The 56,678-nt window shown below is 61.9% G+C and carries 53 protein-coding genes, 2 tRNA genes and 1 other RNA gene (2 of these 56 running past the window's edge); 43 read left to right on the plus strand and 13 right to left on the minus strand.

All coding sequences use genetic code 11. From position 1 onward, the window contains the following. The 7 genes from AC27VQ_RS04935 to AC27VQ_RS04965 all read left to right on the plus strand — a co-directional run. Positions 1-91, plus strand: the 3' portion of a protein-coding gene (locus tag AC27VQ_RS04935) for a hypothetical protein (RefSeq protein ID WP_488715439.1). The gene continues 158 nt to the left of window position 1, outside the view; 91 of the gene's 249 nt are visible here — the last part of the coding sequence; the start codon falls outside the window, past its left edge; it ends in the stop codon at positions 89-91. A gap of 74 nt (positions 92-165) precedes the next feature. After that, positions 166-399: a hypothetical protein gene (locus tag AC27VQ_RS04940; RefSeq protein ID WP_488715440.1), complete on the plus strand. Its 234-nt coding sequence runs from the start codon at positions 166-168 to the stop codon at positions 397-399. 75 nt (positions 400-474) lie between these two features. Continuing rightward, positions 475-705 (plus strand): hypothetical protein, encoded by a 231-nt coding sequence (locus AC27VQ_RS04945; RefSeq protein ID WP_488715441.1) that lies wholly within the window; start codon positions 475-477, stop codon positions 703-705. Between the two features lie 77 nt (positions 706-782). Further along, positions 783-1,013, plus strand: a complete 231-nt coding sequence (locus tag AC27VQ_RS04950) for a hypothetical protein (protein ID WP_488715442.1) — start codon at positions 783-785, stop codon at positions 1,011-1,013. Between the two features lie 75 nt (positions 1,014-1,088). Further along, complete coding sequence (locus AC27VQ_RS04955; RefSeq protein WP_488715443.1) at positions 1,089-1,319, plus strand: hypothetical protein; 231 nt, start codon at positions 1,089-1,091, stop codon at positions 1,317-1,319. A 77-nt stretch (positions 1,320-1,396) separates the two neighbouring features. Then, the gene (locus tag AC27VQ_RS04960) at positions 1,397-1,627 is read left to right on the plus strand and encodes a hypothetical protein (protein ID WP_313526758.1); all 231 of its coding nucleotides are present in this window, start codon (positions 1,397-1,399) and stop codon (positions 1,625-1,627) included. A gap of 431 nt (positions 1,628-2,058) precedes the next feature. Then, entirely contained in the window at positions 2,059-2,358 is a 300-nt protein-coding gene (locus tag AC27VQ_RS04965) for a chorismate mutase family protein (protein WP_313526761.1), read from the plus strand. 9 nt (positions 2,359-2,367) lie between these two features. Here the strand turns inward: AC27VQ_RS04965 and galE are convergent, their stop codons facing one another. Beyond that, entirely contained in the window at positions 2,368-3,360 is a 993-nt protein-coding gene (gene galE, locus AC27VQ_RS04970; RefSeq protein WP_313526764.1) for a UDP-glucose 4-epimerase GalE, read from the minus strand. A gap of 681 nt (positions 3,361-4,041) precedes the next feature. Between galE and AC27VQ_RS04975 the strand changes: the two genes are divergently transcribed. Genes AC27VQ_RS04975 through AC27VQ_RS04990 form a run of 4 tightly spaced genes read left to right on the plus strand, consistent with a single transcriptional unit; the run spans position 4,042 to position 8,557 of the window. Beyond that, complete coding sequence (locus AC27VQ_RS04975; RefSeq protein WP_488715444.1) at positions 4,042-5,364, plus strand: CDP-glycerol glycerophosphotransferase family protein; 1,323 nt, start codon at positions 4,042-4,044, stop codon at positions 5,362-5,364. A 43-nt stretch (positions 5,365-5,407) separates the two neighbouring features. Beyond that, complete coding sequence (gene asnB, locus AC27VQ_RS04980) at positions 5,408-6,967, plus strand: asparagine synthase (glutamine-hydrolyzing) (protein ID WP_488715445.1); 1,560 nt, start codon at positions 5,408-5,410, stop codon at positions 6,965-6,967. A gap of 30 nt (positions 6,968-6,997) precedes the next feature. Further along, a complete protein-coding gene (locus tag AC27VQ_RS04985; RefSeq protein WP_488715446.1) occupies positions 6,998-7,420 on the plus strand; it encodes an FAD synthase family protein in 423 nt (140 codons plus the stop codon). Further along, entirely contained in the window at positions 7,421-8,557 is a 1,137-nt protein-coding gene (locus AC27VQ_RS04990; RefSeq protein ID WP_488715447.1) for a class I SAM-dependent methyltransferase, read from the plus strand. Between the two features lie 325 nt (positions 8,558-8,882). Here AC27VQ_RS04990 and AC27VQ_RS04995 read toward each other — a convergent pair whose 3' ends face one another. Together AC27VQ_RS04995 and AC27VQ_RS05000 are read right to left on the minus strand one after the other, a co-directional pair. Further along, on the minus strand, positions 8,883-10,049 hold the full coding sequence (locus AC27VQ_RS04995; protein ID WP_488715448.1) for a pyridoxal phosphate-dependent aminotransferase: 1,167 nt from the start codon (positions 10,047-10,049) through the stop codon (positions 8,883-8,885). Positions 10,050-10,305: 256 nt separating this feature from the next. After that, positions 10,306-11,316, minus strand: a complete 1,011-nt coding sequence (locus AC27VQ_RS05000; RefSeq protein WP_488715449.1) for a CDP-glycerol glycerophosphotransferase family protein — start codon at positions 11,314-11,316, stop codon at positions 10,306-10,308. Between the two features lie 380 nt (positions 11,317-11,696). Between AC27VQ_RS05000 and aepX the strand changes: the two genes are divergently transcribed. From aepX to AC27VQ_RS05015, 3 genes are read left to right on the plus strand one after another with little or no spacing between them, the layout of a single operon-like run. Beyond that, the gene (gene aepX / locus AC27VQ_RS05005) at positions 11,697-13,001 is read left to right on the plus strand and encodes a phosphoenolpyruvate mutase (protein ID WP_488715450.1); all 1,305 of its coding nucleotides are present in this window, start codon (positions 11,697-11,699) and stop codon (positions 12,999-13,001) included. 4 nt (positions 13,002-13,005) lie between these two features. Further along, complete coding sequence (aepY, locus tag AC27VQ_RS05010; protein ID WP_488715451.1) at positions 13,006-14,136, plus strand: phosphonopyruvate decarboxylase; 1,131 nt, start codon at positions 13,006-13,008, stop codon at positions 14,134-14,136. Then, on the plus strand, positions 14,136-15,284 hold the full coding sequence (locus AC27VQ_RS05015; protein ID WP_488715452.1) for a phosphonoacetaldehyde reductase: 1,149 nt from the start codon (positions 14,136-14,138) through the stop codon (positions 15,282-15,284). Before aepY ends, AC27VQ_RS05015 begins: the two co-directional genes overlap by 1 nt. A gap of 585 nt (positions 15,285-15,869) precedes the next feature. Here AC27VQ_RS05015 and AC27VQ_RS05020 read toward each other — a convergent pair. The 3 genes from AC27VQ_RS05020 to AC27VQ_RS05030 all read right to left on the minus strand — a co-directional run bounded on the left by AC27VQ_RS05020 (position 15,870) and on the right by AC27VQ_RS05030 (position 17,222). Beyond that, positions 15,870-16,160 (minus strand): hypothetical protein, encoded by a 291-nt coding sequence (locus tag AC27VQ_RS05020; RefSeq protein ID WP_488715453.1) that lies wholly within the window; start codon positions 16,158-16,160, stop codon positions 15,870-15,872. Positions 16,161-16,612: 452 nt separating this feature from the next. Then, the gene (locus tag AC27VQ_RS05025; RefSeq protein WP_488715454.1) at positions 16,613-17,020 is read right to left on the minus strand and encodes a phospholipase D-like domain-containing protein; all 408 of its coding nucleotides are present in this window, start codon (positions 17,018-17,020) and stop codon (positions 16,613-16,615) included. A 127-nt stretch (positions 17,021-17,147) separates the two neighbouring features. Then, positions 17,148-17,222 (minus strand) — tRNA-Thr (locus AC27VQ_RS05030). A gap of 149 nt (positions 17,223-17,371) precedes the next feature. Between AC27VQ_RS05030 and AC27VQ_RS05035 the strand changes: the two genes are divergently transcribed. The 10 genes from AC27VQ_RS05035 (at position 17,372) to AC27VQ_RS05080 (ending at position 23,400) form a co-directional block, all read left to right on the plus strand. Further along, positions 17,372-17,572 carry a hypothetical protein gene (locus AC27VQ_RS05035; protein ID WP_488715455.1) on the plus strand — a complete coding sequence of 67 codons (201 nt, stop codon included), beginning with the start codon at positions 17,372-17,374 and terminating at the stop codon, positions 17,570-17,572. Between the two features lie 166 nt (positions 17,573-17,738). Continuing rightward, complete coding sequence (gene murA / locus AC27VQ_RS05040; RefSeq protein ID WP_313526778.1) at positions 17,739-19,031, plus strand: UDP-N-acetylglucosamine 1-carboxyvinyltransferase; 1,293 nt, start codon at positions 17,739-17,741, stop codon at positions 19,029-19,031. A gap of 105 nt (positions 19,032-19,136) precedes the next feature. Further along, complete coding sequence (locus AC27VQ_RS05045) at positions 19,137-19,574, plus strand: DUF2948 family protein (RefSeq protein WP_488715456.1); 438 nt, start codon at positions 19,137-19,139, stop codon at positions 19,572-19,574. A gap of 47 nt (positions 19,575-19,621) precedes the next feature. Continuing rightward, entirely contained in the window at positions 19,622-20,920 is a 1,299-nt protein-coding gene (hisD, locus tag AC27VQ_RS05050; RefSeq protein ID WP_488715457.1) for a histidinol dehydrogenase, read from the plus strand. A 3-nt stretch (positions 20,921-20,923) separates the two neighbouring features. Beyond that, positions 20,924-21,400 (plus strand): UPF0262 family protein, encoded by a 477-nt coding sequence (locus tag AC27VQ_RS05055; RefSeq protein ID WP_313526786.1) that lies wholly within the window; start codon positions 20,924-20,926, stop codon positions 21,398-21,400. A gap of 4 nt (positions 21,401-21,404) precedes the next feature. Then, a complete protein-coding gene (locus tag AC27VQ_RS05060; RefSeq protein ID WP_421594202.1) occupies positions 21,405-21,866 on the plus strand; it encodes an arsenate-mycothiol transferase ArsC in 462 nt (153 codons plus the stop codon). A 145-nt stretch (positions 21,867-22,011) separates the two neighbouring features. Next, positions 22,012-22,230, plus strand: a complete 219-nt coding sequence (infA, locus tag AC27VQ_RS05065) for a translation initiation factor IF-1 (RefSeq protein ID WP_007759621.1) — start codon at positions 22,012-22,014, stop codon at positions 22,228-22,230. A 90-nt stretch (positions 22,231-22,320) separates the two neighbouring features. Then, positions 22,321-22,941 carry a Maf-like protein gene (locus AC27VQ_RS05070; protein ID WP_313526792.1) on the plus strand — a complete coding sequence of 207 codons (621 nt, stop codon included), beginning with the start codon at positions 22,321-22,323 and terminating at the stop codon, positions 22,939-22,941. After that, positions 22,941-23,150: a DNA gyrase inhibitor YacG gene (gene yacG, locus AC27VQ_RS05075; RefSeq protein WP_313526795.1), complete on the plus strand. Its 210-nt coding sequence runs from the start codon at positions 22,941-22,943 to the stop codon at positions 23,148-23,150. Before AC27VQ_RS05070 ends, yacG begins: the two co-directional genes overlap by 1 nt. Positions 23,151-23,324: 174 nt before the next feature. Continuing rightward, a tRNA-Phe gene (locus AC27VQ_RS05080) sits at positions 23,325-23,400 on the plus strand. Here AC27VQ_RS05080 and AC27VQ_RS05085 read toward each other — a convergent pair. Beyond that, positions 23,401-24,402: an AraC family transcriptional regulator gene (locus tag AC27VQ_RS05085; RefSeq protein ID WP_488715458.1), complete on the minus strand. Its 1,002-nt coding sequence runs from the start codon at positions 24,400-24,402 to the stop codon at positions 23,401-23,403. It lies immediately after the preceding tRNA gene. A 79-nt stretch (positions 24,403-24,481) separates the two neighbouring features. On the opposite strand from AC27VQ_RS05085, the gene AC27VQ_RS05090 reads away from it, so the two are divergent. From AC27VQ_RS05090 to AC27VQ_RS05135, 10 genes are all read left to right on the plus strand, one after another. Then, positions 24,482-25,672, plus strand: a complete 1,191-nt coding sequence (locus AC27VQ_RS05090) for an MFS transporter (protein WP_488715459.1) — start codon at positions 24,482-24,484, stop codon at positions 25,670-25,672. Positions 25,673-25,794: 122 nt separating this feature from the next. Further along, entirely contained in the window at positions 25,795-26,946 is a 1,152-nt protein-coding gene (locus AC27VQ_RS05095) for a fumarylacetoacetate hydrolase family protein (protein WP_488715460.1), read from the plus strand. A gap of 1 nt (position 26,947) precedes the next feature. After that, a complete protein-coding gene (locus AC27VQ_RS05100) occupies positions 26,948-27,415 on the plus strand; it encodes an Lrp/AsnC family transcriptional regulator (protein ID WP_488715461.1) in 468 nt (155 codons plus the stop codon). A gap of 164 nt (positions 27,416-27,579) precedes the next feature. Continuing rightward, on the plus strand, positions 27,580-31,038 hold the full coding sequence (locus AC27VQ_RS05105; RefSeq protein ID WP_488715462.1) for an indolepyruvate ferredoxin oxidoreductase family protein: 3,459 nt from the start codon (positions 27,580-27,582) through the stop codon (positions 31,036-31,038). Positions 31,039-31,075: 37 nt separating this feature from the next. Beyond that, positions 31,076-32,224 carry an isovaleryl-CoA dehydrogenase gene (locus tag AC27VQ_RS05110; protein WP_488715568.1) on the plus strand — a complete coding sequence of 383 codons (1,149 nt, stop codon included), beginning with the start codon at positions 31,076-31,078 and terminating at the stop codon, positions 32,222-32,224. Next, complete coding sequence (locus AC27VQ_RS05115) at positions 32,224-33,831, plus strand: carboxyl transferase domain-containing protein (RefSeq protein ID WP_488715463.1); 1,608 nt, start codon at positions 32,224-32,226, stop codon at positions 33,829-33,831. The genes AC27VQ_RS05110 and AC27VQ_RS05115 overlap by 1 nt, the downstream gene beginning before the upstream one ends. A 13-nt stretch (positions 33,832-33,844) precedes the next feature. Beyond that, positions 33,845-34,228 (plus strand): RidA family protein, encoded by a 384-nt coding sequence (locus AC27VQ_RS05120; RefSeq protein ID WP_488715464.1) that lies wholly within the window; start codon positions 33,845-33,847, stop codon positions 34,226-34,228. Between the two features lie 14 nt (positions 34,229-34,242). After that, positions 34,243-36,228, plus strand: a complete 1,986-nt coding sequence (locus tag AC27VQ_RS05125; RefSeq protein WP_488715465.1) for an acetyl/propionyl/methylcrotonyl-CoA carboxylase subunit alpha — start codon at positions 34,243-34,245, stop codon at positions 36,226-36,228. Continuing rightward, positions 36,225-37,100 carry a hydroxymethylglutaryl-CoA lyase gene (locus tag AC27VQ_RS05130; RefSeq protein WP_488715466.1) on the plus strand — a complete coding sequence of 292 codons (876 nt, stop codon included), beginning with the start codon at positions 36,225-36,227 and terminating at the stop codon, positions 37,098-37,100. The genes AC27VQ_RS05125 and AC27VQ_RS05130 overlap by 4 nt, the downstream gene beginning before the upstream one ends. A 13-nt stretch (positions 37,101-37,113) precedes the next feature. Then, a complete protein-coding gene (locus AC27VQ_RS05135) occupies positions 37,114-37,911 on the plus strand; it encodes a crotonase/enoyl-CoA hydratase family protein (protein ID WP_488715467.1) in 798 nt (265 codons plus the stop codon). On the opposite strand, the gene pbpC is transcribed toward AC27VQ_RS05135, so the two are convergent. Further along, positions 37,901-39,985 (minus strand): penicillin-binding protein 1C, encoded by a 2,085-nt coding sequence (gene pbpC / locus AC27VQ_RS05140; RefSeq protein WP_488715468.1) that lies wholly within the window; start codon positions 39,983-39,985, stop codon positions 37,901-37,903. The genes AC27VQ_RS05135 and pbpC overlap by 11 nt on opposite strands. 11 nt (positions 39,986-39,996) lie before the next feature. After that, the gene (locus AC27VQ_RS05145; protein ID WP_488715569.1) at positions 39,997-45,447 is read right to left on the minus strand and encodes an alpha-2-macroglobulin family protein; all 5,451 of its coding nucleotides are present in this window, start codon (positions 45,445-45,447) and stop codon (positions 39,997-39,999) included. A 511-nt stretch (positions 45,448-45,958) separates the two neighbouring features. Here AC27VQ_RS05145 and AC27VQ_RS05150 point away from each other — a divergent pair. Further along, the gene (locus tag AC27VQ_RS05150; RefSeq protein ID WP_488715469.1) at positions 45,959-46,903 is read left to right on the plus strand and encodes an AEC family transporter; all 945 of its coding nucleotides are present in this window, start codon (positions 45,959-45,961) and stop codon (positions 46,901-46,903) included. A 256-nt stretch (positions 46,904-47,159) separates the two neighbouring features. Here the strand turns inward: AC27VQ_RS05150 and AC27VQ_RS05155 are convergent, their stop codons facing one another. Then, positions 47,160-47,918, minus strand: a complete 759-nt coding sequence (locus tag AC27VQ_RS05155; RefSeq protein WP_488715470.1) for a c-type cytochrome — start codon at positions 47,916-47,918, stop codon at positions 47,160-47,162. Between the two features lie 152 nt (positions 47,919-48,070). Here AC27VQ_RS05155 and AC27VQ_RS05160 point away from each other — a divergent pair, with 152 nt between their 5' ends. Together AC27VQ_RS05160 and AC27VQ_RS05165 are read left to right on the plus strand one after the other, a co-directional pair. Further along, a complete protein-coding gene (locus tag AC27VQ_RS05160) occupies positions 48,071-48,826 on the plus strand; it encodes a 3-deoxy-manno-octulosonate cytidylyltransferase (RefSeq protein WP_488715471.1) in 756 nt (251 codons plus the stop codon). Between the two features lie 11 nt (positions 48,827-48,837). Further along, positions 48,838-49,689 (plus strand): prephenate dehydratase, encoded by an 852-nt coding sequence (locus AC27VQ_RS05165; RefSeq protein ID WP_488715472.1) that lies wholly within the window; start codon positions 48,838-48,840, stop codon positions 49,687-49,689. Here the strand turns inward: AC27VQ_RS05165 and nudC are convergent. Both nudC and AC27VQ_RS05175 read right to left on the minus strand, forming a co-directional pair. Next, the gene (nudC, locus tag AC27VQ_RS05170; protein WP_488715473.1) at positions 49,686-50,660 is read right to left on the minus strand and encodes an NAD(+) diphosphatase; all 975 of its coding nucleotides are present in this window, start codon (positions 50,658-50,660) and stop codon (positions 49,686-49,688) included. The two genes, AC27VQ_RS05165 and nudC, sit on opposite strands and share 4 nt — an antisense overlap. Then, entirely contained in the window at positions 50,657-51,067 is a 411-nt protein-coding gene (locus tag AC27VQ_RS05175; protein WP_488715474.1) for an HIT domain-containing protein, read from the minus strand. The genes nudC and AC27VQ_RS05175 overlap by 4 nt, the downstream gene beginning before the upstream one ends. Before the next feature lie 114 nt (positions 51,068-51,181). Here AC27VQ_RS05175 and ffs point away from each other — a divergent pair. From ffs to AC27VQ_RS05195, 4 genes are all read left to right on the plus strand, one after another. Continuing rightward, positions 51,182-51,279, plus strand: an RNA gene (gene ffs / locus AC27VQ_RS05180) — signal recognition particle sRNA small type. A 59-nt stretch (positions 51,280-51,338) separates the two neighbouring features. After that, positions 51,339-53,216, plus strand: coding sequence for a DNA polymerase III subunit gamma/tau (locus tag AC27VQ_RS05185; RefSeq protein WP_488715475.1), 1,878 nt, complete (start codon positions 51,339-51,341; stop codon positions 53,214-53,216). A gap of 27 nt (positions 53,217-53,243) precedes the next feature. Continuing rightward, positions 53,244-53,567, plus strand: a complete 324-nt coding sequence (locus tag AC27VQ_RS05190; protein WP_488715476.1) for a YbaB/EbfC family nucleoid-associated protein — start codon at positions 53,244-53,246, stop codon at positions 53,565-53,567. A gap of 35 nt (positions 53,568-53,602) precedes the next feature. After that, positions 53,603-54,214, plus strand: a complete 612-nt coding sequence (locus tag AC27VQ_RS05195) for a LysE family translocator (protein ID WP_488715477.1) — start codon at positions 53,603-53,605, stop codon at positions 54,212-54,214. Here the strand turns inward: AC27VQ_RS05195 and AC27VQ_RS05200 are convergent, their stop codons facing one another. Beyond that, positions 54,215-54,826, minus strand: a complete 612-nt coding sequence (locus AC27VQ_RS05200; RefSeq protein ID WP_488715570.1) for an MOSC domain-containing protein — start codon at positions 54,824-54,826, stop codon at positions 54,215-54,217. It abuts the gene before it with no gap. Positions 54,827-54,881: 55 nt separating this feature from the next. Here AC27VQ_RS05200 and recR point away from each other — a divergent pair, with 55 nt between their 5' ends. Both recR and AC27VQ_RS05210 read left to right on the plus strand, forming a co-directional pair. Further along, the gene (gene recR, locus AC27VQ_RS05205; protein ID WP_313532603.1) at positions 54,882-55,487 is read left to right on the plus strand and encodes a recombination mediator RecR; all 606 of its coding nucleotides are present in this window, start codon (positions 54,882-54,884) and stop codon (positions 55,485-55,487) included. Positions 55,488-55,504: 17 nt separating this feature from the next. Beyond that, positions 55,505-56,678, plus strand: partial view of a lytic murein transglycosylase gene (locus AC27VQ_RS05210; RefSeq protein WP_488715571.1) — the 5' portion only. 74 nt of this gene lie beyond the right edge of the window; the window shows 1,174 of its 1,248 coding nt (coding positions 1-1,174); it begins with the start codon at positions 55,505-55,507; its stop codon lies beyond the right edge, outside the window.

Below are 56,678 nucleotides of genomic sequence, written 5' to 3' on the forward strand. Positions count from 1 at the left end.
GGCACGCCCTGCCGCATCCGACGGCGTCGTCGATCACATCGACCCTGCTGCCAATCGCTACGGCGACGGCGCTCCCTACGCAAGCCGCTGAGCAAAACGCCAAAAACAAGCCCGGAGCGCGCCGGAAGGCCGACCGCTCCCCATCAGATAGGAAAGAGTAAGACCATGAACAAGTTCGCAATCGCCATCGCCGCCCTGTCGCTCTCTGCCGGTGCCGCTTTCGCCGAAAACCCCAACTTCGGCACCAACGACTTCCCGCAGACCCGCCAGGTCGCCGTCGACCACACCACCACGGCGTCGATCAAGTCCAGCAATGGCTACGCCGCAGAGCGCGCCGTCGGCAAGGATAGCGCGTCGGTGCTCCGCTACGGTGATGCTGCTCCCTACGCCACCCGTTAATCAAGGCCTCATTCAGGCCCATCGCCGACCGGCAGGTCCGGTCGGCTGATCCTCCCCAATTCGAAAGTTTAAACCATGAACAAGCTCGCAATCGCCATCGCCGCCCTGTCGCTTTCCGCCGGTGCCGCCTTCGCTGAAAACCCCAACTTCGGCCGCACGGACCTCCAGGCCAGCCAGCCGGCCGTCGACCACTCGATCACCGCATCGATCAAGTCGCACAAGGATGCCGCTGCTGCTGACAATCAGGAAGTCGCGATCTCGTCCTCGACCCGTTACGGCGACGGCGCTCCCTACGCCGGCCGTTAATCAACGCCTGACACAGGCCCTTCGCCGACCGGCAGGTCCGGTCGGCTGATCCTCCCAAAATTCGAAAGGTTAAGACCATGAACAAGTTCGCAATCGCCATCGCCGCCCTGTCGCTCTCCGCTGGCGCCGCCTTCGCTGAAAACCCCAACTTCGGCCGCACCGAGCTCCAGGCTAGCCAGCCGGCCGTTGACCACTCGATCACCGCATCGATCGAGTCGCACAAGGATGCCGCTGCTTCGTCCAACCAGGAAGTCGCTCTGTCGTCCTCGACCCGCTACGGCGACGGTGCTCCCTACGCCGGCCGTTAATCAACGCCTCAAAAAGGCAATTCGCCGACCGGCAGTCCGGTCGGCTGATCCTCCCAAATTCGAAAGGTTAAGACCATGAACAAGTTCGCAATCGCCATCGCCGCCCTGTCGCTTTCCGCCGGTGCCGCCTTCGCTGAAAACCCCAACTTCGGCCGCACGGACCTCCAGGCCAGCCAGCCGGCCGTCGACCACTCGATCACCGCATCGATCAAGTCGCACAAGGATGCCGCTGCTTCGTCCAACCAGGAAGTCGCGATCTCGTCCTCGACCCGCTACGGCGACGGCGCTCCCTACGCCGGCCGTTAATCGACGCCTGACACAGGCCCTTCGCCGACCGGCAGGTCCGGTCGGCTGATCCTCCCAAAATTCGAAAGGTTAAGACCATGAACAAGTTCGCAATCGCCATCGCCGCCCTGTCGCTCTCCGCCGGTGCCGCTTTCGCTGAAAACCCGAATTTCGGCCGCACCGATGTCCAGCAGTACGGCCCGAACGCCGGCAAGCCGGTTATCGACCAGACCACCACCGCGTCGATCAGCAACAGCGGCCCGCAGGGCAAGGTCGATTACGTCGATCCGGCGGCCAACCGCTACGGCGACGCTGCACCGCGCTACTAACCGCGACCATAGGCTGGGTCTGTTGCGAGGCGCCCCCTCTCTGCCTCGGTCCTGAGGACCCGCCTGTCAAACCTCCGCCGTTCCCCCCGGCGGAGGTTTTTTGTTGCCGCTGCAAGGGTGAAAGGCCTCGGCGCGATTGCCGTGTGTGCAGCGCATACCGAGCGTCGCTCTCGCCGTTAGAGGGCTTGGATTGATTAATAAATTAGCGATCGGAATTTAACTTCACGTAACGTAATTGCATCCAGCTTCGCGCCAGCTTGCATGCCTAGGTTCCGCCTCGGCCAGCATGCAGGCCCGCAAGCGAAAGACAGGACCGCACCCTCCTTTTGCTTAACCCCCGGGCCTGCATGTGGCCTAGTGTCTCGCGACAGCGAGACGCCTTTCCCCCCGCACATTCCTCTGCTATCCGGGTCTCGCAAAAGGAGACCGGAATGGCGAAGACGGCTGAAGACTGCACGACGATGGCGGAGATCCGCGAAAACATCGACCGGGTCGACCAGGCGCTGATGGCGCTCTTCGAGGAGCGCTGGAGCTTCATTCGCCGTGCCGCCGAGATCAAGGCGGGCCTGGGCATTCCCGCCGACGTGCCGGTGCGTGTGAAGGAAGTGCGCGATAACGCCAACCGCAATGCGCTGGCCCATGGCCTCGACGGCGATTTCTACGAGGAGATCTGGGCGCAGCTCATCCAGCACGCCATCGCCTATGAGAAGGCGGAGCTCGGCGAGGGCTGAGCAGATCACCTAGATCTGGTTGCGCTTGCCGAGATGCTCTTCCCAGTCGAGCGCCGTGCGCACGATGAAATCGAGATCGTCATGCTGCGGCTGCCAGTTCAGTTCCGTCATCGCGATGGAGGGATTGGCGACGATCAGCACGGCATCGCCCGGCCGGCGGCCGGCGAACCGCACCGGGAAATCCTGGCCCGACACGGCCTTGACCTGCTTGAGCACCTCCAGCACCGAGAAACCCTTGCCATAACCGCAGTTGGCGACGATCGAGCCGCCGCCGGCACGCATGCGCTGCAAAGCCTTGAGATGCGCGTTGGCAAGGTCGCTGACATGGATATAGTCGCGCACGCAGGTGCCATCAGGCGTCGGGTAGTCCGTTCCGTAAACGTCCATGCCGTTGCGCTTGCCAAGGGCCGCCTCGCTGGCGACCTTGATGAGATGGGTGGCGCCCGCCGTGGACTGGCCAGTGCGGCCGCGCGGATCGGCGCCGGCGACGTTGAAATAGCGCAGCGCCGTATAGGTGAAGTCATGTGCGGCGGCGGTGTCGCGCAGCATGATCTCCGTCATCAGCTTGGAGGCGCCATAGGGCGATTCCGGGCGAAGGGCGGCGGTTTCCAGCACTGGCTCGGTGCCGTCGGGCGTGCCATAGACGGCCGCCGTCGACGAGAAGACGAAATGCGGTACCTTGGCCGCCACGGCTGCCGCGATCAGCGCCCGTGACTTGACCGTGTTGTTCTCGTAATAGGAGAGGGGATCGGCGACGGATTCCGGCACGATGATCGAGCCGGCGAAATGAATGATCGCGTCGATGCTGTTTTCGCTGAAAATGGTGGACAGCAGCGCGGTGTCGGCGATGTCACCCTCATAGAAGCGCGCCTCGGGCGCGACCGCCCAGCGGAAGCCGGTGGAGAGCCGGTCTAGCACCACCACCTCTTCGCCGGCGTCGACCAGCGCCCAGACCATGTGGCTGCCGATGTAACCCGCGCCGCCCGTAACCAGAACCGCCATGAATATCCCCGAATCGTTCGAATTTCAGGCATATCAGCGCGCCGGCCGACAAGACGCAACCGCAATCGCGCCGGCGCGTTCTTACACATTGGAAAGATAAGGCATTGGGCACATATCACGGCGTGCAGCGAGATGCCGCCAGTCCTTGAGACGTCCGAAGCGCCGTGGTTCCGTGGAAAACAAGGCTGAAGATGGTTATTCGCTCATTCGTCAGCCAAAACAAATTCCTTATCAGTCAGGCTCCATCAAACCCGCCTGAAACACAGCCGTCTTTCAAATCGATGGGGTAATTCCCCTGGCCGACCAAACTGTTGAATCTCATTGTACGTGCGCAGTGAAAGACTTTCCCAACCAGCTTTCGACGAATGCCGCACCACCGAAGGTTGCTTTCCAGGCTGTAAGAAATCCAATACACGATGCTGCGTGAACGTCAGCCGCATAAAATTTAGCTGCTGAGCACGCTGCCTCTTGAAGCCTTGATGTCTCGCAATTACAAGCGCTGCGATTGAGCTTCTGGTGCGGCCAATTTTTCGCCAAACCCGACGGCGATACCAAGGGCGATACCAAGCAAGCCAGAGCATGCGACCAAAGCTAGGATAGCCTGGCTTTGTGACGTTATGTTGACACTCGATCTCGAACTATGTGATAGATCGCCGCGCCTTAAAAATGAAAGATGGCACCATGAACTACGCATACGCAATAATCCCTTTTGTGCTGGGTGTTATTCTTGCGACTTTGTTCCATACAGTTTTTGGAAATATCCATAAAATTGCGGAATCTGTCTATCGCTCTATTCTTAAGCACGGAAAAGGATCGGCGTCCGCCAATAAGCTTGTTCTTTACTTGGACGGCATTCTTTCTCGTCGCGTGACGCCTCCCTATAACAGGCGGCTTATTGCACTTGTTCAGACGAACAACAGTGGCTCGAACACGCTTGCGATGTATAAGTGTGCTCCGGACTGGATACGGTCGAAATACGATATCCGTATTGTAAAGTACAGATATCCGCTAAACTTCAAAACCTATAAGCTTTTGCGTGATGCTCGGGTGATTTTCCAGACGCACGAGTATGAGTTTTTTGCTCGAAATGAGTATCAGATCGGTGTCCAGCTTTGGCACGGTTTTCCGATGAAGTCGGCTGGCCTGATGTCTAACAAGAGCGGCAAGAACTACTATTATGGTATGCTCCGCCGCCTTAAGAGCATATACGACAATAGCGATCGCCTTTTCTTTTCGTCGTCGTCGCCGATGTTTGAGACCGTGGTGAATTCGTCCTTTCCCATCGGAAAGAAGCAGTTTCTGTTGACCGGAAATCCTCGTAATGATCTGCTTTTTAAGGCGGATGGAATTCACGAGTTCTTTAGGTCGAAACTCAACATTGACGATGATCAGCGTATCGTCTTCTTTGTTCCGACGTGGCGGCGCACCTACAAGAGTAAGAGGCGTGTCGACGGCAACAAGTCCATGAGGAATATTTTCGGTATGCCTCATGAGGGCTATGAGCCCTTCATGGAATATTTGCGTGAAAACAAGATCACTATTGTTGCGAAGCTTCATCCCTATGAAGAAACCTTTTTCATTAGGAAGTTGCGTGGGCAAAATATTCCAAACTTTGCTCTGCTCACGGATGCTATGCTGGAAGACAGTGGAGTCGATCTTTATGAACTCCTCGGTCAGGGTGATGCGCTCATAACCGATTACTCTTCGATTTACTTTGACTTCCTGCTCGTTGATAAGCCGGTGATCTTTACGCCTGTCGACATCGGCGACTACGGTGACAGCCTCGGTTTCGTTCTCAACCCTTACGAAGACTGGACGCCAGGCCCGAAAGCTGTGACGTTCGAGGAATTGAGCGACGCCATTACGAGAAGCATGGAACAGCCGGAAGAGTTCAGCGCAGAACGGCAACGGGTCGCGCGCACCGCTCACTCGTTCAGGGATGCCAATTCTGCAGAGCGCCTCTGGTTGTGGATGGATGAAAAGCTGACGAATTCCCCCATCTGACGCGTCTGAGCCGAGCGGCATCTAACATCTAGGGACTTTTGACATGTGTGGAATTTTGTTCTCGACAAATCCGTCGGTTACCACAGAGGCGTTCCGTTCTGCTTTGTTCACCATGAACCATCGTGGTCCTGATGCCTCATCGGTATCAGAGTATGGCCATACCAAGCTGGGACATAACCGCCTCAAGATCATGGATCTGGAGAATAGGTCGAACCAGCCGTTCACGTCGGCAAACGGACGCTACGTCATCGTTTTCAACGGCGAGATCTATAATTTTCGCGAGCTTCGTGACCGGCACCGGATAGCAGCACGCACCACGAGCGATACGGAAATCCTGATAGAATTGTATGTTAAGCTCGGCGTGCGCTTTCTGGACGAGCTTATCGGCATGTTTGCCTTCGTCATCCTCGATCTTGAGAGCGGCGCGGTTTTCGCTGCGCGCGACCGCCTTGGGGTAAAGCCGCTCTACTACGTAAGCACCGCGGATGGCATCAGCTTCTCTTCGGAACTGAGAGCCCTGAAGGAAATGCACAACGTCGATCGCCTCGACTATATGGCGATCCGTCAATACATGAAGGCCCGCGCCTTCTTCAATGGACGGACCCTCTATTCCGATATCTCAATGCTTCCAGCCGGGCACTATTTCCAGGATGGGAAGGTGCATAAGTATTGGGATCTGCCGCATTCCGATTATTCCAAATCGGTCACTGACGAAGAAATTCGCGACATGATGATCAGTGCCGTGAACTACCGGTGCATTTCGGACGTACCCGTCGGTAGTTATTTGAGCGGCGGTCTCGATAGCACCATTGTCGCTGGTTTGAGCTCGCGCCCGGATACGTGGACGGTGGGTTTTGAAGACAACAATGAATTTGAATGGTCGCGCCTGGCCGCCAAAAAATTCGGGTGCGATCATCACGAGGTTCTGATCGATTCTGATGAATTTGTAGACCTTGCTGGCCGAATGATCGCTCACCGCCAGGAGCCGCTGTCTGTTCCCAACGAAGTCTCTCTCTACAAAATGACGAAGGCGGTCAAAGAGAAGAATACGGTTGTCTTGAGTGGCGAAGGCGCTGACGAACTGTTTTTCGGTTACGACCGTATCTTCCGTTGGGCTTCGCAGGGCAAGTGGGACATCCGTGAATTTGATTCTTACTACAGCTATGGATCACATGTCGACTTCGATATCCTGGAAGATATCCTGTTGCCCGTTAGCGACCGATCCGACTGCTTGGACAAGGTTGCCGTATTCTTCCAGAAGTATCACCTTCATGGCTTGTTGAGGCGCCTCGACAACAGCACGATGCTCTGCTCTGTGGAAGCGCGTGTTCCTTTCGTCGACCATCGATTTGTTGAATTGATGTATGGCGTGCCGGCGGAATTCCGTATGCAGGGCGGTGTTGTGAAGGCACCCTTGAAGCGGGCATTTGCGGATCTGGTGCCGATCGAGATCATTGAACGCAAGAAAGTAGGTTTCCCTGTCCCGACGGATTCGATCTTCTCGGGCAAGGGGACGGGCATGGATCGCTGGCTCAAGTTTAATATGGAAACGCTTTTGGGTGAGCGCTGGAGCGACATTCAGTCCGACATCCTGAAAGCATGATGCGATAATAGAACCTTCTGGAGACATACAATGATTTTGGGGTATACGGCCGGGGTCTATGATCTCTTCCATGTCGGCCATGTTCGAGTCCTGAAGAATGCAAAGTCGTTGTGCGACAAGCTTATCGTGGCTGTCAGCACGGATGAACTGGTGCACGAATACAAAGCCAAGAAAACGGTCATTCCGTTTTCCGAGCGCCTGGAGATCGTCAATAGCATTCAATATGTCGATGTCGCAGTTCCGCAAACGACGCGTGATAAAATGGACGCGTGGAACCGCTTTAAATTCAACGTTATGTTTGTCGGCGACGATTGGTATAATTCGCCCAAATGGAAAGAACTGGACGCAGAGTTTTCGGCTGTTGGCGTCCGGATCGTGTATTTCCCCTATACGATGAGCACGTCGTCGACGCTGATTAACGAGACGCTTCAGAAGCTTAGGACTGACAACTAGGTGATCGAGGATCGGGATCCTTTCGACGACTATAATCGTATCGTTCTTTGGGGAATGGGGCCATTTCTTGATGAGGCGATCGATCTTTTGGAAAGTCGGCAGCGGCTGTCTTCCGTCGTGGGCATTGTTAAACACGAGTCGGAAGATGCCGCCTACAGGGGGATCCCCATCATTCGAGAAGTCGTCTGGCGGGATCGATTTCTAAAACGCGTGCTGGTTGTCAATTGCGCGGCGCGTCGTAATCGGGAAAAGATCGAGAGGAGAATACGCCGCCAGCGATTGGATTTTGTCAGTGTCGATGACTATTTACGCGCATATAAGGAGCGGCGAGAGGCGGGCTATCCCAGCTTTATCTCGAACCTTAATGATGAGCTGGCGGCCCAGCGTGAAAGCCGGCAGGGACGTTTCTTCTTTGTTAGAGAAATTAGCCGCTTTCTCCAGCGTCGTCGCCGCCGCTATCCGATGGTCTCGATCGAATCCAGTTATGATGATTACTGGATAAAGCGGCGCGACAATAATTCCTTCAGTATATCCCCCAGTTCCCGCTACAGGGCGACAGTAATCGCCCAGCAGATTGAACCAAATTCATCACTTTTGGACATTGGATGCGGCGACGGCACGTTTATTAAGGAGATCGACGCGCTCTGTGATGGGGTCAAGTGTGATGGCATTGACCTATCCAGTGTTGCTGTTGAGATCGCCAACTCCCGCGGAGTGCAAGCATATCAGCAAGATATAACTGTAACGCCCATAGATAAGAAATACGACTATATAACACTAATGTGCGTTTTGGAGCATGTCGTTGATGCTGAATTGCTGGCTGAATCTCTAAAGGGAAAATTTAAGAAGAAGCTCTTCATCGCGGTTCCCAATATGGGGTATGTAGAACATCGTATTGATCTGGCGCTTTTTGGGAAAACGCCCATAACCACCATCGTATACCACATGAAGGAACATGTTCGTTTCTGGAGTCATAGAGATTTTATCTATTGGCTTGAGCAGATGGGATACAGCGTGAAAGCTCACTACGGCTTATATGGCGGAGTTCGTCTCTGGGCGTTCCACAAATGGTTTCCTAGTCTAACGGCTGCAAATATTTTATACGAGATAGAGCAGGCTACTGACCTAAACCCCTGACCCGAGCCCGATTGCCTGTTCAGCTTCCGGGAGAGTCCTGGGTCGAAACGGCCTCATGCCAGCAGTTTTTTCTATAGCCATTTTCATTGCGAGCTCGTTCGGGGAGCTCAACGATGAGTAGGGTCTGTTGCTGTTGTCACCTTCCTTCCGGGCATTGATGACTGCGTATGCGTGGGCAAGCAACCAGAGCAGGGCTCGTTCAGACACTCGTTGCCAAGCACGCGCGGCTGGGAAAGCGCCCATTCGGCGCGCGGCGAGAATCGCGCCGCCGAAAGCGCCGGTTGAGCGAGTGGATCGATCTTGTGTCGCACGGTTGTGACGGGCTTCACCGCGCCGCGATATAGCTGGCGAGCCGGCCGGCGGCTTCGGCGATCTGACGGGGATCGCGCAGAAAGCAGGCACGCATGAAGAGTTCACCGCCGGGGCCGAAGGCTATGCCTGGCGCCAGACCGACATTGGTGCGGTCGACAATGTCGATGGTGGTACGGCGCGAATTCGTCACGCCATCGATCTTCAAGAAGGCATAGAGCGCACCATCCGGCTTCAGCGTTTCGACGCGGTTGGTGGCAATCAGGGCATCGCAGAACACGTCGCGGTTCTTCGTCGCTTTGTCGATATTTGCTTGCAGGAAAGCATCGCCCTCGTCGAGCGCCACAATGGCGCCCTGCTGCAGGAACTGCGGCACGCCGGATGTGGAATACTGAATGAGGTTTTCCAACACTTGGCCCATTTCCGGCGGCGCGACGATCCAGCCGACGCGCCAGCCTGTCATCGACCAGTTCTTCGAGAAGGAATTGACGAAGATGATCTTGTCACCCGCCTCCATCACATCGAGGAAGGACGGCGCCCTGCCGCCAGCATAATGATAAAGCGCATAGATTTCGTCGGCCATGATCCAGAGGTTATGGCTGCGTGCGATGGCGAGAAGGTTCTTCAGGTCCTCGCGTGACGCCGTCCAGCCGGTCGGGTTCGAGGGCGTGTTGATGAAGAGCACGCGTGTCTTCGGCGTGATGGCGGCCTCGACATGGTCCAGATCGACCTGCCAGCGCCCGCCCGCGAAATCGAGCGTCACGGCAATGGGATTGGCTCCCGAAAGCGCGGCCGCTGCCGCAAAATTCGGCCAGGCCGGCGTGAGATAGATCATATCGTCACCGGGCGAAACGAGCGCCTGGATCGCAAGCGTGATCGCCTGCATGCCCGACCCGACGACATAGAAATGCTCCGCCGGCAGCGTCACACCGAAACGCCGTGCATAATAGCGCGACAAGGCCGCCCGAAGCTCCGGAATCCCCCGCTGCCAGGTATAGAAGGTCTCGCCGCGCAACAGCGCCTCGGAGGCCGCCCGCGAAATGAACTCCGGCGTCGGCAGATCCCCTTCGCCCACCCAGAGCGGAATGAGGCCGTCGCGCCCGCGCGCGTAATTGACGACCTCGACGATACCGCTTTCGGGCGCGCGGACGGAGCGGGGGCTGAGATTTTCGATGATGGTCATGGAATGGCCACTCCGGCGTAAGTACCTCGTCGCGTTCGACGATTTCGGACGCAAAGATCTATCGGGTTTTGCCGGAGGGGCAAACGAGTTTCGTTGATGGACGCATCAATCGATTTGACGTTACCGACTGTCCGACCAGTCATCGATCGCCAGGGACTGCCCGGCCTTTAGGTCGTAGCATGACGAAGTTTCGATAAGGCCTGGGGTAAATTGAAGGCCGCGTTTCCTATGAAGGAAGAGTGGAGCATCTCAGAAGTCAGAGTGCGCTTGCTTCGCTTAATTTTTGCGCCAAAAACGCTCGAATGGCAAAGGATGCACGTTCCGAAGCGCCACCGTCTCCGCAAAAACATAGACTGCACAGTTCGGCATTCGCTTGCTTGAAATCAAGCGCGTTGATCATAAGGTCGTTCGCGTATCGCCCTATGTCCTCGGGGATTCGCGCGACGGGGCCAATTTTCTCGCGCATATTGAATTCAATAGAGTCTTTGTCGATCGAACTCGTTTGATTGAAGTCCGCGACAATCGCAAATTTACCTGCATGCAACGCGTCAAAAAGGGACCCGCTTGTATCGCTCACCAATATATCGGCAAGTTTCAGACAGTAGAGATATCGGTCATAGTTCACGGTCCGTCGAAATAGGATATTTGCAAGCTTATTCCGAAAGATACGGGTGTTGTGATGGGGCGACCACAAGACATTAAACTTGGCCGCCAAAGAGCGGCAGCTGTCATTCAATGCCGCCGTCATTTTTTGGTCATTCCAGCTCGGCGCAAACATAATGGTCGGCTTTTTCGGGTCAATCTTTCTGCGCATGCTCTCGAGAATCGATTCATCAAGTGAATCATCGAAATATTCATCCATTCTCGGGTTTCCGACCGGAATGACAGGCGCGCTTGTTCGTATTTTTTGACGGGAATATTCGCCGAAGCAAAGAACCAGATCGGCCTCCTGCATCCATTTTCCGTATTGATGCCATTCTTTTGAAAGGCTGTACTGGGTGGCGATTAGCGGCATATTCGGTAGCTGTGCTCGAGCGTCCGTATTAGACTGCACAACCAGACCATCAACCAGTCCTGCAATGGGTGACAGCTCAGAATTCCGAAGCTTAACGATCGGGTTGCTGATCTCCTTCAATACATCGAATGGAAATCGTCGGTGAAGGCCTGCGCGAACATCCACGAACAGAATCGCTTCGGGTATCGCTTTCAATACGCTGCGAAAATGGTAGAATTGAAATTCGTTCCAGACCAAAAAACCAATTCGCATGCATTCACACCACTGTCACAAACTAATAGATTGTGACCCTTTAGGGCATATTCCTCGCCATGTAAAATCCCCGCCTGACCCAGCCAAATGAGGCGTGGTCTGAAATGAAACGGATGGGAAAATCGTTTCGCGTCCTAAATATGGCCCTGCCATACGTTCTCTGGCGCCGCTGATGCGCCATCAACCGCGCTTGCAGCAGGTCATTTTTTCTCCCCGCTTATCGGGGCGTTGAAGCCTTTCTGCTTGCGCCGGCTGCTCGGTCGAAATGGAGCGCTTCACAGCATCATAAAATAGCTCACCTCTCAATCAATGTCCTAGCTTGGCCACAGAATAGGCTTTAAAGCAGCCTAGGCGCCTATGTCTGTGGTTATGGGGAACTAATGTCGGATTCCAGCAAAAAAGTGTATGTCGCGATGAGCGCTGATATCGTGCATCCGGGACATCTTAATATCATTCGCGAAGCTGCGAAGCTTGGTGAAGTGACGGTGGCCGTTCTCACCGACAGAGCGATTGCCAGCTATAAGCGCGTTCCATTTATGACCTACGAACAGCGAAGCATCATAGTCGGCGCCCTGAAGGGGGTCGCGCGGGTCATTCCTCAGGAGACATTGGACTATGTGCCGAATCTGGAAATAGAGCGTCCCGACTTTGTAGTCCACGGTGATGACTGGAAAGAAGGGGTGCAGCGCGAGACCCGCCGGCGGGTGATAGACGTGTTGAAACAGTGGGGGGGGCAGCTCGTCGATATCCCTTACACGCAAGGCATTTCCTCTACCCAGCTCAATAAGTCTGTGCGTGAACTCGGAACGACGCCTGACATTCGACGCGGTATGTTGCGCCGCCTGCTTGCCGCCAAGGATCTCGTGCGTGTCATGGAAGTCCATACACCGTTGACGGGCATTATTGTCGAGAAGGCATCTGTATCTCTTGAAACCGGTTCGCGCAGCTTTGACGCAATGTGGGCTTCGAGCCTCACAGAATCTACCGTGAAGGGTAAGCCGGATATCGAAGCCGTCGACATCTCATCCCGTATCGCGAACCTGAACGATATCTGTGAAGTAACGACCAAACCAATCATCTTCGATGCCGATACCGGGGGTAAGATCGAGCATTTCAAGTTCACCGTGCGTTCACTTGAGCGGGTCGGTATTTCGGCAGCTATCATTGAAGATAAAGTCGGGCTTAAGAAAAATTCTCTTTTCGGCACGGAGGTCGAGCAGCAGCAAGACACTATCGACGGTTTCTGTGAGAAAATCGCCGCCGGGCAAAGTGCTAAAGTGACTGAAGATTTCATGATTTTCGCTCGGATCGAAAGCTTGATCCTCGATCGAGGAATGGACGATGCCGTCGCGCGTGCGCGCGCTTATTGTGATGCCGGAGTGGACGGCATCATGATTCATTCCCGGCATAAGGATCCTGCCGAAATCTTTGCGTTCTGCGAACACTTCAACAGATTCCGCCGTGACAAGCCCCTTGTCGTGGTTCCTTCTAGCTACAATGGCGCAACAGAAGATGAACTCGTCAGAGCCGGCGCCAATGTTGTCATTCACGCCAATCATCTATTGCGCGCGGCCTATCCGGCTATGATGTCGACGGCAGAGTCGATTTTGCGTCATGGACGGTCGCTTGAGGTTGATGCCAATATCATGCCGATCAATGAGATTATTTCGCTGATCAAGGAATAAATTAGTGGACCCCTCTCGCTTTCTGCAAGCATTACAAGAAAACGGAGTATGTTTCTTCACGGGCGTGCCGGATTCTCTTCTCAAAGAATTTTGCAAGTGTATAACATTTACTCTGCCAACCAACCACCATGTCATTGCTGCCAATGAGGGTGCTGCCTTCGCATTGGCTGTAGGTTATCATATCGGCACGGGCCAATATGGGTGCGTTTATCTTCAAAATTCAGGCATCGGTAATCTTGTCAATCCGTTGACCTCTCTCGCAGATCCCGAAATCTACAGTATTCCGCTGCTCATGATCATTGGTTGGCGCGGAGAGCCCGGTGTGAAGGATGAGCCTCAGCATGTTAAGCAGGGGCGCGTAACACAAGCGATGCTGGACTCTATGGAGGTCCCTTTCGTCGTTATCGACAAGGACACCGACGCAAACGAAGCGCTCTCAGATCTTTTGCACATAATGCGGGCGGAAAGCCGTCCAGTAGCTCTCCTCGTACGAAGTGGCGCTTTTGAGCCATTTGTAAGCGAAAAAGAAACGTCGCCGCAGGGGGGAGAACTGCCCTCGCGGGAGGAGGCGATTGAGGCAATAACGGAAGTCTTATCTGAAGAGAGCGTCATCATTGCAACGACTGGCTTTACGTCTCGGGAACTCTATGAACTCCGCATAAAGAAAGGCCAGACAGCAACAAAAGACTTCCTTGCGGTCGGAGGCATGGGGCACGCTGCCTCAATCGCGATGGGCGTCGCAATTGGTCAGCCCGACCGTGAGGTTGTATGCTTGGATGGCGACGGTTCGGTGCTGATGCATATGGGAACACTCCCGATCATCGGGCAGGCGGCTCCGAAGAACCTAATCCACATCATTCTAAACAACGGTGTCCACGATTCTGTCGGCGCTCAGCCGACTGCAGGCTTGTCTATCGATCTCGAAGGAATCGCTAAGGCGAGTGGCTACCGGCATGTTTTTCGCGCCTATAGCTGCGAGTCGGCTCAAGCGGCCTTGAGGGAAGCCGCCTGTTTGGGCGGCCCTGTTTTCATTGAGCTGCGCGTCCGTCCAGGTGCGCGCAAGAATCTCGGACGTCCCAAAAGTACGCCACTCGAAAATAAGCGGAACTTGATGTTGCAGATTGGCAGCAATTGATGAGACTGGTTTCATCCTTCACTTTCTTCAACCCGACGACAGTCATTTTTGGGGCCGGGAAGGTCAACGATTTTCCCGCAAACATTAACGAAAATCGGATTTGCCTCGTCACAACCCCCGGCTTCACGCGACGCGGCGTCACGGGCCGGCTTGTCCATCTGTTGGGTGAGCGTCTCGTTCATGTCGTTGATACGATCACGCCTAATCCGGAGCTTGATGATCTTGATGCGGTGATTGATGCGGTGCGCGAAGCCCGGCCGGATGCCGTATTGGCGCTCGGCGGCGGCAGCGCTATAGATAGTGGCAAGATCATTGCAAAGGCAATAACAGCACCCGCGTCCTGGACCCTCGCCGCCCATTTTCGCCAAGGTGTTCCTTTGCACGATTCAAAATCGTTACCTTGTTACGCGGTCGCCACGACGTCGGGAACGGGAGCCGAGGTGACACCCTTTGCGACGGTTTGGGACGGGCTGACCAAGAAAAAGTATTCTCTTGCGAACAAGGATATGTTTCCAGTTGTCGCGCTGATTGATACAGATTTAATGCAGGGTATGCCAAAAGAGGTTACGTTTTCGACCGGCCTCGACGCGATCTCCCAAGCGCTTGAATCTGTATGGAATCGAGGGTGCAACGAAATTACCCTGGGCTTGGCGATTAATTCACTTCGGCTCTCACTTGACGCTTTGGGCGTTGCCGGACGTGACCCTGCTAATGTCGCAGCGCGCAGTGCGATGGCCCAGGCGAGTCTTTTGGCAGGGCTTTGCATTAGCCAGACGCGCACTGCGCTAGCCCACTCGATTTCATATCCTTTAACTGCGCGTTTCGGTCTGCCGCATGGCTTTGCCTGTAGCTTCACTTTGCCAGCCCTGCTGGACTTCAATGGCCGACTGGACGACGGCAGGTTAGGATATGTTGCACGCTCGCTCGGTCACGCGAATCTGCCCGATTTCCGAAAAAAGCTTATCAGCGTCTTGAAAGAAGCGGAGACCTGGCAAAGTATAATAAAGTATGTCGTGAATCCCGATGACATATTAGATTGCCTTTCCGAGATGATAACTCCGAGTCGATCGGACAATAATATGCGCAGCTTCGATATTTCCGACATCAGGACGGTAATCAAAAAAAGTATTATGTATTTGTGTGATTGATGTGTTGGGTGAGGATTAGCTTCCTCCGAAGAGATTAGTGGGGCGGATTTTGCCGTTGGCATTCCTTTTGGGCTGTTTTGCCTTAGTTGGTGCGCCCGGTTTTGAATAATATCGATCGTCATCTGCGGATGGCGGTATGTTGTCGATGAGATCCGTAATGCAGCGACGGTTGAACCAGTCGTTCCAATTCCGGGGTCGCGAACGCGACCTGACCGATACCCTGCTTCCATAATCTCCCCTCAAAATTTGGTAGGGTGCGTAACACGCGAGGAGACGGGAGAATAGCGCATCCTTGTACGCGCGCAGCTCGCTTGGGGGCAGCCTCATCGCACGGCGTGAAAGCAGAAGTTGATTGTCTCCGACAACAGCACGGAGATGATCATTCTGTGGCCCCCGGCAAACCGATGCAAAATAGTTTCCCTTGAGAGTTTCAGCGGCAGTTTTCGTGGCGGTGCCTGAACTGGCCTGTTCTCGTCATTGCCCACGCACATTCAGCCATGAAAGAGGGCGACAGAGAAACGCATCCACTCCCCGCCTGTGGCAACAGTCTGCCATAGCCCAGATTTGATTTAAAAGTGGCAATCTCTAATGAATATCAAAATGCTGACCATTCGTTTCGAGTTGGTCAACTTCTTCACTTATGCAAGAATATGGTAATTCACCCGCTTGAAACAATACTTTGGATGGACCATATTCACCCAAGGCGGGATTGGCTTCCCGGCTCCAAGCCACTACGCCATCATAATTCCCCGCAAGCAATTTTGCCACACGGACCGCACGCTTCTCAGTCTCAATCTGGCGCGGTTCAAAGGCAGGGACTAAATCGCCATCGACGTTCCTGTTAAACGCTGCTAGCACGATCAGCTTAGCCGTCATGACTGTCGCTCCTCCTGATTGCCGCCGCGGCGGCACGGAATCTAGGGAAAGAAGATAGGGCAGTGGCGCTGTGTCTGCCAGAAAAAATTCGTGGCTGGACGTCTGCTGCGTGGGACGTTCTCTTCTGGAATGTCCGATGGTCGGTCTACTCTCCGAAGACGACGAGCAAATTATTGGCATTTTGACGGGCATCAGTCCGATTTGTTGCGTATCGTTTACGCCATGGAGCCCGCACGAAGGTGCTCGCCTACGTTGACATGTTTATTACCCAAAACGCAGGCGAGTCTCGAACGGCGCGCTACCGCTCGCCGAGTTCGAGAGCCGGCGGAGAATCCAAACAGGAGGGTGCGAAAATCGAGGCTATTCAATTGCCCCTCCGCCGTCGATTCTCCAAGGCTGACAACGTTGTTGTCAATGCTGTTTCAAAATCAGCGAAAATACCCAAAAGAGTTTTAGGGGCGCTCACCTGAAGATGGCTGAGATACTCTTTGCCTTTTCCACCAATTATCAATGTACCAGTCTGCCACTTCCTCGCTGTCTAAGAAGGTTACATTCTCGGTATTCTTGTTCTCTGCCGTCGGCGTATAGTTGTATGAGCCTCCAATAACCAGAGTTTCATCTATAATGATTAGCTTGCTGTGGGCCGTGTGTTTCGGGTGGTCGATCCAGACTGGAATGTTGGCGTTATATAATCTGGCGAGCCCGCTGTTTTTTTCGCGCCGTGCCCTCTGGAAATCAAGAATTGCCTTTACGTCGACGCCTCGCTCCTTGGCTCGAATCAGTGCGTCAATGATAGGCGTTGCCGTGAATTGGTAGGCCTGAACAAGTACGGATGTGGTGGCATCATCAATGGCTGCCACAATTTGATTCGAGCAGCGTTCGTAGGGTGTGAAGCATACGGAAATAGTTCCGGGGGCTGAGACGCGACCATCGGGATCGTCTGTTGCATCTGGATAGCCTCTGTGAGGCGCTTTTCCATAGGAAAAATGGTGCTGCTAGAGAGATTTGAACTCTCGGCCTCTCCCTTACCAAGGGAGTGCTCTACCCCTGAGCTATAGCAGCATCTTGCGAAGCGGAAGGCGCTTTCGCGTTGGGCGAGGGCCTATTGCCATAGGTGGATGGGTAGCGCAAGCGGCGATTTCGTGATTATCGCAACAAACTGATGACGGCGGTGCTTTTTTCCTGCCCGCGATTTCATTATGAGAAGGGATATGAGCGGCAAGGACGAGACGAAAAGCGGGAAAATCAGGACGGAGGCGGAGATCAGGGCGGAGCGGCTGGCCAGGACGCTGCGCGACAATCTCCAGCGCCGCAAGCAGCAGGCGCGTGCGCGGCGCGCCGGCGAGGCGGATGAGACGACGGGTTTGCCCGGCTCGGCCCCTGCCGCAAAAAAAGACGAATCGGACGGTTAGTCGAAACCGTCTTCACCACGAAGGCTACGGGGATGGTTGCCCAGCCGGGCGTGCGCGAAAGCGGGCGGCCGGCACGGTCTTCATTTTTCTTTCGCGATGCTCTAAAGAGGCCGCAATCTCCGAAAGCCTATATATCAAGAAAGGCGGGCCTGGCCCGTAATCGCATATGGATCGTATCAGGATTGTAGGCGGCAACGAACTCAAGGGCATCATTCCGATCTCCGGCGCCAAGAACGCCGCGCTGCCGCTGATGATCGCGTCGTTGCTCACCGATGACACGCTGACGCTGGAAAACGTGCCGCATCTCGCCGACGTCGAGCAGCTCATCCGCATTCTCGGCAACCACGGCGCCGACATCACCGTCAACGGCCGCCGCGAGCGCCAGGGCGAGGGCTATTCGCGCACCGTCACCTTCACCTCGCGCAACATCGTCGACACGACGGCACCCTACGAGCTGGTCTCGAAGATGCGCGCCTCCTTCTGGGTGATCGGCCCACTGCTCGCCCGCGAAGGCAAGGCCCGTGTCTCGCTGCCGGGCGGCTGCGCCATCGGCACGCGCCCGGTCGACCTCTTCATCGAGGCTCTTGCGGCACTGGGTGCCAAGCTCGAGATCGACGGCGGCTATATCGAGGCGACGGCGCCGGCCGGCGGCCTGATCGGCGCGCGCTACACCTTCCCGAAGGTTTCGGTCGGCGCGACCCACGTCCTCATGATGGCAGCGACGCTCGCCCGCGGCACGACCGTCATCGGCAATGCCGCCCGCGAGCCTGAAGTGCAGGATCTTGCCAAGTGCCTCAACGCCATGGGCGCGAAGATCACGGGTGCCGGCACCTCCACCATCACCATCGAAGGCGTCACCCAGCTTTCCGGCGCGCGCCACCGCGTCCTGCCGGACCGTATCGAGACCGGCACCTATGCCATGGCTGTGGCCATGACCGGCGGCGACGTCGTGCTGGAAGGCACGGAAGCCTCCCTGCTCGATACCGCGCTTGAGGCAATCCGCCGCTCCGGCGCCGAGATCACCTCCACGGAAAGCGGCATCCGCGTCGTGCGCAATGGCGGCGGCATCAAGCCGGTGGACGTCGTCACCGATCCCTTCCCGGGCTTCCCGACGGACCTGCAGGCGCAGTTCATGGGCCTCATGACCAAGTCGAGCGGCATTTCGCACATCACCGAGACGATCTTCGAAAACCGCTTCATGCATGTGCAGGAGCTCGCCCGCCTCGGCGCAAAAATCTCGCTCTCCGGCCAGACGGCCAAGATCGAGGGTGTCGAACGCCTGCGCGGCGCTCCGGTCATGGCGACCGACCTGCGCGCCTCCGTCTCGCTCGTCATCGCGGGCCTCGCCGCCGAAGGCGAGACGATGGTCTCGCGCGTCTACCATCTCGACCGCGGCTTCGAGCGCCTCGAAGAGAAGCTCACCCGCTGCGGCGCCATCGTCGAACGCGTCAGCGATTGATCTTTCCCACGCGGCGGCGTTGCAGTCCGCCGCGTGCCGTCCTATCTCGTTTACCGAATATACGGGATGCCGCATCTGGCGGCGTCCACGGGAAGGACATCGACTATGGACAGCCTGAAACTGCTTGCCCTCGACGCCGAAGACCTCGCGGTCGTCTCGGCTCATCTCCAGGACGCGGTCTTCAAGACCGACGGCCTCGCCTTCGACGCCCGCCAGCATGTCTTTTCGGTCGTCGTCAACCGCTTCGTCTGGGAAAATGCCGCAAGCCGCGGCAAGAGCTTCGAGCGCCGCCGCACCGTGGTCGCCTTCAAGCGCGTCAACGCCGTGCGCTCCCTCGGCATCGACCGCAAGGATACGAGTGCCGTGTTCTCCCTGCTTGCCATAAACTTCACGCCGAAGGGCGAAGGTCCGGAGGGAACGCTTGATGTCGTGCTCTCGGGCAATGCTTCCGTGGCCCTCGATGTGGAATGCGTCGAAGTTCAGCTTGCAGATACCGGCGGAGCATGGGAAACCAGCTTGAAGCCCCGCCATCCAGCGGTTTGAATGCATGAACCGGCAAGTTTTGCCGGGAGACGACAGGGACGACAGACTTGGCGATCAGACTTGACTACCAGAGCAGCGATTTCGAAAGCCGGTTTGCTGCCTTCCTGACCACCAAGCGCGAGGTCTCCGAAGACGTCAACACCGTCGTGCGCGCCATCATCGACGATGTGCGCGCCCGCGGCGACAAGGCGCTGGCCGACTATTCGAAGAAGTTCGATGGCCTCGATTTTTCCGTGACCTCCATGCGCGTGTCGCTGGAAGAGATCGAAAAAGCCTATGACGCCGTCGATGCGAAGATCATCGCGGCCCTCGAACTCGCCGCGCAGCGCATCGAAAAGCACCATGCCCGCGCGATGCCGAAGGACGATATCTACGAGGACGATATCGGCGTCGGCCTCGGCTCACGCTGGACGGCGATCGACGCCGTCGGTCTCTATGTGCCCGGCGGTACGGCGAGCTATCCAAGCTCGGTGCTGATGAATGCCGTGCCGGCCAAGGTCGCCGGCGTGCCGCGCCTCGTCATGGTCGTGCCGGCCAAGGAAGGCGAGATCAATCCGGCCGTGCTTGCGGCCGCCCGCATTGCCGGCGTCGATGAAATCTACCGCATCGGCGGCGCGCAGGCCGTCGCAGCGCTCGCTTATGGCACCGAGACCATCGCGCCCGTCGCCAAGATCACCGGCCCCGGCAATGCCTTCGTTGCCGCCGCCAAGCGTCAGGTCTTCGGCACCGTCGGCATCGATATGATCGCCGGCCCCTCCGAAGTGCTCGTCATCGCCGATGCCGACAACGATCCGGACTGGCTCGCCGCCGACCTGCTCGCCCAGGCCGAACACGATGTCGGCGCCCAGTCGATCCTCGTCACCGACAGCACGGCTCTTGCCGATGCCGTCGAGGCCGCCGTCGAACGCCAGTTGAAGACGCTGGAGCGCGCGGAAACCGCTGCCGCCAGCTGGCGCGATTTCGGCGCCATCATCCTCGTGCCCGATCTCAAGAAGGCCGTGCCGCTGGCAAACCGCATCGCCGCGGAGCATCTGGAGATCGCGACCGCTAAACCCGATGCGCTGATGCCCGATATTCGCAATGCCGGCGCCATCTTCGTCGGCCGCCACACCCCAGAAGTCATCGGCGACTATGTCGGCGGCTCCAACCACGTTCTGCCGACCGCCCGCTCGGCCCGCTTCTCCTCCGGGCTCTCGGTGCTCGACTATATGAAGCGCACCTCGATCCTGCGGCTTGGTCCCGATCAGCTGCGGGCGCTCGGCCCTGCCGCCGTCACGCTGGCGGAGGCCGAAGGGCTCGGCGCGCATGCGCGGTCCGTCGCCATCCGGCTCAATCTGGAGAGCTGACGCATGGGCACAAAGGGCAACTTCCGCCTCTGCGACGTGGTGCTGGACGATACGATCGGCCGCGCCACGCCTGACGTGGAGCACGAACGCGCCGTTGCCATCTTCGATCTGATCGAGGAAAACACCTTCGAGCCGGTCGGCCACGCGGGCGGCCCCTACCGCCTCAATATCTCGCTTCTCGACAGCAAGCTGGTCTTCGCCATCCGCACGGAGGGAGGCGAGAATGTCGCGACGCATATCCTGTCGCTGACGCCGTTCCGCCGCATCGTGAAGGACTATTTCCTGATCTGCGAGAGCTACTATCAGGCAATCCGCTCTTCCACGCCCAGCCAGATCGAGGCGATCGACATGGGGCGGCGCGGCATCCACAACGAGGGCTCGCAGACCCTGATGGACCGGCTGTCGGGCAAGATCAAATTCGACTTCGACACCGCCCGCCGTCTGTTCACGCTCGTCTGCGTTCTCTATTGGCGCGGGTGAGCGGATGGAGGGTGTTTTTCCGGCACTCGACAAATCCCCGTCTCGGACACCCCGTTCGATCCTCTTCATGTGCCGCATGAATGCCGTGCGCTCTCCGATGGCCGAGACGCTGGCCCGCAGCCTGCTGCCCGGCACCTATGTCGCCTCCGCCGGCATCCGCCCCGGCGAGCGCGATCCCTTCGTCGATGCCGTGCTCAGCGAGGTCGGCCTGTCGCTCGGCCGCCATGCGCCGCATTCGCTGGATGAGCTGGAGGACGATTATTTCGACCTCATCGTGACGCTCGCGCCGGAAGCCCATCACGCCGCCCTCGAACTCACCCGCTCCATGGCTGTCGACGTCATGTATTGGCCGACACCCGACCCCTCCGTCGCGACCGGCACGCGCGACCAGATCCTGCACTCCTACCGCGACGTTCGCGAGCACCTGAAGCTCCTGATCGAGAAGCGTTTGAAGCCCCCCGGCTGAGCGCAAAGCAGCCATGTTCCCGGCAAATGCAGAAAGCCTGCGCTTCGGTGTTCACAAAGCCCCGGGGATTGTGTAGTTTCCGGCAACTTTTCGGGGCCGGCATAAGGCATGTCCCAAATCCACCTCCAAGGAATACCGCTCGAACATGGCAAAAGAAGAAGTCCTCGAATTTCCCGGCATCGTGACGGAACTGCTCCCGAACGCAACGTTTCGCGTCAAGCTTGAGAACGAGCACGAGATCATCGCGCACACCGCGGGCCGCATGCGCAAGAACCGCATCCGCGTTCTCGCCGGCGACAAGGTGCTGGTCGAGATGACCCCTTACGACCTCACCAAGGGTCGCATCACCTACCGTTTCAAGTAAGACGCTTTTCGAAGCCCTGGGGCAGCGCCCTCGTTCGGCCCCTGGCCCGAGAGCGAAATCCGGCGCCCCCGGCGCTTTCCCGGAGATCCCATGGCGCAGACCGACAAGCTCATCCTCGCCTCCGGCTCGCCGCGCCGCGTTGAACTGCTCGCGCAAGCGGGCATCGAACCCGCGCGCCTGATGCCGATGGATATCGACGAGACGCCGAAGCGCTCCGAGCATCCCCGCTCGCTCGCACGGCGCCTGTCGACCGGCAAGGCGCAGGCGGCACTCGCCGCCATCAAGGGTGATCCCGCCTTTGCCGGCAGCTATATCCTTTCGGCCGATACGGTCGTCTCCGTCGGCCGGCGCATCCTGCCGAAGACGGAGATGATCGACGAGGCCTCCAGCGCGCTGCATCTTCTCTCCGGCCGCAGCCACCGCGTCTTCACCGGCGTGTGCCTCATCACGCCGGACCGCACCGTGCGCCAGAAGGTCATCGACACGAAGGTCCGCTTCAAGCGCCTGTCGACCACCGACATCGAGCAGTATCTCGCTTCCGGCCAATGGCGCGGCAAGGCGGGCGGCTATGCCATCCAGGGCATTGCCGGCAGCTTCGTCGTCAAGCTCGTTGGTTCCTACACCAATGTCGTCGGCCTGCCGCTCTACGAGACCCTGACACTGCTGTCGGGCGAAGGCTTCGACGTGCATGCCGGCTGGGCGGATGCCTGATGGCGGACGAGCCCGAAAAGCCCGCCGCCTCCGTAGCGCCGCTGCGCAAGGCCGTGCCCTGCCCGATCTGCAGCCGCCCCTCGGCGCGCGAGCATTACCCCTTTTGCTCGAACCGCTGCCGCGATGTCGATCTCAACCGCTGGCTCTCCGGCTCCTATGCCATTCCGGTCGCCGACGGTGAGGAAAAAGCCGAAGACGACGATCTGTGAGCCGCATACGGCATGGTAAAAAGCCAATCTTTTCATAAACTTGAAAAGACTGTCATTTTTCCCGCAAAAAACCGCCGATAGGGGTGGACACATTTTTGCAAGATGTTATAACCCCGCTCGCTTCCGGGGCGAAACCAAACGCCCCACGGATTTCCAACCGAAATCCACCCGGATGCCCGGATAGCTCAGTTGGTAGAGCAGCGGATTGAAAATCCGCGTGTCGGTGGTTCAAATCCGCCTCCGGGCACCATTAATTCTCCCCGATCTTCTGATTTCGAGAACCGTTTGCGGTCGTCTTCTTGCGCGTCTGGCCGGGCGGTTCGCCCACTATGCGTTTGAAAGCACGGGCGAAGGCTGCATGGGAGCCGAAGCCGAGGCGGCGGGCGGCGGTGTCGATGGCGAGCTTGTCGCGGCGGAACCATTGTTCGGCGAGCCGCATGCGCAGCGCCAGCACGTAGCGCTGTGGGGTAACGCCCGTTATTTCGACGAAGCGCTTGGCAAAGACCGAGCGGGAACTGCCCATTTCCCGCGCCATGTCGGCCAGCGTCCAGCTGCGGCCGGGCTCGCGGTGCAGCGCGGCGATGACGCGGCCGAGGCGCGGGTCGCGCAAAGCCTCGATCCAGCCGGTCGCATCGCCGCAGCCGCATTCCACCCAGCCGCGCACGATGGAGGCGGCGATGACATCGGCAAGGCGGGCGAGGATGCCGGCCGAGCCGACGCGTTCCTCCGCCATTTCCCGCTCCATCGCTCCCAGAAGCGGCATCAGTTCCGGCTGGCGGCCGATCAGCGCGCCGACGGACATGATCTGCGGCATCAGGCCGACGAGCGGGTGCAGCGTATCCAGTTCGAATTCCATGCGGCCGGTGAAGATGAGCGTGTCATTTTCGCGGCTGGTTTCCTTGATGCAGGCTTCCACCGCCTCGACTTCGGGGCAGAGCGGTTTGTGCGTATAGCTCTCGTAGTCGCGCATCCGGGCATTCGGGCCGGTGACAATTTCATGTGTCTCGCCACGCGGCAAAAGCACCGCATCGCCGCAGCCGAGGGCTCGGTCAGCCTCGCCCGGTGCGCGCAAAATGACCTTGCCGCGGGCGATGAAGTGGAAACGGGCTTCCGGGCCCGCGGGAAAGCGGATGCCGAAGGGCGGGGTCAGTTGCAGGCGGCCATAGCTGGCGCCGCGCAGGCGCATGCCCATCAGAAGCTCGCCGACGGGATCATGCGCATTTTGGGTCAGGTCGGACGATCGATCAAACATTACGGATAAAATGGCATTGTGCGTCCCGTGTTTCAACCCACCTTTCCAGCACGCACCTGCAACAGGAAAGGGATGGCAGATGACGGATGCAACAATAGCAGTGCCCGAGAGCGAGGCCGAGGCCCGCCCGGCCTGGGGAGCCGTGCTCGCCATGACGCTCGGCGTGTTCGGGCTGGTCGGGGCGGAATTCCTGCCGGCAAGCCTTTTGACGCCCATGGCTGATGATCTCGGGATTTCCGAGGGCATGGCGGGGCAGGCGGTGACGGCGACGGCCGCAGTCGCGCTGGTGACGAGCCTTGTCATTACCGTGGTGACGCGCAAACTCGACCGGCGGCTGGTGCTGCTCGGACTTTCAGTGCTCCTGATCTTCTCTAACCTGCTCGTCGCGATGTCGTCGAATCTTCCGATGCTGCTCGCCGCTCGCGTTTTGCTCGGCATGGCGCTCGGCGGTTTCTGGACGCTTTCGGCGGCGACCATGATGCGGCTGGTGCCGGAGGCTTTGGTGGCGAAGGCGTTGTCGGTCATGTTCCTCGGTGTATCCTTGGCGACGGTCTTTGCCGCCCCGGTCGGCAGCTATGTCGGCGATATCGTCGGCTGGCGGAATGTCTTCCTGGGGGCGGCCGTGCTTGGCGCGCTGGCGCTTGTCGTGCAGCTTGCGACGCTACCCGCGCTGCCGCCGCGTGGCCATTCGCGCTTCGGCACGCTGGTAGAGGTGCTGGCCCGGCCGGGCGTCGGTTTTGCCATGCTGGCGATCCTGCTCGTCTTCACTGGTCACTTCGCCTTTTTCACCTATATCCGGCCGTTTCTCGAAACGGTGACCGGCGTCGGCGTCGAGGGGGTCTCGGGCGTGCTGCTTGGTTTCGGCATCGCCACCTTTTTCGGCAATTATCTCGGGGCCGTGCTGCTCGAACGGTCCATGCGCTTCACGCTGACGATCATGCCGCTCGTAATGGGGACCCTCGCCCTCTCGCTTTCCGCTTTCGGCGGCAGCCTTGCCGGCGATGCGGCGATGGTCGCGCTCTGGGGCCTCGCCTTCGGCGCGGTGCCGGTGGCCTGGTCGACCTGGATTACACGGGCGGTGCCGGATGAGGCGGAAAGTGCCGGTGGCCTCTTCGTTGCCGCGATCAACTTCGCGATTGCGACGGGAGCGGCGGCCGGTGGTGCCTTGTTCGATGCCAATGGCGTATCGAGCGTCTTTGTCGCCAGCGGCGTCGCTCTCTTCCTCGCGGCCCTCACCATCGTCTCGACGGTGCGCACAAAGCCTGCCTGATCGTTCGGGATGGCGGCGCCTCGTCGCCATCCCCCGCTCGTTTCGGCGTTCTCATTCCTGCCCTGTTCCCGTCCTGCCTTTTCGCGTTACAACGTCCACCGAGGATTTTGGAGGAGCGGCGCGTGACGGCAGGTGATTTTTCGCGGGGGACGTTTGTCGGGCGCGTCTGGCGGCCGGATGTGCAGGGGCCGGCGGTGGTGGTACTCAGGGATGGCAGGCTCTGCGACATCACCTCGAAGGACGTTCCCACCATGCGGGACTTGCTGGAGAAGGACGACCCCGTCGCGATCGCCTGTGCGGCACCCTGCGAATCGCTCGGCATGCTCGATGCCGTTCTCGAGGCCTCGATCGAAGGCGCCGGCAATTTTTCCCATCTGCATCTGCTGGCCCCCTGCGATCTGCAAGCGGTGAAAGCCTGCGGCGTGACCTTCGCCCGCTCGATGATCGAGCGCGTGATCGAGGAGAAGGCGGCAGGCAATCCGGCACTGGCGGAAAAGGTGCGCGGGCGCGTCACCGCGATCATCGGCGACAGCCTGCGCGACCTGAAGGCGGGTTCGGAAGCGGCGGCGAGCGTCAAGGCGGCGCTGATCGAGGAGGGCGTCTGGTCGCAATATCTCGAAGTCGGCATCGGGCCGGATGCAGAAGTGTTCACCAAGGCACCGGTGCTGTCGTCGGTCGGCTGGGGCGCGTCGGTCGGGCTCCACCCGATTTCCAGGTGGAACAATCCGGAGCCTGAAATTGTGCTCGCCGTCGATAGTGGCGGGCGCGTCAAGGGCGCGACGCTGGGCAACGACGTGAACCTGCGCGATGTCGAAGGGCGCTCGGCGCTGCTGCTCGGCAAGGCGAAGGACAACAATGCCTCTTCCGCCATCGGCCCGTTCATCCGCCTTTTCGACGAGACCTATTCGATCGACGACGTGCGCAAGGCCGATCTCGACCTCATGATTGAGGGGGAGGACGGCTTCGTGCTGAAGGGCCGCAGCACGATGCGTGAAATCAGCCGCGACCCGCTCGATCTCGTCGCGCAGACCATCGGCAAACATCATCAGTATCCTGACGGGTTCATGCTGTTCATGGGCACGCTGTTTGCGCCGGTCGAGGATCGCGATGCGCCGGGGCAGGGCTTTACGCACAAGACGGGCGACCGGGTGGTGATCTCCAATGCGGAACTGGGGGCGCTTGCCAACACCGTGCGCCTCTCCACCGAATGCCCGCCCTGGACCTTCGGCATCGCGGCGCTGATGCGCAATCTCTCCTCGCGCGGGCTCGTTTGACATGGCCGATGGCGCGCTGGACGAGACGAGCCGCAAGATCCTGCGTCTCCTGCAAACCGAGCCGGAGCTGACCGTCGCCGAGATCGGTGAGCGCGTGGGCTTGAGCCATACGCCGTGCTGGCGGCGCATCAAGGAGATGGAAAAGCAGGGCATCATCCGCGGCCGCATCATCGCCATCGAGCCGCGGCTGGTCGGCTTCGAGGTTTCGGTCTTCTGCTTCGTGCGGCTGAAACAGCATGACGAGGCGACGCTGCTGGAATTCGAGAAAGCAGTGAAAAACATGCCCGAAGTCGTGCAGTGTTATTCCATGACCGGCGATCATGACTATGTGCTGCGCGTACTGACGAGCAGCGTGCGGCAATATGAGGAGATCCTGAAGAAGGCGCTGCTGCGTCTTCCCGGCGTCGGTTTCGTCAATTCCAGCTTCGCGCTCGACGAACTCAAGAACACGCACCGCGTACCGATCTGACGCCGCAATAGGATGGCGTTGCATTTGCCGGCCCATTTTGCGGATGCCATCCCTAAATCGTGATGTTGCAAGGGGAAAATAAGGACCCGCTCCTCCCAATCTCTGCGTAAGCTCCTACATAGGAAGGATGGCTTTCGTGGAGGAGGGCCATCGAGGAGGAAGTCATGCTTAAGCAGAGCTTTTCTCTCGAGGACAAGTATACGGCGGAAAGTGGGAGGATCTTCCTTTCCGGCATCCAGGCACTCGTGCGCCTGCCGATCGTTCAGATGCGGCGCGACCGTGCCGCGGGCCTGAACACCGCCGCATTCATCTCGGGTTATCGCGGATCGCCGCTTGGCGGCTACGACCAGCAGCTGGCGAAAGCCGGCAAACACCTGGCGGCGCACGACATCGTGTTTCGGCCCGGCGTCAACGAGGATCTCGCCGCCACCGCCGTCTGGGGCACCCAGCAGCTGCACCTGTCGCCCGGGGCGCGCTATGACGGCGTTGCCGGCTACTGGTACGGCAAGGGGCCGGGCGTCGACCGCTGCGGCGACGTGCTAAAGCACGCCAATGCGGCAGGCACCTCGAAACATGGCGGCGTGCTCTGTTTTGCCGGCGACGACCACTCGGCAAAATCGTCCTCCATCCCGCACCAGTCCGACCACGCCTTCATGTCGGCGGTCATTCCGGTGCTCTATCCGTCGTCCATCCACGAATTCGTCGAATACGGCCTGCTCGGCACGGCCATGTCGCGTTATTCCGGCTGCTGGGTCGGCATGAAGTTCATCTCCGATACGGTGGAAACGACCGCCTCGGTGGACCTTGCCGGCGAGCGTCGCCAGTTCGTCATCCCTAAGGATTTCGAAGTACCGCCGGGCGGTCTCAACCTGCGCTGGCCCGATCCGCCATTGCCGCAGGATGAGCGCCTCCAGACCTACAAGGGGTATGCCGCCATCGCCTTTGCCCGCGCCAACAAGGTGGACGAGGTGACGCATGATGTGCCGCGCGCCCGCTTCGGCATCATCGCCTCGGGCAAGGCCTATGAGGATGTGCTGCAGGCGCTGAAGGAGCTTTCGCTCGGCCCGGCCGAGATGGCCGAGATCGGCATGCGCATCTACAAGGTCCGCATGCCCTGGCCGCTGGAGCCGGAGGGCGTGCGCGAATTTTCGCAGGGACTGGAGGAGGTGCTCGTCGTCGAGGAACGGCGCGAGATCATCGAGAACCAGATCAAGCAGCAGCTCTTCAATTGGCATCATGGCGAGCGGCCGCGCATCATCGGCAAGTTCGACCATGACGACCATGCGTTCCTGCCGCTGTCGCAGGCGCTGACGGTCGGCATGGTGGCGCGGGCGATTGCCGCGCGGCTCATGCATTTCGACTTCGACGCCGGCCTCAAGAAACTGATTTCCGACGAGCTCGCCTATCTCCTCGAGCGCGAAAAGATCCGCAAGACGCATGCCGCGCCCATCGAGCGCGTGCCCTATTTCTGCTCCGGCTGTCCGCACAACACCTCCACCAAGGTGCCGGAAGGCAGCCGCGCCACGGCCGGCATCGGCTGTCACTACATGGTGCAGTGGATGGATCGCGACACCGCAACCTTCACCCATATGGGCGCCGAGGGCGTGCCGTGGTCGGGCATCGCGCCTTTCACCGACGAGAAGCATATCTTCGTCAATCTCGGCGACGGCACCTATTACCATTCGGGCATTCTGGCGATCCGCCAGTCGGTCGCCGCCCGCGTCAACATCACCTACAAGATCCTCTATAACGACGCGGTGGCGATGACCGGCGGCCAGGCCGTCGACGGGCCGATCAGTCCCGAGGCGGTGACGCGTCAGCTTTTCGATGAGGGCGTCGAACCAATCTATCTCGTCTCCGATCACCCCGAAGCCTATTCGCCCTCCATGCTCGCACCCGGCACCATCGTGCGCCATCGCGACGAACTCGACCGGGTGATGCGCGACATTCGCGAGGCACCGGGCTGCTCGGCCATCGTCTATGTACAGACCTGTGCGGCCGAAAAGCGCCGCCGGCGGTCGCGCGGCCTGATGGAGGACCTGCCGGTCCGGCTGATGATCAATCCCGCCGTCTGCGAGGGCTGCGGCGACTGTTCCACCCAGTCGAACTGCGTTTCCGTCGAGCCGCTCGACACGGAACTCGGCCGCAAGCGCAAGATCAACCAGTCGACCTGCAACAAGGACTATTCTTGCCTCAAGGGTTTCTGCCCGTCCTTCGTGACGGTGGAAGGCGGCCGGCTGCGCAAGGCGGCACGCTCGAACCCCGACATATCAGGCATCCCGGACCCCGATATCGTCAAGATCGGCGATCGGTCCTACAACATCGCCATCGCCGGCATCGGCGGCACGGGCATCCTGACGATCAGCGCCATCCTCGGCATGGCCGCCCATCTCGACGGCAAGTCGCCGATGATCCTCGACATGGCCGGCCTCGCCCAGAAGGGTGGTGCCGTCATGAGCCACCTGCGCATCGGCCTGCACGACCAGGACGTCTCTTCACCGCGCATCATCACCGGCGGTGCCGACCTGCTGATCGCCGCCGACGACGTGGTGGCCTCCTCCAAGGATGCGGTGACGCTCTGCGACCATCACCGCACGACGGGCGTGGTCAACACGCGGCTGACACCGGTCGCCGATTTCGTGCGCAAGCGCGACTTCGATTTCCGCCGACGCGATGTGGAGAGCACGGTGCGCGCGGCGTTGCGCGAGACCTCCACCCTGCTCGATTTCACGACGGTTGCCGAAAAGGTCGCCGGCAATGCAATGGCGACGAATATCCTGATGACCGGCTATGCCTGGCAGAAGGGGCTGATCCCGCTCACCCGCCAGTCGATCGAACAGGCGATCGCACTCAATGGCGTGGCCGTCGATGCGACGCTCTCCGCCTTCGGCTGGGGCCGCCTCATCGCCGCCGACCCTGCCCGCGCCGAGCGCCTGCTGCATCCCGGCAGGCCGGTCGCGACGCTGGAGACGATGCCGACGGCGGATCTGATTGCCCACCGCGAAAAGCACCTGACGGCCTATCAGAATGCCGCCCTCGCGGGTCGCTACAGGGCGCTGGTGGACCGTGTGCGGGATGCGGAAAAGACGCTCGGCCCCGACGACCGGCTGACGCGTACCGTCGCCCATGTCTATGCCCAGCTCCTTGCCTACAAGGATGAATACGAGGTCGCTCGGCTCTTCACCGACCCGGCCTTCAAGGCCGGTCTCGCCGAGCAGTTCGACGGCAATTACAAGATCGCCTTCAACCTCGCGCCGCCCTTCCTGAAGGGTGAGGATGCCAATGGCCGTCCGCGCAAACGCCGCTTCGGCCGCTGGATGCTGCCGGCCTTCGGTGTGCTGGCAAGCCTCAAGGGCCTGCGTGGCACGGCCTTCGATCCGTTCGGCCGCACCGCCGAGCGTCGCATGGAGCGCCAGCTGATCGCCGATTACGAGGCGCTGGTCGGCCACGTGCTGCAAAACCTTCGCCGCGACAATCTCGACGCCGCCGTTGCGCTGCTTTCGCTTTACGGTGAGATCAGGGGCTACGGTCCCGTCAAGGAGGAGGCGGCAAAGCGCGTGAAGGCGCGCGAGGCCGAAAAGCGCGCGGCCTACGACAAGGTAGAGGAAAAGGCAATCGCCTGACGATTGCGAGGGGAGGGTGGACATGTACGACGCCGGCATGAGCTTCGGGCTTGGAGAGGATATCGAGGCGCTCAGGGAAAGCGTGCGGCGTTTCGCGACGGATCGCATCGCGCCGCAGGCCGCCGAGATCGACCGCAGCAACAATTTCCCCATGCCGCTCTGGCGGGAAATGGGCGATCTCGGCCTGCTCGGCATCACGGCACCCGAAGGGTTCGGCGGCTCCGGCATGGGCTATCTCGCCCATTGCGTGGCGATGGAGGAGATCAGCCGTGCCTCCGCCTCGGTCGGCCTGAGCTACGGCGCCCATTCCAATCTCTGCGTCAACCAGCTCGTCCGCAACGCGTCGCCGGCGCAGCGTGAAAAATATCTGCCGAAGCTGATTTCCGGCGAGCATGTCGGCGCGCTCGCCATGTCCGAGCCGGGGGCCGGTTCCGACGTCGTATCGATGAAGCTGCGCGCCGACAAACGCGGCGACCGCTATGTGCTGAACGGCAACAAGATGTGGATCACCAACGGCCCGGATGCCGACGTGCTGGTGGTCTATGCCAAGACCGATCCCGACGCCGGCCCGCGCGGCATCACCGCCTTCCTCATCGAAAGAGGTTTCAAGGGTTTTTCGACCGCCCAGAAGCTCGACAAGCTCGGCATGCGCGGTTCCAACACCGGCGAACTCGTCTTCACCGATTGCGAGGTGCCGGAGGAGAACGTGATGGGCACGATCGGGCGCGGCGTCAATGTGCTGATGTCCGGCCTCGACTATGAGCGCGTGGTGCTGTCCGGCGGCCCGCTCGGCATCATGGCCGCCTGCCTCGATGTGGTCGTGCCCTATATCCATGAGCGCAAACAGTTCGACCGGCCGATCGGCGAGTTCCAGCTGATGCAGGGCAAGGTCGCCGACATGTATGTCGCGCTCAACGCCTGCCGCGCTTACGTCTATGCGGTCGCCGCCGCCTGCGACCGTGGCGAGACGACCCGCAAGGATGCTGCCGGCTGCATCCTCTATTCCGCCGAGATGGCGACGAAGCTGGCGCTCGAAGCCATCCAGTCGCTCGGCGGCAACGGCTATATCAACGACTACCCGACCGGCCGCCTGCTGCGCGACGCCAAGCTCTACGAGATCGGCGCCGGCACCTCGGAAATCCGCCGTATGCTCATCGGCCGCGAAATCTTTCAGGAGACGCTTTAATGCCGGTCATCCCCTCGGCCGTGAACACCCGCAGCGAGATTTTTGCGGCAAACCGCAAGGCGATGCTCGATGCCTTGGCCTTGGTCGCGGAGGCCGCAAACCTCGCCATGGATGGCGGCGGGGCGAAGGCGCGGGAACGCCATGTTGCGCGCGGCAAGCTTCTGCCGCGCGACCGTGTTGCGCAATTGCTCGATCCCGGCTCGCCCTTCCTCGAGATCGGCCTCACCGCCGGCCACGGTCTCTATGACGGCGCCTCGCCCTCCGGCGGCATGATCGCGGGCATCGGGCGCGTTTCCGGCCGCGAGTGCATGATCGTCTGCAACGATGCGACGGTGAAGGGCGGCACCTATTATCCCATCACCGTGAAGAAGCATCTGCGCGCGCAGGAGATTGCGGCGGAAAATCGGCTGCCCTGCATCTATCTCGTCGATTCCGGCGGCGCGAACCTGCCGAACCAGGACGAGGTCTTTCCCGACCGCGATCATTTCGGCCGCATCTTCTACAATCAGGCGCAGATGTCCGCCGCCGGCATTCCGCAGGTCGCCGTGGTGATGGGGAGTTGCACGGCAGGCGGCGCCTATGTGCCGGCCATGAGCGACGAGACCGTCATCGTCGAGAACCAGGGCACGATCTTCCTCGCCGGCCCGCCGCTGGTGAAGGCTGCGACGGGTGAGGTGGTGACCGCGGAGGACCTCGGAGGCGGCGACGTGCACACCCGCCTGTCCGGCGTCGCCGACCACCTCGCGCGCGACGACCGTCACGCATTGGCTATCGCCCGGCAGATTGCCGCCAACCTCAATACGCGTAAGCCGGAGGTTACGAAATCGGGTGCGGGCGATGCGCCGCTTTACGACCCGGAAGAGCTGCTCGGCATCGTGCCGGCCGATACGCGCACGCCCTATGATGTGCGCGAAGTCATCGCCCGCGTGGTCGATGGCTCGCGTTTCGACGAGTTCAAGGCCCGCTTCGGCACCACGCTCGTCTGCGGCTTCGCGGCCCTGTATGGCCTGCCCGTCGGCATCATTGCCAACAATGGAGTGCTGTTCTCCGAGGCGGCACTGAAGGGTGCCCATTTCATCGAACTCTGCGCCCAGCGCAGCATCCCGCTCGTTTTCCTGCAGAACATCACCGGCTTCATGGTCGGCCGCAGATACGAGGCGGAGGGCATCGCAAAGAATGGTGCCAAGCTTGTCACCGCCGTTGCCACCGCGAATGTGCCGAAGCTCACGGTGCTGATCGGCGGCTCCTACGGTGCCGGCAACTACGGCATGTGCGGCCGGGCCTATTCGCCGCGTTTCCTCTGGACCTGGCCGAACAGCCGCATCGCCGTGATGGGCGGCGAGCAGGCGGCCGGCGTGCTGGCGACCGTCCGGCGCGAAGGCATCGAGCGGACCGGCGGCAGCTGGAGCACTGAGGAGGAGGCCGCGTTCAAGCAGCCGACCATCGACATGTTCGCCCGCCAGAGCCACCCGCTTTACGCCTCGGCGCGGCTTTGGGACGATGGCATCGTCGATCCGCGCAAGACACGCGACGTGCTGGCGCTTTCGCTTTCCGCTGCGCTGAATGCGCCCATAGAGCCTACCCGTTTCGGCATCTTCAGAATGTAGAGGAGGCAATGTCATGAACCGCGAAACCATCAATGCCAAGAACGCACCCGCCCCGCGCGGCGGCTATTCGCAGGCCGTGAAGATTACGGATTTCAAGACGCTGCTGTTCATCAGCGGCCAGATCCCCGTTTCCGACGACGACAAGGTGCCGGAGAGTTTCGAGGATCAGGCACGGCTCGTCTGGCGCAATATCGATGCGCAGCTGAAGGCCGCCGGAATGAGCAAGGCCGATCTCGTCAAGGTCACGACCTTCCTTGCCGACCGGCACCACACCATGGCCAATCGTGAGATCCGCAGCGAGTATCTCGGCAGTGTTGCCCCAGCGATGAGCGTCGTCATCGCCGCGATCTTCGACGAGAAGTGGCTACTCGAAGTCGAGGCCATCGCAGCGCAATGAGAACCGGAGCCGGGATGTTCAGGAAACTCCTCATCGCCAACCGAGGCGAGATCGCCTGCCGCGTCATCCGCACCGCCCGCCGCATGGGCGTGGCCACGGTTGCCGTCTATTCGGACGCGGACCGCGCGGCGCTGCATGTCGAAATGGCCGACGAGGCGATCCGCATCGGCCCGGCGGAGGCGGCGAAAAGCTACCTGAACAGTGCCGCGATCATCGAGGCGGCCAAGGCGAGCGGCGCGCAGGCGGTGCATCCGGGCTACGGTTTCCTCTCGGAAAACCCCGATTTCGTCGAGGCGGTCGAGGCCGCCGGCCTCGTCTTCATCGGCCCCTCGGCAAACGCCATCCGCGCCATGGGCCTGAAGGATGCTGCCAAGGCCCTGATGGAAAAGGCGGGCGTGCCTGTCGTGCCCGGCTATCACGGCGAAAAACAGGATGCGGCCTTCCTTGCCGGTGAGGCGGAAGTCATCGGCTATCCCGTGCTGATCAAGGCGCGTGCCGGCGGCGGCGGCAAGGGCATGCGGCGGGTGGAGCAGCCGGCCGATTTCGCCGCCGCCCTGGAAAGCGCCCGCCGCGAGGGCGAGAGCGCCTTCGGCGACGGCCGCGTGCTCGTCGAAAAATACATGGGCAAACCACGCCATATCGAGTTGCAGGTCTTTGGCGACGGGCATGGCAATGTCGTGCATCTCTTCGAGCGTGATTGCTCGCTTCAGCGCCGCCACCAGAAAGTCATCGAGGAAGCACCGGCGCCCGGCATGACGGCGGAAATGCGCGCGGCCATGGGGCAGGCCGCCGTGCGTGCGGCCGCGGCCATCGGCTATAGCGGCGCGGGCACGGTGGAATTCATCGCCGATATCTCCGAGGGGCTGCGGCAGGACCGCTTCTACTTTATGGAAATGAACACGCGGCTCCAGGTTGAGCATCCCGTAACGGAGGCGATCACCGGCCTCGACCTTGTGGAATGGCAGCTCCGTGTCGCGGCCGGCGAACCCTTGCCGAAGCGGCAGGAGGAGCTGACTATTGATGGCTGGGCCTTCGAGGCGCGGCTTTACGCGGAAAACCCGGCGCGCGATTTTCTCCCCGCGACCGGCCGCCTGAAGGTTTTCGATGTGCCTGACGGTGCCCGCATCGATTCCGGCGTGCGGGCCGGCGATAACATCACGCCCTTCTACGATCCGATGATCGCCAAGGTCATTACCCACGGCCGCAGCCGCACGGAGGCGCTTTCCAGGCTGGAGACGGCGCTGGAACAGTGCCGCGTCGGCGGGCTGACGACCAATGCCGGCTTTCTCGTGCGCCTCTGCCGTCATCCGGCCTTTGCCGCAGGCGATGTCGATACCGGGCTGATCGGCCGCGCCGGCGAAATCCTGCTGGCCGATCCCGATGCGCCGGAAGAGGTTTTCGCGCTCGCTGCTCTTTCGGCGCTTGGCTTTCTCAAGGTTTCGGATGATCTGGATCCATGGGGTCAAATCCGCGGTTTCCGCCTCTGGGGTGCATCCGCGCAGACCGTCTTTCTCGACCATGGCGGCGCAGAACATGCATTGCGCGTAACGGTGCTCGACAGCGACCGCTTCCGGGTCGAGCACAACGACATGGAGACGGAGCTTCGCGTGCAGTCGGCGGACGGCCGTTCGGTTCGTGCCGATTTCGAGGGACGCGTGTTTTCCGCGACGGTCCACCGCGACGGCAACGACATCGCCGTCTTCTTCGGCGGCCACGGCCATGCCTTCGCGCTTGCCGAAGAGGCCGGTCATCATGGCGAGGCGGCGTCCGGCGGCGACCGGCTTGTCGCGCCGATGCCCGGATTGGTGCGCATCGTCTCGGCCGAGCCGGGTGCGCGCGTCGCCAAGGGCGATGCGCTGGTCACCATGGAGGCGATGAAGATGGAGTTGGTGCTGGCCGCGCCCCGCGATGGCGTGGTGGCCAGCCTCCCCGTGGCGGTGGGCGATCAGGTGGCGGAGGGCGCCCTGCTGCTCTCGCTCGAGCCCGAGGAGGCGGCATGACCGGGCGTATCGACATCGTCGAAATGGCCGCCCGCGACGGGTTGCAGAACGAGAAGGCGATCATCCCCTCTGCCGAGAAGATCGCCTTGATCGACCTTCTGTCCGATTGCGGTTTTTCCCGCATCGAGGCGACGAGTTTCGTGAGCCCAAAATGGGTGCCGCAACTGGCCGATGGCGCTGCGGTCATGGCCGGCATAGAGCGCCGGCCCGGCATTTCCTATGCGGCTCTGGTGCCCAACATGAAGGGCTATGAGGCGGCGAAGGCGGCCGGCGTCGACGAGGTTGCCGTCTTTCTCTCGGCCTCCGAGGGTTTTTCCCGCGCGAACTTGAATTGCTCGATTGCCGAAAGCATCGAGCGCGCCCGGCCGGTGGCGGAAGCGGCGAAGGCGGATGGCATTCTGCTGCGCGGTTATGTCAGCTGCGTCGTGCAATGCCCCTATGACGGGCCGGTGGAGCCCTGCGCGGTGGCGCGCGTGACGGGGCAGCTGCTGCGCCTTGGCTGCCATGAGGTGAGCCTTGGCGATACGATCGGCCGTGCGCGTCCGTCCGAAGTCGCTGCCATGCTTGATGTCGTGCTCGCCGTCGCCTTTCCGGAAAATCTCGCCGGCCATTTTCACGATACGAACGGGCTGGCGCTCGACAATATCCGCGTGGCACTCGATCACGGGCTGACGGTTTTCGATGCCTCGGTCGGCGGTCTCGGCGGCTGCCCCTATGCGCCGGGCGCACGCGGCAATGTCGATACACTCGCCGTTGCCGACATGCTGGCGGCGGAGGGCTTTGAGACCGGCCTCGACCGCGAGAAACTGGCGGCGGCCGCGGCTTTCGCACGGCGCATCACCGGCAAGGGCGATATCCGCAAAAGTGCGTAACGGAGGGAGAGCCATGCATTTCGAAACCATCTCTGTATCCGTCGATCGTCGCGGCGTGGCGGCTCTCACCTTGCGCCGGCACGCGCAGCACAATGCCTTGTCGGGCCTGATGATCCGCGAACTCACGACCGTTGCCGGCCTGCTCGGCGAGGACAAGGCGGTGCGCGTCGTCGTGCTGACCGGCGAGGGCGAGAGTTTTTGCGCGGGCGGCGATCTCAACTGGATGAAAGAGCAGATCGCCGCGGGCCGCGAGGCGCGCATCGCCGAAGCACGCCGCCTCGCCTTGATGCTGAAGGCGCTGCGCGATCTGCCAAAACCGCTGATCGCCCGCATCAACGGCCAGGCCTATGGCGGCGGTGTCGGCCTGATCAGCGTCTGCGATGCGGCGATTGCCGCGGAGGGCGCGCGTTTCGGCCTGACGGAAACCCGGCTCGGCCTCATCCCGGCAACGATCAGCCCCTATGTTGCCGCCCGCATCGGCCCGGCGACCTTCCTGCGCCTTGCGACATCAGCGCGTCTGTTCGATGCGGCGACGGCCCGCGACATCGGGCTCGTCAGCGGCGTCGTCGCACCCGAGGCGCTGGACGAGGCGATCGAGATGGAGATCAAGCCTTATTTCGCAGCCTCCCCGGAGGCCGTTGCGGCAACGAAGGCGCTGGCCCATGCGCTGGCCGCGCCGATCGACGAGACCGTCATCGAGATGACACTGACGCGGCTTGCGGATACCTGGGAGACGCCGGAAGCGGCAGAGGGCATCGCGGCTTTTCTGGAAAAACGCAAGGCGAGCTGGGTGCCCGAGGCTACTCGATAAACACCCGCACGCTCGCCGCCCGTCCGGCGGCATCGATCACCGTTAGCGTCGAGAAACCGGCGCCTTCCGGCATCCACTGCGTTGTGCGCCGGCGCGCGGCGTCCGGCAGCACCTTGCCGTTGGCGAGCCAGCGGAAGGGCGCGCGGCCGCCCTGGAGTTTGAGCACGAGGGGCGAGATCTCGGAGCCGGTGGTGGCGCCGAGTTCGACATGCGCACCCTCCGGCGGATAGATGATCTGCGGTGCCGGCTCCCGCGCCACCACCGTGACCAGCCCGTTCGCCGTCGTCGAGAAACGGCGCAGGCTGGCTGGCAACTCGGATTGCGCGATGCGCAGCGCCCCGGCCGGTGCGCGGGGAAGCGCGGTGATAGCGATGCCGGAGCGTGAAAAGGCTTCGAAGAGAATGGGGGCGGCCGCACCATAGCCGGTCAGGCCGGGCACCGCGCCGTTGTCGGCGCGGCCGACCCACACACCGAGCACATGGCGGCCGTCATAGCCCACCGACCAGGCATCGCGGTAACCGTAGCTCGTGCCGGTCTTGTAGGCGATGCCGAGGCGACGACTGCCGGTCGGCGGGGTGACGCCTGACAGCACGTCCGAGACCTGCCAGACGGCGACGGGATCGAGCAGCGGATCGCCTGTTATCACCTTGGCGTCGCCGGTAATGCCATCGCCGAGCTGCACCGGCATGCCACGATTGGCAAGCGCCGCATAAAGCTGAGTCAGGTCGCGCAGCGTGATGCCGAGACCGCCCAGCCCGATGGCGAGGCCCGGCGTTTCGCCCGGCGGCAGCTCGGGGTGCACCTCAGCGCGGCGGAAGCGCACCATCATGCGCGTCGGGCCGACGGCTTCAAGCAGGCGCACGGCGGGCACATTGAGCGACAATTGCAGCGCCTTGCGCACGCTGATATCGCCCTGATAGGTCATATCGAAATTGCGCGGCCGGTAGCCGGAGAAATCGGCGGGGCGATCCTCGACGATGGTTTCCTGCGCGACCAGCCCCTCTTCGAAGGCAAGGCCGTAGATGAACGGCTTCAGCGCCGAACCCGGCGAGCGGCGGATGCGCGTCATGTCGATCCAGCCGGCGCGGCTGCCGTCGAAATAATCCGCCGAGCCGACTTCGCCGAGGATTTCGCCGGTGCGGGCATCGGCCATTACCATGGCGATGGAGATTTTCGGGCCGAGCCGTTCGGCCGCCTCGCGGGCGACGGTCTCAAGGCCGTCCTGCACCGTGCGGTCGAGCGAGGTCTCGTGCTTGATCGCCTTCGGATCCTTGCGCAGCGCCAGTTCCGAAAGGTGGGCGGCATAGGAGGGAAGCTGGCGGCGGCGGTCCGGCACGGCTTCAAGGCCGGCGCGCTCGGCCTCGCCCTCGCCGATGACATCCGAGACGGCAAGGCGGGTCAGCACGCGCTCGCGCGCCTTTTCGGCGACGTCGCGGTGGCGGTCCGGGCGGCGCTTTTCGGGAAGCTGCGGCAGGGCGACGAGCAGGGCGGCTTCGGCGACCGAGAGCCGCTTCGGCTCCTTGCCGAACCAGGCAAGGCTTGCGGCCCGCACGCCCTCCAGATTGCCGCCATAGGGGGCGAGCGTCAGATAGAGATCGAGGATTTCAGCTTTGGAAAGCCGGCGTTCGAGCTGGATGGCGCGGGCCATCTGGCGCAGCTTCGCCGGTAGCGAGCGGCTTTCGCGCGGCTCGATCAGCCGGGCGACCTGCATGGAGAGCGTGGAGGCGCCCGAGACGATGCGGCCATTGCCGACGAACTGGCCGGCGGCGCGCAGGAGCGCCCAGGGGTCGATACCGCCGTGCTCGTTGAAGCGTCGGTCCTCATAGGCCACCAGCATGCGCAGGAATTGCGGATCGACATCGGCGGCCGTGGTCTTCAGCCGCCAGTGCCCTTCCGGCGTGGCGAAGGCACGCAGCAGGCGGCCGTCGCGGTCGAGCACTTCTTTGGAGACCGTTTCCGCCACCGAAATCGGCGGCGGATAGGCGCGGTCGGCATAATCGAGCCCGAAGGCGAGGGCGGCGATGGTCGCCGCCCCGCCGAGGGAGCCGATGAGGAGCTTACGCCAAAGCGCCATCGCCAGAACCCTTATTCGGCCTTGACGACCTGCATGCGGCCGGTCGCCGTGCGGGCGGAGTATTGCGGACGATACATGTCCTCCACCTGGGCGGCCGGCAGGTCATAGGTGCCGGGGGTCACGGCGCGCACGACATAGGCGAGCGTCACGTCGCGGTTGTCGCCTTCGCTGCGGTTGAAGGCCGCGACGAAGCGGTCGTATCGGAACTCCGTATGCGCCGCCTCCGTCTCGCCGAGCCAGTCGAAATTGGCGAGCTTCGCGCTGTCGACGAGGCTCGGATTGTCGATTTCGAAGCCGGCGGGCAGGAGGTCGGTGATGATGATGCGCGAGGCCCAGTTGTTGTGCTCCGTCACCTTCAGCACCACGACGTAGCGCTCGTTCTGCTGTGCCTCCGTGACATTCGCCTCCTCGCCGTCGAGCGTGAAGTAAGTGCGCTCGATGGCAAAGCCGTCGCCGCCGGCTGGCAGTGGATCGATGGGCGCCGCGACCGTGGTGAGCACGGCGGACACCGGCTCGCCGGTGCGGTTGGCGATGGTCAGCGGGTTTTCCAGGAGCGACTTGCCCGTCATCTGCGCGGCATAGCCGCCGTCACGCGCCGCACCGTTGATTTCGAGCTTCAGGTCCTTGTCGGCATCCTTCACGGAGCGGGCGGCAAGCAGCATCCAGGTCTGTTCCTGCGTGCTGGTCCAGCGCTTGTTCTCCCACTGCTTGGCGACGAGCTTGGAAAGCTCCGGAATGATGCCCGGAACCGGCCGTGCTTCGGCGGCAAGCGCCAGGATCGCGGCACCGTCCCGCAGCGACGAGCCGTAGTCGGTGCGCGAGAGGCTGGCGGTCATGACGCTGTCGCGGGAGAGGCCGAGCGCATTTTCGAAGATGGTCGTCGCGCGCTGGGCATCGCCATAGAGGCCAAGCGCACCGGCCAAATGCGCCCGGGCGAGCGGCGAGGAGAATTCCGACAGTTTCGTATCGGCATAATAACGCAGGTCGCTGATCGCGGCCTTGCGGTTGCGGGCGAGCACATAGAGCGCATAGGCGATCTCGTTGCCCTGGGTGGAGACGTTGACGTCATAAGAGATGGAATTCTGCAGGTTGGAAAGCGCCTGCAGCATCGCCTGTTCCGGCACGTCGAACTTCTGTTCGCGGGCGCGGGTCAGGAAGTCGGTGACGAAGGAATCGAGCCAGAGGTCGCCGTAACCCGGCGACCACAGGCCGAAGCTGCCCGAAGACGACTGGTTGGCGAGCACGCGGTAGATGGCATCTTGCACGCGCTTCTGCGTTTCCGTGTCTTCCGGCAGGCCGGACTGCTTGGAAAGCTCGCTGAGATAAAGCAGCGGCAGGGCGCGGCTCGATGTCTGCTCGGTGCAGCCATAGGGGTAGCGGTCGAGAGACATCAGCAGTGCGGGGATGTCGAAGGCGGCCGCGCGCGACACGCTGAGGCTGACGGAGGCACCGGCCAACTGGCTGTCGGCGAGCAGCTGGTCGTCGATCGTCAGGCTGCCATTTGCGGCGATTTCGAGCGGCCGGCGCGTGGTGATCGGCATGGCTGCCGGGCGCACCGGCACGTTGAGCGCCTGTTCGAGCGACATGCCGCTGCCGTTGGAGAGCTTGAGCGAGATGACGCCATCGCCGATCTCGCCGCCGATCAGCGGCAGGGTCAGCGCGGTCTTGCCGCCGGCTACGAGCTTCACCGTCTGGCTCGCGCCGGTCTGTTCGACCATCACGGAGGCATTGTGGGTGATCTCCAGCGTGTAGTCGCCGGCCGGCGCATCCGTGTTGGCGATGTCGAGGCGCAGGTCCGAGCGGTCTCCGGGGGCGAGGAACTTCGGCAGGCTTGCGGTCACGACAACGGGATCGCGGATGACGACGTCCTTCGAGGCACTGCCGACGCCGGTCTTCGTCCAGGCGACGGCCATGACGCGGGCGGTGCCGTTGAACTGCGGGATGTCAAAGCTGACCTTGGCATTGCCGTCGGCATCGAGCTTCACGGGACCGGCGAAGAAAGCGACGAGCTTTTCCTTCGGCGGATCGCCCTGAAGGGCACCTTCGCCGCCGTCACCACCGGTGCGCAGCCGCCCGGTCGTGCCGAGCGAACCGTCGATCAGGCGGCCGTAGAGATCGCGGATTTCCATGCCGAGGCGGCGCTGGCCGAAGTACCAGGTGGCCGGATCGGGTGCTTCGTAGCGGGTGAGGTTGAGGATGCCGACATCGACGGCGGCAACCGTGATGTAAGCCTCTTCGCCAACACCGGCCCCGGCGACCTTGAGCGAAATGTCGAGCGGCTGGCGCGGCAGGGTCTTTTCCGGCAGGTCGAGCGAGAGGTTCAGCTTGCGGTCCGCCGGATCGACCTTCAACCAGGTGATGCCGATGGCGCGCATCGGCATGCGGCTTTCCTGGTCGGAGCCGGGGCGGAAGAGCGTCGCGGTCACATAGGAGCCGGGGCCCCATTCCTTGGTGACGGGGATATCGATCTCGCCGCCCTCGGCGCCGATGGCGGCCGTCTGGGTGGCGATCAGGCTTTCTGCGCCGATGGTGACGAGAACCTGACCGGCATGGCGCGGCGAGATCTTCAGCTTGGCGGTGTCGCCAACCGCATAGCTTTCCTTGTCGAGCGAGATTTCCAGGGCATCCGGCGTTTCCGTCGAGCTGGCGGCGACATACCAGCCGGCGTCGAATTCAACGCTGGTGGCGGGGCCCTCCGGCTCGGGGCTTTCGACTTCGAGGCGGTAGCGGCCCCAGGTCACCGGCACGGAAATCTTGCCGCCGTCGGCAGTGACATCAAGCGTGCCGTTGGCGACCTGCGAGGTGGAGAGCACCGGCTCATAGCGCCACGAGCTGCCGTCGCGATACCATTGGTAGTTCCGCTCTACTGCGAGCAGCTTCCAGGGCAGGCCCTGCATCGCCTGCTTCTTGCCATCGGCGCCGACGGTGATGACGTTGAAGTTGGCGACGGTGTTTTCCGAGAGGTCGCCCTTGAATTCCGGCTTCACGCCGATCATCGCGCCTTCCGACTTGACGGGCAAAGTGAGGCTGCGTTCGACGGCGCGGCCGCCGGCCTCCATCATACGCAGCGTCACGAGCGCTTCGAGGCGCTGGGTCGTGGCCGGCAGATCGGCGACATTGATGTCGAAGGTCGCCTTGCCGTCCTCATCGAGCACATCGAGGCCTTCGAGCGGAATGCGGCTTTCCTCGATCGCCTCTTCATCGGCAAGACCGAAGACATAGTCCGGATAGGCGGGATCCTGATGGGTCGGCTTCAGCGCGACGTCGCCCTCGATTTCGAGACCCGCGCCCGGCGCGCCATAGAGATAGCGGCCTTCGACGGAGACGGGCGCGGCAACGCCGGCCTCGACTTCCTTGGCCGCGCTCGTCATGTCGAATTCGATGCGATCGGGCACGAAGTCGTCGACGAGGAAGGTCTTTTCGGCAATCGCCGTGCCCTTCGGGTCGGTATAGACCTGCATGGTCCAGGTGCCGCGCATGCTGTTTTCCTGCAGCGGCAGGTCGATCGTATGGCCGCCGAGTGATGCGCCATCCGACACCATGCGGCGGTCTTCCACGCCGTCGGGCCGGTTGAAGACGAAGGTCAGCGGCAGTTTTTCGACGGCATTCGCCTCGATGTCGCGGGCAAGCGCGGAGGCATGCACCGTCTCGCCGGCGCGGTAGATGCCGCGCTCGGTCCAGGCCAGCACGTCGATGGCGCCCGGTGCCGGGCGGCCGGTGACGCCGCGGTCGGAAAGGTCGAAGCCGGCGCGCGTCATATCGAGGAAGACGAAATCGCCTTCGCCCTTCCTGGCGAGGATGACGGCGGGCGTGTTGGCGGCGGTACCGCGCATCAGGCCGGCGGTGAAGGTGGCGCGGCCGTCCGCATCGGTCGTTGCCGTGCCGAGCACTTCGTTGTTCTTGGCGATCAGCTGCAGCTCGACGCCGTCAAGCGGGCCGGCCGTATCGAGCGAGCGGGCGAAGACGTTGAGACCATCCGTGCCGGCATAGGTGGTGAGGCCGACATCCGAGACGACGAACCATTGCGTCGCCTTGGTGTCCCACTCGTTGCTGCGGCCGTTGGAGGCGGCGGCGGTCAGCACATAGACGCCGGGCTTGCGCTCAGGCAGCGCCTCGTCGACCGGGAAGCTGGTAACGACGTCCTTGTTCAGCTCCGGCGAAATCTCGATCTTGCCTTCCCAGACCAGTTCGCCGTTTTCGCTTTCGATGCGGCTGGCGGAATAGCCGTCGAGCTGGGTGAGGAAGCGGCTTTCGTTGAGGAGGCCCGCAATGGCGCGGTCGCCGACGCGATAGAGCTTCAGATCGGCGCTGTCGGTGTTGACGGAAACGATCGGGATGCCGCGGCGAACGCTGCCCGGCAGCACGAAGCCGTCACCGGTGAAGCGCACGGTTGCCGCGCGGTCCTGCACGTAGATATCGAGGTCCGAAGCGGCGGCCAACGGTTCGTCGACGGAGGACGGCAGGCCGGCGCGGAACGTGATCTTGTAGCGCTGGCCGTGGGTCAGGCCCTCGACGCAGATCTGCCGGTCCTTGGCTTCGATGGCCTTGGGTGCGGCACCATCGAGCGTGACGAAGGAGGCGTAGTCGGCGCCTGATTTCACCAGCGGCTCTGAGAATTCCACGCAGGCGCGCGGTGTCGCGCTGTCGGAATCGATCGTGTGGTTGACGATGCGGAAGCCCTGGCGGGCGCGCAGGCCGAGATAGGCCGAACGGACGGCGACGTCGTCCTTCAGGTCGAGGCTCGCCTTGTAGGCATTGATGCCGGCGCGGTAGTTGCTCGACTTGTCGAGCGTATCGCCCAGCACGGCGAGCGCCCGCGCCCGCGTCTCGGTGGTGCGCGAGAGCTGGTAGGCGTTGATCGCGGCAAGCGCACCCTGGCCGGCGAGATAGCTGTTGTTATAGGCGCGGCCCATTGACTCGGCCGTCTCGATCCAGAGGAAATAATCGTCCGGTGCCAGCGAAAGCGCACCGCGATATGCGGCGAGCGCCTGGTCGAAGCGGCTCGACGCGGTCTCGATGCGGCCGAGCGAGGCGAGGCTTTCCGCGCCCTGGCCGGCCTGGTCGGCGGCAAGGGCGAGATTGTCGCGGAACGAGCGGGCGTCGGTCAGCATGTATTCGCTCATGAAGGGCATGGCCGGTGCCGCGCCGATATCGGCGGCCGTGTCGGCTTTCAGGATCTTGCCGGCGATAGCGCCCTGGAAATGGTTGAGCTGGTTGAAGTCGCTCTTCAGGAAGCACCATTTCACCTTGGGATTATAGGTGAAGGCACGGCAGGAGAGGTCGTCCACGCAGTCGCTCTTGCACTGGTCGAGCGTCACGTCCTGCACCGTGCGCAGGTCGAAGCCGAAATAGTCGCTGTTCTCGGTCGTGACGACCGAGCGCGTCTCTTCGGCATGGGCGGAAAGAGGGGGTGAGGCGATCGCGGAAAGAACAAGTGCCGAGAAACCCAGGAATGCGCGCATAGACATGAAGTCCTCCTACCGCTGCCGTCTCGTTGCCGCCGCCACTGTCCGGACCCCGGGCCGGCTTGTCAATCGAAAGACAGGGAGCCGCAAGGGATGGAAAGGGCATGGCGCATGGAACCAGGGGAAAGACGTTTGGCGACGCCGGTTCAATCGCTGGTATTGCGAATTTTTTTGAGGACCTTTCACGTTAACCTTTTGTTAACCATATCGGCGCAGACTTCATCTCATCGACGGACGGATTTCTGTCATACCCCTGTAACAGGGGGTCGGTAGAACCCTCGTCAGACACGAAAGTCGTGTTTCGAACCGCAGTGACCACGGATGTACTGGCACAGCGCGAAACACGTCCCCGGCCAGGCCGGGATGAGGAAGCGGGGGGATAACCCTCGCTTTTTTCATTTGTGCGCTTTCCAGCCGTATCGCGCTGGACCCCTCCCGGCGATTGCTCTACCCATGACGTTATCTTGAGACGGTGCGCGTCGCCGTCTGCTTCCTGCCCGGAATGATCATGTCCGACGTCGCCCTCAACGTTCTTCCCGTCTTCGCGCTTATTCTCATCGGCTGGCTGCTTGTGCGCACCGGCTACCTCCGGGAGGAACTGGGGGAGGGGCTCGGCGAATTCGTCTTCCGCGTCGCCGTGCCGCTCCTGCTCTTCCGCACCATCGCGGAGGCCGAATTTGCCGGTGAGGCGCCGTGGCGCATCTGGGTCGCCTATTTCGGCGGTGTGGCCGTCACCTGGACGGTGGCGCATCTGATCGCGACGATCGTCTTCAAGCGCGACCGGCGCATCGGCGTGCTGGCCGGCGTCTCCGCGGGCTTTGCCAACACGGTCTTCATCGGCCTGCCGCTCGTGGCGCGTGTCGTCGGGCAGGATGGTCTTGTCGCGATCTCGGTGCTGCTCTCCGTGCACCTGCCGACCATGATGATCGCCGGCACGATCCTGATGGAGCGGGCCGAGCGCAAGGAAGGCACGCGCGAGCCGCAGAGTTTCGCCAAGCTGCTTCTCGGCATTGGCAAAAGCCTGTTGCGCAATCCGCTGGTCATTGGGCTTGCCGTCGGTGCGGTGTTTCATATCGGCGGCATCCCGCTCGTCGGGCCGGTCAAGGTGGTGGTCGACCAGATCGCCGCGATGGCTGCGCCGGCGGCCCTCGTCTCGATCGGCATGGCGCTCAACAAGTACAAGGTCGGCGGCAATGCCGGCATCGCGCTCGCCATGACCGGCCTCAAGCTGGTCATGCTGCCCGGCTCCGTCTATGTCGCCTGCCGCCTGCTCGGCCTCAGCCCGGAATGGACGGCGGCCATGGTGCTCACCTCCTCCGTGCCGACGGGCGTCAATGCCTGGCTGCTCGCCAACCATTTCGGCGTCGGCCACGGACTGGCGTCTTCGACCATCACCATCACGACGGCGCTCGGCGTGTTCACGGTGTCCTTCTGGGCCTGGCTTTTGGGGTGAAGGGAGCCACATCCTTTCCTCTGTCATCCTCGGCCTTGAGCCGAGGATCCACACCTCCGCACCGCCTCGCTTGTGGCATGGATCCTCGGCTCAAGGCCGAGGGTGACGGAAGGAGGGGTAGGCGAGCGAGGCCAGGGAAGAAAATGGAAGTCCCAAACAAGGCTGAACCTATCGACAGCGAGACTGACCCTTATTTGGCAGGCAACAAAAAACCCGGCACGAAGGCCGGGTTTTCGGTGTTCTGGCTTTGGCCTGCTTACTGAGCGGCTGGCTGTTCGGTCGTGGTGCCCTGCGTCGTGCCTTCGGCCGGGGCTGCGCCCTCGGTCGTGGTCGTTGCAGCGCCGCCTTCGGCGGGCTTGGCTTCCGTCGTCGTAGCGGCAGCGCCGCCCTCCGTCGTGGCAGCAGCGCCGCCTTCGGCGGGAGCCGCACCATCCGTGCCGGTTGCGGCAGCGCCTTCGGCCGACGGGGTCGGCAGAGCGGCCGGGTTGTCGGAGAGCGTGCGCAGATAGGCGATCAGGTTGGCACGCTCGTCTTCCTTCTTCAGGCCGGCAAAGCCCATGGCGGTGCCGGGAACGTGCTTCTTCGGCGCTTCCAGGAAGAAGTTCAGGTGATCATAGTCCCAGACGATCTTGTGGCCTTCGGAGAAGGTGGTCATGCCTGCGGAATAGCTGAAGCCTTCATGCGAGGCGATCGGACGGTTCACGACGTCGAAGAGGTTGGGGCCGACCTTGTTCGGTCCGCCCTTCTCCCCGGTGTGACAGCTCGCACATTTCTTGAAGACGGCTTCGCCGGCCGTTGCATCGGCGCTGGCGAGCAGGGTCGCGATCGGCGTGCTGGCCGCGGCTTCACCGCCGCCCGCTGCACCCTCTTCGCCACCTTCGGCGGCGACGATCGCGAAACCTTCCTTTTCGGGATGGCCCGAATGGAAAATGCCTTCAGAAGCGATCGACACGGACATCAACACGAAAACGGTGCCGAGCAGGGCACCCACGCCCATGTTCACATAAGAGTTCATCCAAACGCTCCCCTAGCGACCGGCGGACCTGATACCGGCCAGTCTTGAAATCGCGCGGAACCTATGTCTTTTGCTGCTTCGTTGCAACAGTGATTGTAGCCCCCGCACTGAGACTTTTTGACACTTTTCCCGGGGGTTTTGAAGGGCCTGCGATGAATTCCGCCAAATTTGACAAGACCCTCGTGCTCATTCCGGCCCGCATGGCCTCGACCCGGCTTCCGGGCAAGCCGCTGGCCGATATTGCGAGCCTGCCGATGATCGTGCAGGTTGCGCGCCGCGCCGCCGCCGCCGATGTCGGGCGCGTCGTGGTGGCCGTCGACGACCAGACCGTCTTCGACGCGGTCGTCGCGGCCGGTTTCGAGGCCGTCATGACGCGCGTCGACCACCAGTCCGGCTCCGACCGTATCCATGAGGCGCTCATGAAGAGCGATCCGGACGGCCGCGCCGAGCTCATCATTAACGTGCAGGGCGACCTGCCGACCATCGATCCGGAAACGATCCGCGCAGCACTTCGCCCGCTGGAAAACGCCGCGACCGATATCGCGACGCTGACGACGGAAATCCGCGACGAACACGAGAAGACCAACCCGAACGTCGTGAAGGTCGTCGGCTCGCCGATTTCCGAAAACCGGCTGCGCGCGCTCTATTTCACGCGCGCGACGGCGCCGCACGGCAATGGCCCGCTCTATCACCATATCGGGCTCTACGCCTACCGCCGCAAGGCGCTCGAAGCCTTCGTCGCGCTGAAGCCGTCGACGCTGGAAAAGCGGGAATCGCTGGAGCAATTGCGCGCGCTCGAAGCCGGCATGCGCATCGATGTCGAGATCGTTGACACCGTTCCGCTCGGTGTCGATACTCCCGCCGACCTCGAAAAGGCCCGCGCCATGCTTGCGGCCAACCCCATCTGATCGGACCTGCCATGACCATGAAGACCAACCGCATCGCCTTCCAGGGCGAGTTCGGCGCCAATTCCGACATGGCGAGCCGCGACATGTTTCCGACCATGGAGCCGCTGCCCTGCCAGACCTTCGAGGATGCGCTGCTCGCCGTGGAAAACGGCGATGCCGATCTCGGCATGATCCCGATCGAGAACACGATTGCCGGCCGCGTCGCCGATATCCACCATCTCCTGCCGGAATCGCGCCTGCATATCGTCGGCGAATATTTCATGCCGATCCGCTTCCAGCTCATGGTGCTGCCCGGCGTCACCAAGGATGAGGTGCGCACGGTCCACAGCCACATCCATGCGCTCGGCCAGTGCCGCAAGATCGTGCGCCTCAACGGCTGGAAGCCTGTTATTGCCGGCGATACGGCAGGGGCGGCAAAGCTCGTCTCGGAGACCGGCGACCGCTCGATGGCGGCGCTGGCGCCCCGTCTCGCCGCCGATCTCTACGGCCTGTCGATCATCGCGGAAAATGTCGAGGACACCGAAAGCAACGTCACGCGCTTCGTCGTTCTGTCGCGCGAGCCCGTCGTCGCCGAGCGGGTCGAGGACGAGATCATCGTCACGACCTTCATCTTCAACGTGCGCAACATCCCGGCCGCCCTCTACAAGGCGCTCGGCGGCTTTGCGACGAACGGCATCAACATGACGAAGCTCGAAAGCTACCAGATCGGCGGCACCTTCACGGCGACGCAGTTCTATGCCGATATCGAGGGGCATCCCGACGATCCGCATGTGCGCCGGGCGCTCGACGAACTGGGCTTCTTCTCGGAGAAGGTGCGCATTCTCGGCACCTACCGGGCGCATCCGATGCGCAGCGCGTTTTAAATCGTCCAGTCCAGCCAGTCGCGCATCAGCCGGTGCGCGATGGCGCCCTTCGGCGGCGGCGTGGTGGTGCCGGGTGCGGTGCCGGACATGGCGCTGCGCTCGATCATCTCGGCCGTCTCGTCACGGGTGAACCAGCGGCAATCCTCAAGCTCCGTCTCGTCGCGGCGGATGTCGAAGGAGATCGCTTCTGCATAGCAGCCGATCATCAGGGAATGCGGCATCGGCCAGGGCTGTGAGGCGTGATAGCGCACGCGGCCGACCTTGATGCCGGATTCCTCCAGCGTCTCGCGGCGCACCGTGTGCTCGATCGTCTCGCCCGGCTCCAGGAAGCCGGCGAGGCAGGAATACATGCCCGGCTGGAAATGTGGCGAGCGGCCGAGCAGGCAGAGATCCCGCTCGATATCGATGACCAGCATGATGGCGACCGGATCGGTGCGCGGGAAGATCGTGTGGTTGCAGGCCTCGCAGACACGGCGATAGCCGCCGATCTCCGAGCGGGTCGGCGAACCGCACTTGCCGCAGAAGCGGTTGTTGCCGTTCCAGGTCATCAGGCTGGAGGCCTGCGCGAACTGGCCGAGCAGGTCGTCATCGAGCATCTGCTGGCGATAGAGCGTGCGCCCGTCGGTGGCCTTCAGCGGCTCCTGCAATGTGTCGGGATCGGCGCGAACGGGGATCGCCAGTCGCGGCTCGCCGTTCTTGAGGTAGCCGAGCAGAATGGATTCGTCGGGGATCGGGTCGAGTTCCGCCAGTTCATAGGGGGCAAAGAGCGGATCGATGATCTTCTCGTCATGCTTGACGACGAGCTTGCCGCCGGCAAGCGCGAAGGCATGGACGTTTTCCGCCTTGAACGCCTGTTCCAGGCAGTCTGCGGCGCGGTGTTCGGATTGGCGGTCGAGTGTGTTTTCCGCAAAGGCCACCATGGTGCTGGGTTCCGCATGCGGGCGATAGATGTCGAAAAGCGATGGCTTCATGGGGTCATTGCGTCCAAAAGCTTGGCTGAAAAGGCCTTGGTTTCCTCGGCCGAGCGCGGCTCGGCGGTGCCGAAGCCCCAGACGGGACCGGGCCAGTTCGGATCGCCCTCGCTGCGGGCGATGACATGGACGTGAAGCTGGCGCACGATATTGCCGAGCGCGCCGGTATTGATCTTCGTGGCGCCCGTCACGGTCTTCAGCGCCTCGGCGACGAGCGTGGTCTCGAAGGTCAGCATGGTCTGGTCGAGCGGCGTGAGATCGAAGACTTCGCTGACATCGGGGCGCTGCGGCACCAGAACCAGCCAGGGCCAGCGGCTGTCCTTCATCAGGCGCAGTTCGCACAGGCCGATCTTGGTCAGGAGATCGCTGTCGCGCGCCAGCCGGTCGTCGGGTCGAAAATCGCTCATCGGGGCCTTCCGCATGCTGTTATCAATGATAAATGCCACGCGCCCGATTTCCCTCCAACAGTTTTTTGTAAGCCGCGCTTGCATTCGGATGGAATATTGCCGATATGGGGGACGGGAGGTTGGTGGTGGACGAGCCACTCGCCAACCGGGTCAGGTCCGGAAGGAAGCAGCCCCAACGAGCTCCGGCACGGGTCATCGTGCCAGCCTCCCACCTTACCGTCCTGCTTCTGGCCGTCCTGTCGGGACAGACATTTGAATAACGGCAGGGTCGATGAGCGACGAAACCTCAAAACCGTCCACCGAAAAGCCCGCCGCCTATCGCGTCCTTGCGCGAAAGTACCGGCCGAAGGATTTCTCGGATCTCATGGTCGGCCAGGAGCCGATGGTCCGCACGCTGACCAATGCGTTCGAGACCGGCCGCATCGCCCAAGCCTATATGCTGACCGGCGTTCGCGGGGTCGGCAAGACGACGACCGCCCGCATCCTCGCCCGCGCGCTGAATTACAAGACCCCTGAGATCGACAAGCCGACGATCGACCTTCGCGTGCCCGGCGAACATTGCCAGGCGATCATGGAAGGCCGTCATGTCGACGTCATCGAGATGGACGCCGCCTCCCATACGGGTATCGATGACATCAGAGAGATCATCGAGCAGGTACGCTACCGTCCTGTCTCGGCACGCTACAAGGTCTATATCATCGACGAAGTGCACATGCTCTCGACGCAGGCCTTCAACGGCCTTTTGAAGACGCTCGAAGAGCCGCCGGAGCACGTGAAGTTCATTTTCGCGACGACGGAAATCCGCAAGGTTCCGATCACCGTCCTGTCGCGCTGCCAAAGGTTCGACCTGCGCCGCATCGGTGCGTCGGATCTCGTCGGCCTGTTCACCACCATTCTCGGTAAGGAAGGCGTCGAGTTCGAGCCGGATGCGCTGGCCATGGTCGCCCGTGCCGCCGAAGGCTCGGCGCGCGACGGTCTGTCGCTGCTCGATCAGGCGATCGCCCACGGCGCTGGCCGCGTCGAGGTGAATGCCGTACGCTCCATGCTCGGCCTGGCCGACCGTGCCCGCATCGTCGATCTCTTCGCGCATATCGTGAAGGGCGATGCTGCCGCCGCCCTTGCCGAATTCGCCGCGCAATACGAGGCGGGTGCCAGCCCCTCCGTGGTGCTGACGGACCTTGCCGATTTCACCCATCTCGTCACGCGCATGAAATATGTACCGGATGCGACCGGCGACCAGTCGCTGAGCGAGGTCGAGCGCGTGCGCGGCGTCGAATTCGCCAATTCCATCGCTGTTACGGCGCTGTCGCGCATGTGGCAGATGCTGCTCAAGGGCATCTCGGAAACCGAGGCCTCCAGCCGCCCGGCCGGTGCCGCCGAAATGGTCATCATCCGCCTTGCCCATGCGGCCAACCTGCCCTCGCCGGAAGACGCTGCGCGCCGGCTTGCCGACCTCACCAGTGGTGACGGCGGCAACGGTTTTCGCGCGCCGCCATCGGGCGGCAATGGTGGCCAGCCCTCGGCACAGGCTTCCGTTTCCGCCGTCGCGCGCCAGCCGGATCAGCCGATGCGGGCCCAGGCCGGTGGTGGCACCGTGACCATGCTGCGCCCCGTGCCGCAGGCCGAGCCGGCCGCGCAGCCAGTCGGCCGGGTTGAAACCGCGCCCGCCGCCCAGCCGGCCGCAGCACCCAAAGTCCCTGTTAACTCGATTTCCGACGTTGCCGATCTCTGCACCAAGAACCGCGATATCCGTCTGCGTGCCCTCGTGCGCGCCTTCGTGCGGCCTGTCAGCGTCGAGCCCGGCAAACTGGAAATCAGCCTGACCGACGACGCGCCGAAATCGCTCGTCGCCGACCTGTCCAACCGGCTCCAGGAATGGACGGGCCAGCGCTGGCTGGTCATCCTGTCGCGGGAAGCCGGCGGTCCCACGCTCTCCGAAGCCGAGACGATGGCGCAGGAAGCCCGCGTCGCCGATGCGCGCCAGGACCCCGACGTCGCGGCCATCCTGCAACGTTTCCCGGGCGCCAAGATCACCGACGTGCGCATCAAGGTGCAGGAAACCGAAGACGAGCCCGAGACGGTCGTGGTTGCGGCCGCAGCCGAATCCGCCGAGGGCGACATCCTGCCCGGCGACGATATCGAACACTAAATATCCAGAGAACAAAAGGAGAGACCGATGCGCGACATCATGGGCATGATGGGCAAGGTCAAGGAAATGCAGGCCAAGATGGAGAAGATGCAGGAGGAGATCGCTGCGCTGACGGTGAACGGCTCTTCCGGCGGTGGCATGGTTTCCGTCACGCTCGACGGTAAGGGTAATCTCAAGGGCCTGAAGATCGATCCCTCGCTCTTCAAGGAAGACGACGTCGAAATCCTCGAGGACCTGATCGTGGCTGCCCATAAGGACGCCAAGGATAAGGCCGAGGCCGAAACCGCCGAGCGCACCAAGGCGCTGACCGCCGGCCTGCCGATCCCGCCCGGCTTCAAACTGCCGTTCTGATCCTGTAGGGTAAAGGCTCCCGAGGAGGATTTCCGATGAGCCTGATGACCCTGCTTGTCTTTGCCGGTGCGCTGATGATGGCGGCCGGTTCGCCCGGTCCGAGCATTGCCGCCCTCGTCGCCCGCGTGCTGTCGCGCGGGCCGAAGGATGTGCTGCCCTTCCTTGCCGCCATGTGGATCGGCGAGGGCGTCTGGCTCACCTTCGCCGTACTCGGCCTTGCCGCGATTGCCGAAACCTTCCATGCCGCCTTCGTCGTCATCAAGTGGCTCGGCGTCGCCTATCTGCTCTATCTCGCCTGGAAAATGTGGTTCGCGCCGACCGACACCGGTGAGGAGACGCTGCCCGAGGCGCGTTCCGGCGCAAAGCTGTTTTTCGCCGGGCTGACGGTGACGCTCGGCAATCCCAAGATCATGATGTTCTACGTAGCGCTTCTGCCTGCGATCATCGATCTCGGCGCCGTCACGCTGGTCGGCTGGGCCGAACTGGTCGTGACAATGTTCGTCGTGCTCGTGGCGATCGATCTCGCCTGGGTCTTCCTCGCCTCGCGTGCCCGTATGTTCTTGAAGAGCCCGCGTGCCGTGCGCATCGCCAACCGGCTCAGCGCCGGCACCATGGCCGGGGCCGCGGCGGCGATTGCCGCGCGCTGATCAGCCGGTGAGTGCTGCGCGCAGCTTGTCGGCGATGGGGGCGGCGAGATAGCGGATACGGTCTTGCTCGGACATGTTCTTGCCGTAGGTGCGCAGCAGTTCCGGCATGGTGACGGGCTCGCCGGGGAAGGGCGTATAGGTCACCGCATCACCCGCCTGCATAACGCCGTCGCGCAGGACACGGCAGTAAAAACCCGGCCGGCCGGCCTGCATGAAGCGGCGTGCGAAACCGGGATCGCCCATTTTCGCCGTCAGCGTGTTGCAGGGAATGCGCGTCGAGGTCACTTCAAGAAGCACGCTTTCCGTCTCGAACCGGTCGCCGACGGAGACGGAGCGGCTGTCGATGCCCTCGATCACGACGTTCTCGCCGAATGTTCCCGGCTCGATGGTTCGGCCAAGTTCCTTCGACCACCAGTCGAGATCCACGGAGCCGAGACCGTAGACCGCCTGTTCAGGCCCGCCATGGTGCTTGCGGTTGCAGATGGCGTCACCCAAAAGCCCCTCGCGGTCGACGACGATGGCCGCATCCGTCGGCACCTTGAAAATGCCGGTCTTATAGCTTTTGCCGGGGACAGGGCGGGCTACGCCCGTGCATACCGCGAGGATTTTGATCAAGCGTCGAACTCCCGAGATTCCGTTTCCTCTTGATATGGGCTAGATAGCGGCAATGGCAAAACGAGTCACCGGCCCTGAAATCGAAAAACTCATCCAGCTCCTGGCCAAGGTGCCGGGCCTCGGGCCCCGTTCGGCGCGGCGTGCGGCGCTGCATCTCGTCAAGAAGAAGGACCAGCTGCTTGGCCCGCTCGCCGAAGCGATGGGCGAGGCGCATCGCAAGGTGCGCATCTGCTCGTGCTGCGGCAATGTCGATACCAGTGATCCCTGCACGGTCTGCACGGATGTGCGCCGCGACCATGCGATGATCATCGTCGTCGAGGACGTTTCCGATCTCTGGGCGCTGGAGCGCGCCGGCGCGATGAACGCCGCCTATCACGTGCTCGGCGGCACGCTCTCGCCGCTCGATGGTGTCGGACCTGACGATCTCAACATTCGCGGCCTCGTCGACCGGGTGGCGAAGGGCGGCGTGCGCGAACTGATTATCGCCGTCAACGCCACCGTCGAGGGCCAGACGACGGCGCATTACATCACCGACCAGCTCTCCGGCCTCGACGTGAAGATCACGCGGCTTGCCCATGGCGTGCCCGTCGGCGGCGAGCTCGATTATCTCGACGAGGGCACATTGACGGCCGCGCTCCGCGCCCGCACCGCGATCTGAGGAGACCCCTTTTGAACATTCGCAAAGCCTTCAAGGCCTCCGTCGGCATCGCCCTGTTTTCCCTTGCTTTCGCCCTTCCGGCAGCGGCCGCCTCCAAGGCCGAGGTCGAAAAGATGTTCCGGGCGTGGATCGATAGGGATCTCTGGCCGGCGGCGAAGAAGACCGGCGTCAGCGAAAAGACCTTTCGCGCGGCGCTGGAGGGCGTGACGCTCAACTGGGACCTGCCCGATCTCGTGCCGCCCGGCTCCAAGCCGAAGAAGGAGCAGGCGCAAAGCCAGGCGGAATTCTCCTCGCCGGGTGCCTATTTCTCCGAAAAGCGCCTGCAGGGGCTGGCGGGAACGGGCCGCAGCCTTGCCAAGACCCATGCTTCGACGCTGCGCAAGATCGAGCAGAAATTCGGCGTCCCCGGCGAGATCGTCGTCGCCGTCTGGGGCCGTGAATCGGGTTTCGGCAGCGCGAAAATCCCCTATTCGGCCGTCGAGGTGCTCGCCACCAAGGCCTTCATGTCGACGCGCAAGGACCTCTTCCGCAAGGAGCTGATCGCCGCGCTCCACATTGTCGATGGCGGCGACCATACGGTCGCGCAATTGAAGGGCTCCTGGGCCGGCGCACTCGGCCAGCCGCAGTTCATGCCGACCAGCTACCTGCAATATGCCGTCGATTTCGATGGGGACGGCGTGCGCGATATCTGGGGCTCGGTGCCGGACAGCCTGGCGTCGATTGCCAATTATCTCGCCAAGAAGGGCTGGCAGGCCGGGCGCGGCTGGGGTTACGAGGTCTCCATCCCCGATGGCGTGTCCTGTGCGCAGGAGGGGCCTGATCTTGCCAAGCCGATCTCGGCCTGGGCCGCGACGGGCATCACGCGTATTTCCGGCAAGGCATTTTCGGGCGGCGAGGCCAAGGCTTCAGGCATGATGCTGGTTCCGGCCGGCACGCACGGGCCGGAATTCATCGTCACGCCGAATTTTTACGTGCTCAAGGAATACAACAACTCGGATCTCTACGCCCTCTTCCTCGGCAATCTCGCCGATCGCATCGCCCATGGCAGCGGACCGTTCCAGGGTCAGTGGGGCGATATCGGCAAGATGCTGCGCTCGGATGTGCTCGCCATGCAGAAAGCGCTGGTCGCCAAGGGATACGATGTCGGCAAGGTCGATGGCCTGCCGGGCTACAAGACCCGCCGCTCGCTCG

It is taken from the genome of Shinella sp. 20P9.1.1, from assembly GCF_057798995.1.

Bases quoted from the DNA above. Each gene is read 5' to 3' on its own strand.
- AC27VQ_RS04940 (WP_488715440.1), top strand. From the start codon at position 166: ATGAACAAGTTCGCAATCGCCATCGCCGCCCTGTCGCTCTCTGCCGGT.
- AC27VQ_RS04945 (WP_488715441.1), top strand. From the start codon at position 475: ATGAACAAGCTCGCAATCGCCATCGCCGCCCTGTCGCTTTCCGCCGGT.
- AC27VQ_RS04950 (WP_488715442.1), top strand. From the start codon at position 783: ATGAACAAGTTCGCAATCGCCATCGCCGCCCTGTCGCTCTCCGCTGGC.
- AC27VQ_RS04955 (WP_488715443.1), top strand. From the start codon at position 1,089: ATGAACAAGTTCGCAATCGCCATCGCCGCCCTGTCGCTTTCCGCCGGT.
- AC27VQ_RS04960 (WP_313526758.1), top strand. From the start codon at position 1,397: ATGAACAAGTTCGCAATCGCCATCGCCGCCCTGTCGCTCTCCGCCGGT.
- AC27VQ_RS04965 (WP_313526761.1), top strand. From the start codon at position 2,059: ATGGCGAAGACGGCTGAAGACTGCACGACGATGGCGGAGATCCGCGAA.
- galE (WP_313526764.1), bottom strand. From the start codon at position 3,360: ATGGCGGTTCTGGTTACGGGCGGCGCGGGTTACATCGGCAGCCACATG.
- AC27VQ_RS04975 (WP_488715444.1), top strand. From the start codon at position 4,042: ATGAACTACGCATACGCAATAATCCCTTTTGTGCTGGGTGTTATTCTT.
- asnB (WP_488715445.1), top strand. From the start codon at position 5,408: ATGTGTGGAATTTTGTTCTCGACAAATCCGTCGGTTACCACAGAGGCG.
- AC27VQ_RS04985 (WP_488715446.1), top strand. From the start codon at position 6,998: ATGATTTTGGGGTATACGGCCGGGGTCTATGATCTCTTCCATGTCGGC.
- AC27VQ_RS04995 (WP_488715448.1), bottom strand. From the start codon at position 10,049: ATGACCATCATCGAAAATCTCAGCCCCCGCTCCGTCCGCGCGCCCGAA.
- AC27VQ_RS05000 (WP_488715449.1), bottom strand. From the start codon at position 11,316: ATGCGAATTGGTTTTTTGGTCTGGAACGAATTTCAATTCTACCATTTT.
- aepX (WP_488715450.1), top strand. From the start codon at position 11,697: ATGTCGGATTCCAGCAAAAAAGTGTATGTCGCGATGAGCGCTGATATC.
- AC27VQ_RS05015 (WP_488715452.1), top strand. From the start codon at position 14,136: ATGAGACTGGTTTCATCCTTCACTTTCTTCAACCCGACGACAGTCATT.
- AC27VQ_RS05020 (WP_488715453.1), bottom strand. From the start codon at position 16,160: ATGACGGCTAAGCTGATCGTGCTAGCAGCGTTTAACAGGAACGTCGAT.
- AC27VQ_RS05035 (WP_488715455.1), top strand. From the start codon at position 17,372: ATGAGCGGCAAGGACGAGACGAAAAGCGGGAAAATCAGGACGGAGGCG.
- murA (WP_313526778.1), top strand. From the start codon at position 17,739: ATGGATCGTATCAGGATTGTAGGCGGCAACGAACTCAAGGGCATCATT.
- AC27VQ_RS05045 (WP_488715456.1), top strand. From the start codon at position 19,137: ATGGACAGCCTGAAACTGCTTGCCCTCGACGCCGAAGACCTCGCGGTC.
- AC27VQ_RS05055 (WP_313526786.1), top strand. From the start codon at position 20,924: ATGGGCACAAAGGGCAACTTCCGCCTCTGCGACGTGGTGCTGGACGAT.
- AC27VQ_RS05060 (WP_421594202.1), top strand. From the start codon at position 21,405: ATGGAGGGTGTTTTTCCGGCACTCGACAAATCCCCGTCTCGGACACCC.
- infA (WP_007759621.1), top strand. From the start codon at position 22,012: ATGGCAAAAGAAGAAGTCCTCGAATTTCCCGGCATCGTGACGGAACTG.
- AC27VQ_RS05070 (WP_313526792.1), top strand. From the start codon at position 22,321: ATGGCGCAGACCGACAAGCTCATCCTCGCCTCCGGCTCGCCGCGCCGC.
- yacG (WP_313526795.1), top strand. From the start codon at position 22,941: ATGGCGGACGAGCCCGAAAAGCCCGCCGCCTCCGTAGCGCCGCTGCGC.
- AC27VQ_RS05085 (WP_488715458.1), bottom strand. From the start codon at position 24,402: ATGTTTGATCGATCGTCCGACCTGACCCAAAATGCGCATGATCCCGTC.
- AC27VQ_RS05090 (WP_488715459.1), top strand. From the start codon at position 24,482: ATGACGGATGCAACAATAGCAGTGCCCGAGAGCGAGGCCGAGGCCCGC.
- AC27VQ_RS05100 (WP_488715461.1), top strand. From the start codon at position 26,948: ATGGCCGATGGCGCGCTGGACGAGACGAGCCGCAAGATCCTGCGTCTC.
- AC27VQ_RS05105 (WP_488715462.1), top strand. From the start codon at position 27,580: ATGCTTAAGCAGAGCTTTTCTCTCGAGGACAAGTATACGGCGGAAAGT.
- AC27VQ_RS05110 (WP_488715568.1), top strand. From the start codon at position 31,076: ATGAGCTTCGGGCTTGGAGAGGATATCGAGGCGCTCAGGGAAAGCGTG.
- AC27VQ_RS05115 (WP_488715463.1), top strand. From the start codon at position 32,224: ATGCCGGTCATCCCCTCGGCCGTGAACACCCGCAGCGAGATTTTTGCG.
- AC27VQ_RS05120 (WP_488715464.1), top strand. From the start codon at position 33,845: ATGAACCGCGAAACCATCAATGCCAAGAACGCACCCGCCCCGCGCGGC.
- AC27VQ_RS05125 (WP_488715465.1), top strand. From the start codon at position 34,243: ATGTTCAGGAAACTCCTCATCGCCAACCGAGGCGAGATCGCCTGCCGC.
- AC27VQ_RS05130 (WP_488715466.1), top strand. From the start codon at position 36,225: ATGACCGGGCGTATCGACATCGTCGAAATGGCCGCCCGCGACGGGTTG.
- AC27VQ_RS05135 (WP_488715467.1), top strand. From the start codon at position 37,114: ATGCATTTCGAAACCATCTCTGTATCCGTCGATCGTCGCGGCGTGGCG.
- pbpC (WP_488715468.1), bottom strand. From the start codon at position 39,985: ATGGCGCTTTGGCGTAAGCTCCTCATCGGCTCCCTCGGCGGGGCGGCG.
- AC27VQ_RS05145 (WP_488715569.1), bottom strand. From the start codon at position 45,447: ATGCGCGCATTCCTGGGTTTCTCGGCACTTGTTCTTTCCGCGATCGCC.
- AC27VQ_RS05150 (WP_488715469.1), top strand. From the start codon at position 45,959: ATGTCCGACGTCGCCCTCAACGTTCTTCCCGTCTTCGCGCTTATTCTC.
- AC27VQ_RS05155 (WP_488715470.1), bottom strand. From the start codon at position 47,918: ATGAACTCTTATGTGAACATGGGCGTGGGTGCCCTGCTCGGCACCGTT.
- AC27VQ_RS05160 (WP_488715471.1), top strand. From the start codon at position 48,071: ATGAATTCCGCCAAATTTGACAAGACCCTCGTGCTCATTCCGGCCCGC.
- AC27VQ_RS05165 (WP_488715472.1), top strand. From the start codon at position 48,838: ATGACCATGAAGACCAACCGCATCGCCTTCCAGGGCGAGTTCGGCGCC.
- nudC (WP_488715473.1), bottom strand. From the start codon at position 50,660: ATGAAGCCATCGCTTTTCGACATCTATCGCCCGCATGCGGAACCCAGC.
- AC27VQ_RS05175 (WP_488715474.1), bottom strand. From the start codon at position 51,067: ATGAGCGATTTTCGACCCGACGACCGGCTGGCGCGCGACAGCGATCTC.
- AC27VQ_RS05185 (WP_488715475.1), top strand. From the start codon at position 51,339: ATGAGCGACGAAACCTCAAAACCGTCCACCGAAAAGCCCGCCGCCTAT.
- AC27VQ_RS05190 (WP_488715476.1), top strand. From the start codon at position 53,244: ATGCGCGACATCATGGGCATGATGGGCAAGGTCAAGGAAATGCAGGCC.
- AC27VQ_RS05195 (WP_488715477.1), top strand. From the start codon at position 53,603: ATGAGCCTGATGACCCTGCTTGTCTTTGCCGGTGCGCTGATGATGGCG.
- recR (WP_313532603.1), top strand. From the start codon at position 54,882: ATGGCAAAACGAGTCACCGGCCCTGAAATCGAAAAACTCATCCAGCTC.